The sequence below is a fragment of the Streptacidiphilus sp. BW17 genome, assembly GCF_041262485.1.
Taxonomy (GTDB): Bacteria; Actinomycetota; Actinomycetes; order Streptomycetales; family Streptomycetaceae; genus Streptacidiphilus.
Genome location: NZ_JBGCCR010000046.1, coordinates 1 through 48731 on the forward strand (window position 1 = coordinate 1; position 48731 = coordinate 48731).

Genomic DNA, 48731 nt, shown 5'->3' on the forward strand with positions numbered 1-48731 from the left:
GTGTCGTGTCCGTCGTGCGGGCGGGCGCAGGTGGATGTGTACAAGCTGGCGGAGGAGGTCACCGCGGGGCTTGAGGGCATGGAGGTGCCGCTGCGTGTGGCGGTGATGGGTTGTGTGGTCAACGGTCCGGGTGAGGCGCGTGAGGCGGACCTGGGTGTGGCTTCGGGGAACGGTAAGGGTCAGATCTTCGTGAAGGGTGAGGTCATCAAGACCGTGCCGGAGTCGAAGATCGTGGAGACCCTGATCGAGGAGGCCATGAAGCTGGCCGAGCAGATGCAGGACGCCGGCGCCCCGTCGGGCGCCCCGTCCGTCGCCGTCAGCGAGTGATCAGTCAGCGAGCGACCAGTCAGTGACTGATCGATCGATCGTGATCGTGCCGGACGAGCCGGCTGGTCCGAACTGATCCGGCCGTTCCGGTCGATCGATCACCAATGTCGTCACCCTGGGGTTGACGTGGGCCTGTGGTACAGGCCAACGTCAATCCCGGTTTGCTGTTCGGAAGAGCGCTCGTTCTGGCACAGGGGGTCGCCGGGACGAGATGAAGGGATAGGGTGCCCCCCGTGTTGAGCAGTTCGGTGGCCACGACGCGCGTGCTGACTCCCGCAGACCTTCCCGCTGCCCTCGAGGTGCTGGAGCGCGACCCGATCGAGAACGCCTTCGTCGCCGCGCGCGTCAACATCGCCGGGCTCGACCCGTGGCGGCTCGGCGGCGAGATGTGGGGCTGGTTCGAGAACGGCAGGCTGGACGCGCTCTGCTACGCGGGCGCCAACCTGGTGCCGCTCAGCGCCTCGCCCGCCGCGGTGAAGGCCTTCGCCGAGCGGGCCCGCCGTCAGGGCCGGCGCTGCTCCTCCATCGTCGGCACCGCCGAGACCACCGCCGAGCTCTGGTCGCTGCTCGAACCGCACTGGGGCTCCGCCCGAGAGGTCCGGCCCCGCCAGCCGCTGATGGCCACCCGGGCGCCGTCCCAGGAGATCGCCGCCGACCCCCACGTCCGGCGGGTGCGCCGGGACGAGATGGACAAGCTGCTGCCCGCCTGCGTCGCGATGTTCACCGAGGAGGTCGGCGTCTCCCCGCTGGCCGGTGACGGCGGCCTGCTCTACCGCGCCCGGGTCGCCGAACTCGTCACCAACGGACGGGCGTTCGCGCGTTTCGAGGGCGACCGGGTGGTCTTCAAGGCGGAGATCGGCGCGGCCACCGACCGCGCCTGCCAGATCCAGGGGGTCTGGGTGGCACCGGAGTTCCGCGGGCGCGGGCACTCCGAGAGCGGCATGGCCACCGTGGTCGAGTACGCGCTGCGCGAGGTCGCACCGGTCGTCAGCCTCTACGTGAACGACTTCAACGTCGTCGCGCGGGCCGCCTACCGCCGGGTGGGCTTCACCGAGATCGGCGCCTTCATGAGCGTGCTGTTCTGATCCCCGCTCCCTGAACCCGCTCGCCGATCCCGCTCCCTGAACCCGCTCGCCGATCCCGCTCGCTGATCCTCGCGCTGACCCCGCCGGGACGTCCGATCCGGACACCGATGGCTGATCGTCGGTCCGAGGCGATAGCGTCCGCGTATGGACGATGTCACGATCGAACCGATCGATCTCGCCGCCCGGGCGTCTGCGGCGCTCGATGTCCAGGCCGCCGCCTTCGGGCTGACTCCCGAAGAGCTGGCGGTGCGGCTGCAGATCGTCCTGCGCCACGCACAGGTGCCCGGTGTGCGCGCCTTCGGGGCGCTGCACGGGGACGAGCTGGTCGGCTTCGGCTACGGCATGCCCAACGACCGTGAGCACTGGTGGAGTTCGGTCATCGAGCCGTACCTCGCCGCCAATGGCAGGGACGGCTGGCTCGACGACGCCTTCTCGGTCACCGAGTTGCACGTCCATCCGCGCCACCAGGGCCGGGGGCTGGGACGTGCCTTGATCACCACGCTCTGCGGGGCGAGTCCGCTGCCGCGCACGATCCTCTCCGCCGTCGACCGGGAGACGCCGGCGCGCGGGCTCTACCGCTCGCTCGGCTACCAGGACCTGGCCCGGCGGGTGATGTTCCCCAACACGCCGCTGCCGTACGCGGTGATGGGCGCGCCGCTGCCGTTCCCGCCGGTCAGGAGCGCCCGTCGGGTTCGTCTGCCTTGGCGCGCCTAGCCTCCCTGAGCTGCTCGGTCACCACCGAGAGCCGGAACATCGCCAGCACCAGCGCGGCGGCGAGGAAACTGCCGAGCGGACCGTAGAAGATCACGTCGTACTGGCCGCGCATCCAGGCGGTCAGCGCGGCCAGGCCGGGCACGCCGAGCAGTACCAGCAGCGGCCAACGCCCAGGGACCACCAGCGCACCGGCCGCCGCCAGCAACGGGAAGAGCAGGAACCCGTGCGTCAGCGACCCCGCGAGCGCACCGGTCACCGGCACCAGCAGGGTGGCGAAGACCATCGGCAGCCGGGCGTGGTGGAGGCGCGGACGCAGCGCGGTCACCACGGTGCCGCAGTACAGGAACGCGAAGATCCCGAGACCCAGCAGCGCGAACGACGGCCTGGGGTAACCCCCGTGGAGCACGTCGGAGTAGAGCGGGACCAGCACCAGCAGCACCCAGGGCAGCAGCAGGTAGGGGCTGAAGTGCCAGGCCCGGTCGATCTCCTCGTCGGTCAGCCGTCGGCGGCGTGGCGGCACTGCCACAGGTTCATCACTCCGGACTCGGTAACGGGCGGTTGATCAGGTGGTCGTTCGATCAGGAGGTCATTCGACCATGCGGTCGTTCGACCGGAACGGATCGCAGCGGACGGGGATCAGATCATGGCAGCGAATTCCAGGTAGAGCGAGGCATGTTGGGTGTCGCCGACGTCCAGGCTCCACAGGCCCGCCTCGACGGTGCGGAAGAGGGTCCAGCCGCGGAGCCGGTCCCGGTCCACGGCGGCGTCGTCGGCCAGCCGGTGCAACCGGCGACGGGCTGCGGCCTCCGGGCCGGGGGAGCCGGCCAGGGTCTCCAGCCGGTCCTGGGCCAGCCAGGCCAGGTCGTAGGCGCGCTCACCCACCAGCGGCTTGGGATCGATGGCCAGCCAGGGGGAACGTTCGGCGGCGAGGACGTTGCCGTGGTGGTAGTCGCCGTGCAGCAGCAGCCGCTCGTCGCGGGCGGTCGCGTCGGCGAGCAGCGCGGCGGAAAGCTCCAGCGCCTCGTCCACCAGCGGACTGAGCTCCGCCGCGGCAGGCAGTTCACGACGCCGGGCCAGCGCCGCGCGCAGCCCCTGCACGTAGTCGGGGACCAGGGTGAAGTCGTGCTGCTCCGGAGGCGCGACCCAGAGCAGCCGCAGCGCTCCGAGGGCCTCCAGCATGGCCTTGCTCTCCGGCAGGGAGAGCAGCGGCACGTCGCTGTTGAGGCGCTCAAGCAGCAGGGTGCCGTCCTCCGGAGCGGACTCCAGCAGGCGGACCGCCCCGTGACCGTCCCAGTGCGCCAGCGCCGCGTGCTCCTGGGCGCCCTCGGGGTGCGGGTAGCCGATCTTCAGCGCGGCGGGCGTTCCGTCGGCGCGGCGGACCAGCAGCACCAGGCTGATCTGGCCACCGGGCTCGCACACCCGCTCCAGCACGAGGTCCCATCGTTCCAGGTTCTCGGCGGCGAGCCGCGGGAGCGCGGCCAACCACGCCTCTCCGGCGCCGTCGGTCCAGCGCCTGACGGTGTCCTGGAGCCGGGCGGGGATACGGAAGCCTGGTGCCGTCATGCTCGCCCTTCTTCGGTGATCGTGCCGATTCCCATTGTCGACCATGCCGCTCGGCTCCCGGCACCTGCCCCGTGCGGACCGCTGTGCGCTGCCACTGCCCGCTCCGGTGGCCCGGGCCAGGGCACTCTCTCGGGTGCCGGGCGTCGAGCGGGCCCCGGAAGGGCGACCGGGACCGGCCTTGGCCTCCTCGCCTCAGCTCGAGGAGGCCGGCTCCGGGAGGCCGGGAAAGGCCGTCGGGGTCCCGCCCCAGGAGAGGCCGCGCAACGCGGCGGCCCGGAGCTCGGTGGCGGCCTCGGTCCGCAGTGCGCCAGTCGCGGCCTGCACGCCGTTGGCGTAGACCGCCGCGAGGCGGGTCTCCAGCAGAGCCGCGAGACGCCGGGCGGATCCGGCGTCGGTGACGTCGAACGGCAGCACGTAGGCCGCCGCCGCGGCCTGGGGGCGTGCGCCCGCCGCGGTGATCCGGGCGGACAGGGCGTCCCGGCGGGCCCGGTGCAGGTCGAAGTCGGTCGACGCCCGGTCCCGGTCAGAGCCGCTGAGCTGCGCACCTATCACGCCGTAGCCGTAGACGGCGGCGTCCTCCGCACCGAGCGCCGCCTGGAGCGAGCTGAGCTCGGCGGCGCTGAGATGGGCGGGGGCCGAAGCCGACGTCGGCTCCGCGGTGGCGGGCGCGGGCGCGCCGAGCACCACCGCGCGCTGCGCCGCACCCGCCGACACCGACGCGAGCAGCCTGGCCAGCGCGGGTGAGACCGCGAGCAGTTCCGTGGCGCACTGCGTGGCGAGCGCCGACTCGCGCGCTCCGAGCACCGCGTTGCTGACCGGAGCGGCCGACGCCCGTGGGGACGCCGACCCGGAAGCCGATGCGGCGGCGGATGCGGATGCGGAGGTCGAGACGGATGCGACGGCCCGTGGCGACGGGCTCGCGGTGACGGTTGCCTGCGCGCTCGCCGCTGCCTTCGCGGCTCCCGCGGCGCCTGCGGCCCGCGCAGCGCCCGGATCGACCGTGGCCAGCTCTGCCGCAAGCAGCCGTCGCAGGTCAGGGGTGTCCTGACGGGAGTTGTCGTAGGCCGCCAGCAGCGCCGTCATCGCCGCCCCCACCCGACGCCGGGCCGCCGTGTCCGGGTCGACGCCGACCGACGAGGCGCCGGAGCCCGAGGCCGACTGCGCGGTCGTGCCTCCGCACGCGGTGAGAACGGTGAGCAGCCCGGCCGAGAGCAGGCTGCGGCGGCGAAGGAGAACGGCCATGAGCAGGGACGTTACCGCGTGCGTCGGACACGTGGGAGTCACGCGGTGATTTGTGCCGAATCGGCGCACGCACGGCCGACCGGATAGGCTATGGGCGCACTTAGACCTTCCGACAACAGCAGACGCGGCCGAGGAGTAACCCGGATGAGCACCACCCAGAACGATCGGCTGCACGGGCTGCTGGAGCCGCTCGCCGCCAAGGCGGGCGCCGATCTCGAGGAGGTCAGGCTCGGCAAGGTCGGCGGACGCCGCGTCCTGGAGGTCGTCGTCGACGCCGACGGCGGCGTGGACCTGGACGCCGTGGCCGAGCTCAGCCGCGTCTTCGGCGAGGCGCTGGACGCCTCCGACCTGATGGGCGACGGCGAGTACCGGCTGGAGGTCGGCTCCCCGGGTGTCGACCGTCCGCTGACCCAGCCGCGCCACTGGCGGCGCGCCACGACGCGCCTGGTCAAGGTGCAGCTCACCGCCGGTGCCGAGGTCACCGGCCGGGTGCTGGAGTCGGACGACGAGGGTGTGCTGCTGGAGATCCCGCCGGTCAAGGGCCGGGGCAAGGCCACCGAGCGGCGTCTGGCCTTCGCAGAGATCGCCAAGGCTCGGGTGCAGATCGAGTTCAACCGCAAGGACTCGGCTGCCGATGAAGACGTTGAAGATGTTGAAGGCGTTGAGGACCTCGAGGACGTCGCCGACGACGACTTCGAGGACGACGAGGACGGTCACGCCTCCGGCGAGGCGTGACCGAAGAGAACTGAAGAGAGAAGAGGAGGCGTAGCCATGGACATCGACATGAGCGCCCTGCGCGGGCTCGTCCGCGAACGTGAGATCAACTTCGATCTGCTGGTCCAGGCGATCGAGTCGGCCCTCCTCATTGCGTACCACCGCACTGAGGGTTCGCGGTCCAAGGCCCGCGTCGAGCTGAACCGTGAGAACGGGCATGTCACGGTCTGGGCCACCGAGGACCCCGACGAGGTCGAGGAGGGGTCGACCCCCCGCGAGTTCGACGACACCCCGACCGGCTTCGGCCGGATCGCGGCCAGCACCGCCAAGCAGGTGATCCTCCAGCGTCTGCGCGACGCCGAGGAGGAGGTCACCTTCGGCGAGTACGCCGGCCGTGAGGGCGACATCGTCACCGGTGTGGTCCAGCAGGGCAAGGACCCGAAGAACGTGCTGGTCGACATCGGCAAGATCGAGGCGATCCTGCCCGCCCAGGAGCAGGTCCCGAACGAGGAGTACCAGCACGGGCTGCGGCTCAAGTGCTACGTGGTCTCGGTCAAGAAGGGCGTCCGCGGCCCGTCCGTGACGCTCTCGCGGACCCACCCCAACCTGGTGAAGAAGCTCTTCGCGCTGGAGGTCCCGGAGATCGCCGACGGCAGCGTCGAGATCGCCGCGATCGCGCGCGAGGCCGGTCACCGCAGCAAGATCGCGGTCTGGACCGACAAGCCCGGCCTCAACGCCAAGGGCGCCTGTATCGGCCCGATGGGCGGTCGGGTGCGCCAGGTGATGGGCGAGCTGATGGGCGAGAAGATCGACATCGTCGACTGGTCCGAGGACCCGGCCGAGATGGTCGCCAACGCCCTGTCCCCCGCGCGGGTGACGAAGGTCGAGATCGTCGACTACGACTCCCGCTCGGCCCGGGTCACCGTGCCGGACTACCAGCTGTCGCTGGCCATCGGCAAGGAGGGCCAGAACGCCCGCCTGGCCGCCCGGCTCACCGGATGGCGTATCGACATCCGCCCGGACACCGAGGGCGAAGAGGCCGCCGGGGCCTGACCGCGTCGGTCGCCGCAGCGCCGGAGGGCAGGGCCGGAGGTCCGGGTCGCACGTGACCCGGACCCGACTCCGCCCCGACGCGGACGTGGCCCGGACGTGACGAAGAGGAGCCGCTCGGTGGCGCAGCGCTTGATCGCCTGCGGATAACCGAGTCGGATCGAGGACCATCAGAGGGGTAGACTTGGACGTGTCTGGCCGGACGCGCACCGCAGCATGCCCGGAACGCACCTGCGTCGGGTGTCGGAAGCGATCGGCCAAACACGACCTGCTGCGTGTCACGGCGGTGGAGGGCGCATGCGTCCCTGATCCCCGTGGCACGTTGCCCGGTCGGGGCGCGTACCTGCATCCCGAGTCGGGCTGCCTCGCGTCGGCGCTGCGCCGACGGGCGTTCCCGCGGGCGTTCCGCCTGCAGGGACCGCTCGACACCACCGCACTCGAGCGGTACGTCGAGCAGATCGCCGCCGGGGCGATCGCAGTTGTTCGGTGAAGTGAAGTTGTCAGGTAACAGGTACCTCGCGAAGTCGAAAGTAGGTCGAGATTGCGATGAGCACTCGATGAGTACGCGATGAGTACGAGCATGAAGCGATAGCGACGGTCCGGCGGAGTCCCGGACCAGAAGGAGCGAAGTGGCTAAGGTCCGGGTATACGAACTCGCCAAGGATTTGGGCGTCGAGAGCAAGGTCGTCATGGCCAAGCTCCAGGAGCTCGGTGAGTTTGTCCGTTCGGCGTCGTCGACCATCGAGGCGCCTGTTGTACGCAAGCTGGAGCTTGCGTTCGGTGGAGGCAGTGCCCCCGCCAAGTCCGCGTCGGGTTCCTCCGGGAAGCCCGCCGCGCCCAAGCCGGCCGGTGCAGGCCCGAAGCCGGGCGCCCCGCGCCCCGCCGCGCCGCGTCCGCCGGCCCCCAAGCCCGCTGCGGCTGCGCCGCGTCCGGCCGCTGCCACGGAGGCGCCCGCCGCCCCGGCCGCGCCCGCCGCGCCGCGTCCGGCGGCCGCACCGGGTCCGCGTCCGGCCGCCCCGCGCCCCGCGGCGCCGGCTGCCGAGTTCACGGCCCCCGCCGCGTCCGCGCCGGAGACCCCCTCCGCGCCCGTGCCGCCGCGTCCCTCCGGGAACGCGCCGCGTCCGGGTGCCCCGCGTCCGGCCACGCCGGGCGCCCGCCCGTCCGGTCCCCGTCCGGGCAACAACCCCTTCACGTCCAGCAACACCGGCATGGCCCGTCCCGGCGCTCCGCGTCCGGGTGGGGCTCCGGGTGGCGAGCGCGGCGAGCGCGGTGACCGTGGTGACCGCGGTCCCCGTCCGGGTGCTCCGCGTCCGGGTGGGGCTCCGGGTGGCGACCGTGGTGACCGCGGTCCCCGTCCCGGCGCTCCGCGTCCGGGTGGGGCTCCGGGTGGCGAGCGCGGCGACCGCGGTCCCCGTCCCGGTGGCGCCGGTGCTCCCGGTGGGATGCCGCGCCCGCAGGGTGCTCCGCGTCCCGGTGGGCCCAGCCCGTCCGGCATGCCGCGCCCGAACCCGGGCATGATGCCGCAGCGTCCGGCCAGCGGCCCGCGTCCGGGCCCCGGCGGTGCCGGTCGTCCGGGTGGCCCCGGCGGCGGACGTCCCGGCGGTGCCGGTGGCGGTCGTCCCGGCTTCCAGGGTCGTCCGGCCGGTCCGGGCGCTCGTCCGGCCGGTGGCGGCGGCTTCGGCGGCCCGCGTCCCGGTGGCGGCGGCGGTGGCTTCGGCGGCGCCCGTCCGGGTGGTGGCGGCGGCTTCGGCGGTCGTCCCGGTGGTCCCGGTGCCCGTGGTGGCACGCAGGGTGCCTTCGGCCGTGGCCCCGGTGGCCGTCCGGCCCGTGGCCGCAAGTCGAAGCGTGCGAAGCGCCAGGAGTACGAGGCCATGCAGGCCCCGTCCATCGGCGGTGTGATGCTGCCGAAGGGCCACGGCGAGACCGTGCGCCTCTCGCGTGGCGCGTCGCTGACGGACTTCGCGGACAAGATCAACGCCAACCCGGCGGCCCTGGTCTCCGTGATGTTCAACCTCGGCGAGATGGTCACCGCGACCCAGTCGGTCTCCGACGAGACGCTGCAGCTGCTCGCCGGTGAGATGGGCTTCACGCTGGAGATCGTCAGCCGGGACGACGAGGACCGCGAGCTGCTCGAGTCCTTCGACATCGACTTCGGCGAGAACGAGGGCGGCGAGGACGAGCTGCGTCCGCGTCCGCCGGTCGTGACCGTCATGGGTCACGTCGACCACGGTAAGACCCGCCTGCTCGACGCCATCCGCAAGACCAACGTGGTCGCGGGCGAGGCCGGTGGCATCACCCAGCACATCGGTGCCTACCAGGTCGTCACCGAGGTCAACGGCTCCGAGCGTGCCATCACGTTCCTGGACACCCCGGGTCACGAGGCGTTCACCGCCATGCGTGCCCGTGGTGCCAAGTCCACCGACATCGCGATCCTGGTGGTCGCGGCCAACGACGGTGTCATGCCGCAGACGGTCGAGGCGCTGAACCACGCCAAGGCCGCCGGTGTGCCGATCGTGGTCGCCGTCAACAAGATCGACGTCGAGGGCGCCGACCCGACCAAGGTCCGCGGTCAGCTGACCGAGTTCGGTCTGGTGGCCGAGGAGTACGGCGGCGACACCATGTTCGTCGACATCTCCGCGCGCCAGGGCCTGAACATCGAGCAGCTGCTGGAGGCCGTGGTCCTGACCGCGGACGCCAGCCTGGACCTCCGGGCCAACCCGGAGCAGGACGCCCAGGGCATCGCGATCGAGGCCCACCTGGACAAGGGCCGCGGCGCCATGGCGACGCTGCTCATCCAGCGCGGTACCCTCCGCGTCGGTGACTCGATCGTGGTCGGCGACAGCTACGGCCGTGTCCGCGCCATGCTCGACGAGAACGGCAACAACCTGCAGGAGGCGGGTCCGTCCCGCCCGGTGCTGCTGCTCGGTCTGACCTCGGTGCCCCGCGCCGGCGACAGCTTCATCGTCGTCGACGAGGACCGCACCGCCCGCCAGATCGCCGAGAAGCGCTCGGCCCGCGACCGCAACGCGATGTTCGCGCGTCGTCCGGTCCGCGTCTCGCTCGAGGACCTGGACAAGGCCATCGCCGCCGGCGACATCCAGCAGCTCAACCTCATCATCAAGGGTGACGTCTCCGGTTCGGTGGAGGCCCTGGAGGACGCGCTGCTCAAGCTGGACGTGGGCGAGGAGGTCGAGCTCCGCATCCTGCACCGCGGTGTGGGTGCGATCACCGAGTCCGACGTCGACCTGGCCATGGGCTCCGACGCCATCATCCTGGGCTTCAACGTCCGGGCCGAGGGCCGCGCCCGTACGGCGGCGGACCGCGAGGGCGTCGACATCCGCTACTACTCGGTCATCTACCAGGCGATCGAGGAGATCGAGGCGGCGCTCAAGGGCCTGCTCAAGCCGGAGTACGAGGAGGTGCGCCTCGGCTCCGCGGAGATCCGCGAGGTCTTCCGCTCCTCCAAGTTCGGCAACATCGCCGGTGTCCTGGTCCGCGAGGGCCTCATCCGGCGCAACGCCAAGGCCCGCCTCATCCGCGACGGCAAGGTCGTGGCGGAGAACCTCAACATCGAGGGTCTGCGTCGTTTCAAGGACGACGCGACCGAGGTCCGCGAGGGCTTCGAGGCCGGTGTCACCCTGGGGTCGTACAACGACATCAAGGTCGAGGACACCATCGAGACCTACGAGATGCGGGAGAAGCCGCGCGCGTGAGTGTCTGACGTGCGTGACTGACTGAGCAACGAGCAAGGGGGCCGAAGACGGGCTGAATTCCCGTCGACGGCCCCCTTCTCGCTCGGTACGGTGATCACATCAGCAGTCCCCGAGGCCTCACAGGTCGGCGTGACCTGTCACACATGTTCGTGGGAACTCTTACGTTCGATCTTCTGCTGGGGGATGTTCATTCCCTCAAGGAGAAACGGTCGATCGTGCGACCGATCGTGGCCGAACTGCAGCGCAAGTACAGCGTGTGCGCGGCCGAGACCGGTAACCAGGAGCTGCATCGCCGGGCCGAGATCGGCCTGGCCGTAGTGTCCGGCGAATCGTCCTACGTCGTCGACATCCTGGACAGCTGCGAGCGGCTCGTCTCGGGCAGGCCCGAGGTGGAGTTGCTCGCCGCGAGGCGGAGGCTTCGCGACGACGAGGACGAGTAGGGCAATCATTCAGGGCGCCCCTAGGCGGGCGCATTTGGGTACTGTGCGTTGGTGCCCACAGCACGAGGAGGACCAGTGACCGACACCGCGAGGGCGCGCAAACTCGCAGACCGCATCCGGGTGGTCGTCGCGGAGACCCTGCAGCGGCGGATCAAGGATCCCCGCTTGGGCTTCGTCACCATCACCGACGCCCGGGTCACCGGTGACCTGCGCGAGGCCACCGTCTTCTACACCGTCCACGGCGACGAGACCGAGCGGGAGGCGTCGGCCGCCGCCCTGGAGAGCGCCAAGGGCGTCCTGCGCTCCACCGTGGGCCGGGAGACCGGGGTGCGGTTCACCCCGTCGCTCACCTTCGTCCTGGACGCGATTCCGGACACCGCCCGCCACCTGGACGACCTGCTCGTCCGCGCGCGGGCCCAGGACGCCGAGGTGCGCAGCGTCGCCGTCGGCAAGACCTTCGCCGGCGAGGCGGACCCGTACCGCAAGCCCGGCGAGGACGACGAGGACCTCGACGCCGAAGATCTTGACGCCGGTGACCGTGATCACGCCGACCTCGCCGACCACGACGGCGACGAGGCAGAGGACGCGTAGCCGTGCTCGGCCGGCAGGAGGACGCGTCGGAGGCGCCCACCACGCAGGTGGGCGCCTCCGCGCTGCCCGCGCACGCCCTCCCGGCGCCGCGCGCCGAGCTGCGCCGACCGGACGATCAGGACTGGCGGGCGGTGGTCGATGCGATCGCCGAGGCCCGATCGATCGATCTCGTCGCTCATGTGCTCCCCGACGGGGACGCGTTGGGCTCGGCCCTGGCGTTGGGCCTCGCCCTGCGGCAGCGCGGGGTCAGCGCGCGGGTCTCCTTCGGTGACGACCCGCAGGTGGTGCCCGCGTCGCTCGGATTCCTGCCCGGCCAGGAGCTGATAGTCCCGGTCTCCGAGGTGCCGGACCGGCCCGACCTGATGATCACCTTCGACGTCGCCGACCCGCGACGCCTCGGCCTGCTCCAAGGCAAGGCGGAGGCCGCCCGGATGCTGGTGGTGATCGATCACCACGCGTCCAACGGCGGTTTCGGGCGGCGTCGGCTGATCGACCCGCTCGCGCCGGCCACCGCGGTCCTGGTCGACGAGCTCCTGCGCCGGCTCGGCGTTCCGCTCGACCGGTCGATCGCCACCTGCCTCTACGCCGGGGTCGCCAGCGACACCGGCTCCTTCCGCTACTCCGCGACCACCCCGGCCACCCACGAGTTCGCCGCCCGGCTGCTGGCCACCGGCGTGCGCCACGACGTGATCTCGCGTCGGCTCTGGGACACCCAGTCGTTCGGCTACCTCAAGGTGCTCGCCGCCGCCCTCGACCGGGCCCGGCTCGAACCCGAGGCGGCGGGCGGCCTGGGCCTCGTCTGGACCTGGGTCCCCTGGGCCGACCTGGTCGCCCACGGCGTGCCGCCGGAGGAGATCGAGGGCCTGATCGACGTGGTCCGCAAGGCCGCCGAGGCAGAGGTCACCCTGGTCCTCAAGGAGGACCCGGACGGCAGCCTGCGCGGCTCGACCCGTGCCAACGGCGCCGTCGACGTCGCTGCGGCCTGCGCCGCGCTGGGCGGTGGCGGCCACTCCTACGCGGCCGGTTTCGGCTCCCGCCAGGGCGTGCCGGCGACGGTCGCGGCCTTCCGCGAGGCGCTCGCCGCGCTCGCCGCGACCGCGATCGCGACCGCGAGCAGGAACGCGAACGCTTCCGTGACCGCTTCTTCGAACTCTGCGAACCCCGCGAACCCGTTGACCGAACCGAAAGATTGATCACCTCTTGAAGCGCAAGGGCACTGGCCCCGACGGTCTGATCATCGTCGACAAGCCCGCCGGGATCACCTCCCACACCGTCGTCGCCCGCGTCCGGCGGATGGCCGGCACCCGCAAGGTCGGCCATGCCGGCACGCTCGACCCGATGGCCACCGGCGTCCTGGTCGTCGGCAGCGAGCGGGCGACCCGCCTGCTCGGCCACCTGGCCCTGACGTCCAAGACCTACGAGGCCACCATCCGCCTCGGCCAGGCGACGGTCACCGACGACGCCGAGGGAGAGGTCACCTCCTCCGTCCCAGCGGACCCGGAGAAGGTCACCGACGCGGCGATCGCGGCGGGTGTCGCGGAGCTGACCGGCGAGATCCAGCAGGTCCCGTCGAAGGTCAGCGCGATCAAGATCGACGGCAAGCGGTCGTACTCGCGGGTCCGGGACGGCGAGGACGTCGAACTGGCCGCGCGCGCGGTCACGGTGTCGCGTTTCGAGGTCCACGCGCGCCGGGACGTCGTCGCGGAGGACGGCACGCCGGTGGTCGACCTGGACGTCACGGTCGACTGCTCGTCCGGCACCTACATCCGGGCCCTCGCCCGCGATCTGGGCTCCGGACTGGGCGTCGGCGGCCATCTGACCGCGCTGCGGCGGACCCGGGTGGGCGCGTACGGGATCGACGACGCCTACACGCTGGAGCAGCTGGAGGAGTCCTTCGCCGACCGCGTCCTCCCCATCGCGGACGCCGCGGCAGCAGCGTTCCGCCGCTGGGACGTGGACGCGGAGCAGGCGCGGCTGCTGACCCACGGCGTCCGCATCGACGCGCCGGGGTTGGGGGGCGACGACCCGATCGCCGTCTTCGACCCGGAGGGCCGGTTCCTGGCACTGATCGAGGAACGGGGCGGGAAGGCGATCTCGCTCGCCGTTTTCGTCTGATCCCCATCTGCAGTTGGGATGTTGCAGCCCCCTCAGGGGCGCGGGGCTCCGCTGCCCCGCGCCCCTGAGTGCTGCAACCGGCCCTTGCGCCCAAATCTCGTTCTTCGTTTCCCCTAAACCTGCTTCCCTCCCACGAGCGAGCGCGCGGCGCCCGGTGGGGGCGGACGGGTGGGTGACGCGCAGGCTGCGTCCCGTCGTGGGCAGCCTCCGGGTGACGTGGTGGGCGACATCCGGGGAGGCGCGGTGGGGCCGGGGCTGGTGCAGGTGGGGGATCTGCGGGGCGGTCCGCGAGGACTCGCGTTCGCCGCGGACCGGGACGGGACGCTGCTCACGGCGCACGAGGTGGTCGACGGGCTGACCGGCGTCACCCTCGTCTACCCGGGCGGGACCACGGTTCGGGTCCGCGCGGAGCGGATCGTGCCGCTGCCGGCGTACGGGCTCGCGTTGATCCGGGCGGACCGGTCGCCGCCGGGCGGGCCGTGGCCGCTCGCGGACGGGCAGGGGACGCGTCTGGTCACCCTGCCCGGGATCGCGCCCGCACTGTCCGGTGGGATCTCCGGGCTGGTGACCGCCCGCTACGAGTCGTCCGAACGGATCTGGCTGGTCCCCGACGTCTGGCTGCTCAGCGTCGAGCAGGCTCCCTACGGACTGCCGGTGCAGGCCGCAGGCGCGCCCGTCGTCGACGCGGAGACGGGCGCGGCGGTGGGCGTCGCGACCCCCGCGCTGCGCACGCGACGTCGTGGTGCGGTGCTCGCTGTGCCGCTCGGGACGGTCGCGCACGAGCCGGTCGTGGCGGACCTGCTGGCGCGGAACGCGGAGAGCGTCCCCGGGCACGGGCGGGCGCTCAACCTGGCCGGGGTGCTGGAGCTGGCGGCCGCGACGCTCGGGGCGGCGGTGGTCGAGGCAGGGGTCGGGCGTCTGCCGCGTCCCGTCGGGCTGCCGGAGTCGGCGGAGGGGTGGGACCCGGTCCGGCCGGTGCTCGCGCTGGTCGGGGAGACGGGCAGCGGGCGGACCACGGAGTTGGCCGCGCTCGCCCTGCGTCGGACCCGGGCGGCGTACCGGCTGCCGACGGTGTGGTTGCGCGGCGCGGATCTGGCCGCCGGGGACGCCAACGTGATCGATGCGATCGATCGATCGTTGCGCCGTGCTCATTCGATCCTCGGCTGTCCTGCCGCCGCGCCGCTCGGAGGTCAGGTGGCGCGGATCGCAGCAGGTGCCCGGCGACCGCTGCTGGTGGTGCTGGACGGCCCCGAGGAGGCTCCGCCGGAGCTGTTGGCCCGGTGGCGCGCCTGGTGCGGCGAGTCGGTGCGTCGGCTGCGGCGGGTCGACGGCCGCTTGGCGCTCGGCTGCCTGCCGGAGTTCTGGGAGCGGATGGGACCGGCGTTCGGGCCGGACGACGTCCACGGCTGCTGGTCGCTCGGTCCGTTGGACGCCGCCGCGGCGGCCGTGCTGGCGGACCGGCACGGCCTCGGCGGTCTTTTCCCGGCCGTGCCGACGGATCCGCTGCGACTCCGTCTGCTGGGCGAACTACGCATCGCCTGCCCGGAGTTGGCGCTGGCGGAGGATGGCGTGCCGCCCACGCGGGCGGAGCTGCTGGCGGCACGTCTCGACCTCGCCTGCCTACGGGTCGCCGAGGTCCTGGACGCCGGTCGAACCACGGGCAGGCGCAGGCGACTTGCAGCGGTGCGCCGCGTCGCCGCGACGGTCGCCGGACGCTGTCACGAGGCGGCCCGGCTGATGCTCTCCGCCCCCGACGGCGCGCTGACGGCCGCCGATTTCGACGCGCTCTTCCGCTGGGAGGGCGGCTGGGCTCAGGCGGTGCTGGACGAGGGTCTCCTGGTGCCCGCCGGGACGGGCTACCGATTCGCCCTCGGTGCGATGGCGGAGTGGTTGCAGAGCGCTCATCTGGACCTCTCCTCGGCCCTGGGGCTGGTCCTGGCCGACCCTGGACCCTCCCTCGTCGAGCGGTCCGGTCCTCCGGACCAGCCGTGGGCACGGCCCGGGCAGCCGGTGGAGTCGGCGCGGCGGGTACAGCCTGTCCGGCCCGTTCCGCCGGAGGCGGCCGGGCCCGCCGAGCGGGAGGCGTTCGCGGGACGGCGGGTGGGCGCCCACCGACGCGGTGGTCCGCGCGGCTGGGCTCCACCGGTACCCCGGCCGGGACCGCCGGGGCCGCCTCGAAAGCCCGGCGTCGGCGCCTCCGCCCCTGCCTCCGCCCCTGCCCGCGCCGCTGCCTCCACCCCTGGCCCCGACCCGAGGGCGGCCGACGTCACCGCCGCCCCCGGCAGCACTGGCGGCGCCGTGCGCGGTGGCGCGGTCGCGCGCTGGCGGATCGGCGTGCTGCGGGAGGCGCTGCTGGGCATGGCCGCGGGTGTGGACCCGAGCGCCGTCGAAGTGGCGCTGGCGCGGCTGGTCCGGCGGCTGGACGGCCCGGATGCCGCGGCGACGGGCTCCGAGCCCCGCTGGTGGGCCGAACGGCTGCTGACCGGGACCCTGGAGCGGTTGCCGGACGCCGGGCCGCACAGGGCGCTGCTGCGGTCTCTGGCGGAGCGCCTCGCCGTCCGGACGGAGGCCGGGCCGTTCGTGCCGTGGGAGTTCTGGGAGCGCGTCCCGCTGTCGGTCGAGGACCGGATGGACGTGCTGCGCCTGCTGGCGCGCGGCCCGGCACCCGAACCTCGGGCGCTGGTCGGGCGGCTGCTGGCGGCGCTGCCCGCGATCGCCTTCCCGGCGCTCTGCCGCTGGCTGGAGGACGACCGGGTCGCCGCCACCGCCGCCGGGCTCCTGCTCGACCATCGCGGGTCGGGCCTCGACGACCTCGCCGAGGCGCTGGTCGAAGCGGCACAGCCACGTGCGGACGCGCTGCTCCGGGAGCTGGCCGAGCGGGAACCTTCCGCACTCTGCCGAGCGATCGATCGTTGGGCGCACGATCCGCGACCGGAACGACAGGTCGCGGCGGCATTCGTGCTTGGATCCGCTCATCCGAAGGCGGAAGCCGATCGATCGCTCGTCCGTTTCGCCGCCGAGGCGCTGCTCGCCCGTCCCGAAGCGGAAGCCCTGCACGGGGCGGCACTGACCGCGCTGGTACGGGATCCGCTCTCCCGGCCGCGCCATCTGCGGGCGGCGCTGGCCCGCTATGTCGCCGCCGATCCACTGCTGTACGCGGACGCGCTCGCGCCCGCGCTGGAGAGCGACCCGGTGCACGTCCTGCCCGGGTACGCGGCACGGCTGCGGGAGCCGGGCGAGGAGGCGGCAGCGGTGCTCAGGGCACTCGCGGCGACCCCGGCAGCGCAGGCCCGGGTGGCCGCCGCACGGCTGGTCCACGAGCATCTGCTGCGGCGACCGGAGAGCGCGCTCCAGGTGGCGGGCTGGCTGCGGGCCCGCCTGGCGCACGGTCCCGGCGAGCGCGAGACGCTGCGGGCCTTCGTCTGCGACCTCGTCGCCGAGCAGCCGGAGCATGTCCGCCGGGTTTTCGCCGGGGCACTGCGTGACGCGGAGGGGCCGTTGGCGGTCGAACTGCGCGGGCTGCTGGAGACCTCGTGGGAGACACCCCCGGGCACATCCCCGGAGGCATCCCCGGAGGCCGGTGTGACGAGTCCGATGAGATCTCAGCACCGCGCGCATGGCAAGGTATAGGGGGTTGGAACCACTTGGGCCTGCGCCCCGCGCAGGTCGGGACGCAGGACGGACGAGGAGCGGTCAGAGTGCAGCGCTGGCGTGGCCTGACGGAAGTGCCGGAGGACTGGGGACGCAGCGTCGTCACCATCGGGTCCTTCGACGGGGTGCACCGGGCCCACCAACGGATCATCGGCCACGCCGTCGACCGTGCCCGCGAGCTGGGCGCGCGGTGCGTCGTGGTCACCTTCGACCCGCACCCGAGCGAGGTCGTCCGTCCCGGCAGCCACCCGGCACTGCTGGCCCCGCACCACCGGCGTGCCGAGCTGATGGGTGAGCTGGGCGTGGACGCGGTCCTGGTACTGCCCTTCACCGCGGCCTTCTCCCAGGTCTCGGCCGAGGACTTCGTACGGCAGGTGCTGGTCGACGGCCTGCACGCGGTCAAGATGGTCGAGGGCCCCAACTTCCGCTTCGGGCACCGGGCTATGGGCAACGTCGAGCTCCTCGCCGAACTGGGCGAGCGGTTCGGCTTCACCGTCGACGTGCTCGACCTGCAGATCAGCGGCCAGGCCGGTGGCGGCGCGCCGTTCTCCTCGACGCTGGCCCGACGCCTGGTCGCCGAGGGCGACATGACGGGCGCGGCCGAGGTGCTGGGCCGCCCGCACCGGGTTGAGGGCACTGTCGTCCGCGGCGCGCAGCGGGGACGCGAACTCGGCTACCCGACCGCCAACGTGTCCGCCCTCCCGCACACCGCCGTGCCCGCGGACGGCGTCTACGCGGGCTGGTTGACGGTGGATCAGGAGCGGATGCCCGCAGCGATCTCGGTGGGCACCAACCCGACCTTCGACGGGACCGAGCGCACCGTGGAGGCCTACGCCATCGACCGCGTCGGCCTGGACCTGTACGGGCTGCACGTCGCCGTCGACTTCCTCGCCTACCTGCGCGGCATGGAGAAGTTCGACTCGATCGAGGCGCTGCTCGACCGGATGGCCGACGACGTCAAGCGCGCCCGGGAGCTGACCGACGGCGCCTGAGCGATCGTCACGAGTCCACGAGGTCACGACGTCACGACGGAGGGCCCGCACCGATGACCGGTGCGGGCCCTCCGTCATGACGCTGCGGCGTCCTGGCCTTGTGCCTACTGTTGCGGCGGGTAGCCGTAGCCCCACTGCTGCCGGGGGTCGTGCTGCGGCGGCTGGCCGGGCGCCTGACCCTGCTGCTGCGGCGTCGGCTGTTGCTGCTGGCGCGGGTCGTACCCCTGCTGCTGGCCGGGGTACTGGTAGGGCTGGCGCGGGTCGTACCCCTGCTGCGGCGCACCCTGCGCGGGCTGGCCCGGGTACGCCTGCTCACCGGGACCGCCGGGGCCGGGAGCCTGGCCCGGCTGCTGGCCCCAGCCGAGCGGCTGCGGCTGGATCCGGGCGAAGTCCGAAGCGACCATTGCGGCGAGGTGGAAGTACGCCTCGCGGGTCTTGGGCCGCATCCGGTTCAGGTCCACCTCGGCGCCGGCCGCCAGGTGCTCGTCGAACGGCACCACCACGACACCGCGGCAGCGGGTCTGGAAGTGCGCCACGATGTCGTCGATCTTGATCATCTTCGACGTCTCGCGTACCCCGGAGACCACGGTGATGCTGCGCTGGACCAGGTCCGCGTAGCCGTGGGCGGTCAGCCAGTCCAGCGTCGTGCTGGCACTGCTGGCGCCGTCGACGCTGGGCGTGGAGACGACGATCAGCTGGTCGGCGAGGTCGAGCACGCCGCGCATGGCGCTGTAGAGCAGGCCGGTGCCGGAGTCGGTCAGGATGATCGGGTACTGCTCGCCCAGGAAGTTGATGACGCGGCGGTAGTCCTCGTCGTTGAAGGTCGTCGAGACGGCCGGGTCGACGTCGTTGGCCAGGATCTCCAGACCGCTGGTCGCCTGCGAGGTGTACCGGCGCACGTCCATGTAGCTGCGCAGGTGGGGGATCGCGGTGACCAGGTCGCGGATGGTCGCGCCGGTCTCGCGGCGGACCCGGCGGCCCAGCGTTCCCGCGTCCGGGTTCGCGTCGACGGCGATGACCTTGTCCTGCCGCTCGCTGGCCAGCGTCGAGCCCAGCGCGGTGGTCGTGGTCGTCTTGCCGACACCGCCCTTGAGGCTGATGACCGCGATCTTGTAGCTGGTCATCACGGGCGTGCGGATCACGGCGAGCTTCTGCTGCCGGTCCGCCTCGGCGGCCTTGCCGCCCAGACGGAACCGACCGCCGACGTTCTGGCGGCGCTCCGGTGCCTGGTTGCGGATCAGACGGTCGGAGGAGAGCTCCACGGCGGCGGTGTAGCCGAGCGGCGCACCCTGCGCGACGGGCTGGGCCTGCGGCGCACCCCACGGCGAGTTCGGCGCCTGCGGCTGCGCGGCTTGGGGCGGTCCCCACGGGTTCTCGCTCTGGGGCGGCACGCCCTGCGGGTACTGCGGCGGAACCGGCGGTTCACCCGCAGGGGTGGCCGGTCGGTACGGCTGCTGCTCGACGCCGTACGGCGTCGCGGGCGGCATCGGCGGCTGAGCCACCGGCTGCCCCGGCTGTCCCTGCTGCGGCGACATCGGGTAGCCCTGGGCGGCGGGCGGGGCCGACGGAGTCTCAGCCGACGGCGGCCCGAAGGCACCCGGCTGGGGCGGAGTCTCGGGGGCGGCCGCAGGCGGGAACCCGGGCCCGGCCGACGGCATGCCCGGCGGGGGGCCGAAGGGCGGAGGGCCGAACGGCGGCTGGCCCGGAACCGCCGCGTCGACGGCCGGAGCAGCGGGCGGAGCGGGCGGACCTGACGGGATACCAGGAGCCGACGGCATACCAGGGTTGGCGGGGCCGACGGTGTTCTGCGGCTGGGCGGGCGCCGGCTGGGCCGGGACGCCGGGCATGGCGGAGCCCTCGGCCGAGGGCGCGTCGGGCGCGTTCTCCGGGCCGGGAGCCGACGGAGCCGGGGGAGCCGCGGGGCCGGGCGTCGGTCCGAAGGCCGCGAGCGCCGGGTCGGCGGCGGGCTGGTCGGGGCCCGGTGCCGGTGCGAAGGCTGCGAGCGCCGGGTCGGCGGCGGGCTGGTCGGGGCCCGGTGCCGGTGCGAAGGCTGCGAGAGCCGGGTCGCCGCCCGACGGCTGAGCCCCCTGGGGGGCCTGGGCTGCCGACGGCGCCGGGGGAGCTGCGGGGCCGGGCGTGGGACCGAAGGCCGCGAGCGCCGGGTCGGCGCCTGGCGCACCCGGCGCCTGAGCCTGAACCGGACCCGGGGCCGGTGCGGGCGAAGCGGTCGCAGGCGGGCCGAACGGAGTGCCGCTCACCTGGGGCGGCAGCGAGGAGCCGTCCGTCGGTGCGGGCGCCCCTGGAACCGGTGCAGGCGCGGGCGCACCCGGCGTGGACGCCGCGGGCCGGCCGCCCTGCGGGCCGTAGGCCGCGGGGGCAGGGGGCGCGAAGGACTGCTGTTGTGCGCCCGGTTCACCCGAGGGTGCCGGTGCCGTCCCCGGGTATCCGCCCTGCTGGGGGACGGGGGCGGGAGCCTGGCTCCCCACCTGTGGGGCATTTTGCATGTACCAGGCGGGAGGGGTGTAGTCAGGCGCGTCCGACCACTCCTCGTCCTCGTCGGGCGTCTGGTCGCCGACATAGACGCCGTCGCGATCGCTGGTCACTGTGCTCGCCCTCTCGTTTGCCTCGCAGAACCACCAGAGTAATCGGCTGAGCCGACGGCTCGGCAGCCCCTCCGTCGCAGCAAGCTCCGGGCACCGTTCGCCACTCCACCGACGGTGTCCCGAAGTCGTTCAACACGTCAAGCTCTGTCCACGCCCGGTCACGGCCGGGAGACCGGTGCGGACCTGCCGGGATCCGACGCGGACTCACCAGCGGGCGGAAGGGGCCCCGTCCGGAGTCGGCCCGACGTTCGGCCGAGCCCCGATCACTCCCCGACGGACCGTCGAAACTCCGTCGAAAATTCACCCGACGCGCACCGGATCCCCATGGGACGACTCGCTCCGGGCCGGGAACCGCCCCGGCCCGGCGGCGGACCGCCGCCGTCCGCTCGGTCCGTTCAGACCCGGACGGTGTGCCCGTCTCAGCCGGCGCAGCTCAGTTCATGCGTGAGTTCATGCGTCAGTTCACGCGCCGTTTCAGTCCGTGCGCCGTGTCAGTCCATGCGTCGTGCCTGGCCCAGCACCTGGGCCTCGGACGGGGTCGGGCCGCCCTGGACGAAGCTCCGGGTGCGGCGGTTGGTCCACAATGTCACGCCGTCGCCGAGGTTGGGCAGCGCCGCCGCCTCCGCGGCCGGCAGCTGCAGCACCCGGGCGATCAACTCGGCTTCCTGCGGGGCCACTCGCTGCACGCCGACCAGGTCGGCGGCGCCGAGCAGACGGTCCGCGCCCTCCGCGAGGTAGGGCATCAGCGTCAGCATCGCCTGCCACGGTGCGGCGGAGAGGCGGCTGCGTCCGGGACGCGGGCCTGCGTCGCGCACGACCAGGACCGGACCGGCGACCGTGGCGCCCTGGGGACCGAGCCGCCCGATCGGGTGCACGGTCATGCACGGCTGGCCGCCGCCCGCAGCCTGGGCCACCGGGCCCCAGGCCTGGCCACGGCCGGTCTCCACGGCGACGCGCGCGCCGGTCGCGGCGGCACGCAGCGCGATCAGTTGGGCCGTCCAGATGCCGCCGACCAGCACCACGTCGTACGGGCGCGGACGAAAGAGGCTCAGGACGGCCGGGCCGCCGCTGCCGTCCTGGCCGATCACGACGCCGTCGTCGCCGATCGGCAGGCGGATCGAGGACAACTGGTCGAGGGTCAGCACGTGCTGTTCCCGGTGCGGGCCGGGCAGGCCGAAGCCGGCGACGGCGCGCCGGGCGGTGCCCCCGATGCGGGCGGACGTGTCGGCGACCGGGCCCGGCGAGCTCCGGCGGTGCGTGGAAGTGGCCATCAGCGCGTCCCCCCAAGCGGCAGGGTCGCCAGAAGACCTGGGACCTGCTCCAGTTCCAGTCGTACCAGTCCGGCGCCCGCGCTTCGCGCCCGGGTTTCCAACTGCCGTGCTGCTGCGGTGAGTTCGCTCTCGCCACGGGCGATGACGCGGATGTGGCCGCTCAGGGCGACCGCCCCGGTGCCGGCCTGGCGCAGGGTGAGCGCGAAGCTGCTGCCCAGCACCGGGGTGCCGGTGAGCAGGTTGACCAGCGCGGGCGTGGTCTGCGGGCCGAGGTGCGGCCACTGGCCGACCCAGTAGGTCCGGTGCCAGCGGTCGTCGCAGCGCCAGGCCTTGGCGGTCTCGGAGGTCCGGCGCGTGACCGTTCCCGCCGTGGCCGCCTGGCCCGGGTTCGCGCCGCGGCCCTGGGTGGTGGTGACCGGGTTGGGGCAGGTGGCGGTCGCGATCGCCGAGGTGACCTGGGCGGCGTCGAGCACCGTGGCGCGCAGGCCGGTCGCCGACAGTCGGCTGGCGAGCTGGTCAACGGCGCGCTGGAGCGCCTTGCGGGCGCCGAGTTCGCCGCCGCCGCGGGCGGCCACGGCGGTGCGGCACAGCTCCGGGTCGAGGCGGACGGAGACCCAGGTCAGCCGCAGGCCGGGGGTGGTGGCGCCGTGCGGCAGCTCGCGGTAGGCGCGGGAGGCCAGCGCCTGCTCGGGCAGGTGCGGTGCGGGCGCGGGCTGGGCGTACTGGACCAGTTGGACCGAGTCGACCACCACGTCGTCGGCCCGCAGGCCCTCCGCCAGGAGGTCGAGCGGCAGGCCCACGGCGCCCGGCAGCGGGCGCAGCGGCCGGTCCGGAGCCTCGACCTGGATCACGGCGCTCAGGAACGTGCCGTCGCCGACCATGCCGATCTCGCGGCGGTCGCGACGCACCGTGCCGACGCCGTCGGCCTCGATGGCGTGCTGCACGACCCGCAGCGCGGGCTCGCACTCCAGCACCGGGGCCAACGCCGGGTCGACGTCCGGTCCCTGAGGGGCCGCCGCGGCGCGGCTGGCGCGCTTCTTCAGCGCGGCCCGGGCGCGCATCGAGTCGGTGAGCGGGAGGCCGCCGAAGCGCAGCAGCGCCGCGATCAGCAGCAGGACCCCGATCGCGCCGCCGACGATCAGTGCGATCCGGCCGTGCACCCAGCCGATCAGTACGGCCGCGGCGACGGCCTCGACCACGATCAGTTGGGACAGCCGCACCGGACCGAGCAAGCCCGGTCGCGGTCGGATCCGGACGGTGACGTCGCCCGGTGCGTTCTGGGCCGGCGGCGCGGCCTGCGCCCGGGCGGGCGCCGACGGCGCGCGGCGCGAAGCGGTCTGGCTGGGCATCCCCCGTGGCACCCCTTCAGGTCGTCTGCTCCACACCGTCTCTGGCGAGTTCGGTGCGGTGTGCTGGTGGTGCGGTTCCGAGGAACCCGCGAGTGAAGCTTTCCGGAAAACCGCCCGGGAGCAAAACCCCGGCCCGGTTGGCTGATCGCAACACCGTACCCGTACCGTACGTACGGCATGCGCGAGGGGAAGCTCGAAGGAACGGGGAGAGCAACGGGATGGCATCACGCCGCAATGAGCTCAGCGCCTACACGTTCGCACGACGGCGCACTGTCGCGGCGTTCCTGCAGCCTTCGGGCGGCGGGAACGTCGACGACGCGCCCAAGGCGTTGCGTGCGGTGGTGCCGAGCCTGGTCCTCGGTGCGGTCGCGATAGCGGCCTTCGGCGCGTACGGGATGTTGAAGCCGTCCGCGCCCAAGGGGTGGCAGAGCGCCAACGACGTCATCGTCGACAAGGAGACGACCACCCGCTACGTCATGCTGGGTGGGCAGTTGCACCCGGTGCTCAACATCGCCTCGGCCCGGCTGCTGCTGAGCGGCAACTCCGGGGTCGAGTACATCGAGGACTCGGCGCTGAACGCCCCCGGCGTCTCCCACGGCGTCACGGTGGGCATCCCGTACGCGCCCGACAGCCTGCCGTCGGCGACGGACGCCGCGACGCCCAAGACCTGGGCGGCGTGCGAGCGTTCGGACGCGACGAGCGGCGACCCGATCGCACAGAAGCTGTTCGTGCTGGGGGGCTCCGAGGCCGGAACGGTGGGCGGCCAGGGGCGGTTGAACCCGCACCAGGCGTTGTACGTGCAGACGCCGGAGAACTCCTATCTGGTCGACTCCTCAGGCGTGGCGCACCAGTTGGTGGCCAACGGCGCCGGCTCCGAGCAGACGTTGGCCGACGCGGCCTTCGGCCTCAGCTACGGCAAGCCGCAGCAGGTCACCGACACGTGGCTGCAGACGCTGCAGCTGGGGGACTCGATCTCGTTGCCGAGCGGGGACATCCCGGGCTACGGCTCGCCGTACACCGGTGCGAGTATCGGCGACCAAGGCGCGAAGATCGGCGACCTGCTCCAGGCGAAGGACCCGAGCGGCAACGTCATGAACTACGTGCTGCTGCAGGACGGGCCGCACCGGATCTCCGACTTCGCCCGGGGTCTGGTCGCGGCGCTGCACAACAGCACCCAGGAGCAGTCCGTCGGCCAGTTCGACATGGCCGGCGCCAACCAGGCCGCGCCGTTCGAGAGCACCAAGAACTGGCCGCAGGACAGCGTCACCCAGGTCAACAACGGCGGCGAGTCCAGCAGCGCGATGGCCGCCTGCGCGGTGTACGGCGGCAGCATGGGCCAGTCCGGCGCGCAGCTGGGCGTCTGGGTCGGCCAGAACTTCCCGGTGAACAAGAACTCGGGCAGCGCGGGCGTCTACGTGACGCCGGGCACCGGCATGCTGCTGCAGTCCGTCAGCGGTCAGGGCGGCAGCGGCCAGGTGTACCTGCTGACCGACACCGGACTGCGCTACCCGGTGCAGATGAACTCGGACGGCACCAGCGGCAGCACCTCGAGCAGCACCTCGGGCAGCACGTCCGGCGGTCAGTCCGGCTCCAACGGCGGTGCGAGCGGCGGTAGTTCGGGCAGTTCGGGTGGTGCGGCAGGCGGCGCGGCGGGTGCCGGAGCCGACCCGAGTCAGAGCGACACGGCGGCGGCCCGGCTCGGCTACGGGCAGGTCCAGCCGCTCCCGGTCCCGGGCTCGTTCGCGGGCATGGTGCCCTCGGGGCCGGCGCTGTCGAAGGATGCCGCCCAGACACCGCAAGGGTCCTGACGTTCGGTCAGGTGGTACCGGACGGTGACCGCTTCCGTACGGTAACGGGACGAACTCCGGCCACACCTGGTGTTGGGGCTGTCGTACAGGACGGCTAGAGTGCTACAGGACATCACCTCTCGGTGACGTCGGCCGGGGGCGGTACATGCCGGACTCCCGGTTTTTCTCACAGGTCTGTCTCATGGGGGACGGTGCTACATGGCGGGTCAGTTCAGGACTACTGCCGACGAGATGCGGGCTTTCTCTTCCCGCATCTCCGAGGTCAACTCCCAGATCCAGCAGGAGCTCAGCCGGCTGAACAACGTGGTCAGCTCGATCACGGGTGGCTGGCAGGGTGAGGCTGCGTCCGCGTACTCGGCGCTTCAGCAGAAGTGGAACGAGGACGCGACCAAGCTCAACCGCGTGCTGAGCGAGATCAAGGACGCGATCGACAACACCTCGAAGCAGTACACCGCGACGGAGCAGGATCAGCACTCGGGTCTGAACAAGATCACCTCGGCCCTCGGCTGACGCCGAGCCGTACGGCTTGTTCCCGGCCCGCCCACGGCGGGCCGCCCGACCGCAGCGGACGACGCGTGTCGCGTGAGTCCGCGATCACCTGTTCAGAACCGATGAGGGAGACACCATGGCCAACTCCGGCCACATTCTTGTCAACTTCGGGACCGTGTCCCAGGCGTCGTCCGACGTGCGCCAGACCGCCCAGCGTGTCCAGCAGCAGCTCGACGACCTGAAGGCGGGCGTGCAGCGCATCGCCGCGAGCTGGGAGGGTAAGGCGCAGGAGGGCTACCAGGCCCGCCAGCGCGAGTGGGACACCTCCGCCGCCGACCTGCACTCCGTGCTGGAGCAGATCGCCGGTGCGCTCGACAGCGCGGCGCAGAACTACCAGGCGACCGAGAACCGCAACGCCTCGATCTGGGGCGCCTGACGCCCTGGGCGTGCTCGTAGAGCGCGCCCGTCCGTGCGTCACCGCGCACGAGATCGCGTCGACGCGCGCCGCGCGCCGGTCTCCCGCCCACGCGGGGCCGGCGCGGCGGCGCGTGCGGCGTCTTTCCTGATCATCCTGGGGGACCGGATTCGTGAACAGGCACCACCGCAGGGCTCTGGCCGTCGCTGCATGCGCCCTCGCATGCACCGCCGTGCCCGCCCTGCCCTTCGGACAACCCCTGCGCTCCTCCGGTCCCGCGCAGGCGACGCTGGCTTCCGACGGTCAGTGCACGTTCCCCGCGCAGGCGATCCCGGGTGACCCGTGGGCGCTTCAGCGCGTGCTGCTGTCCCAACTGGGCGACTACAAGGGCCAGAACATCACCGTCGCCGTGATCGACTCCGGCGTCGACGATACCAACCCGCAGCTGACTGGCGCGGTCGTGGCCGGACAGAACTTCCTCACGGGCAGCAACGACCCCGGCACCTCGACCACCGACCCGATCGGCCACGGCACCATGGTGGCCGGCATCATCGCCGCCCGCCCCGCCACGGGCACCGGCTTCCAGGGCCTGGCGCCCAAGGCGACGATCCTGTCGATCCGCCAGAACGACGGCCAGCCCGGTACCGCCACCGAGCAGACGCTGAGCCAGGCGATCGACTACGCGGCATCGCACGGCGCGCAGGTCATCAACATCTCGCAGGACCTGACCGACTCCAACGGTCAGCCCTACCAGGGCATCACCGCGAGCAGCCAGCTGGCGCAGTCGGTCCAGAACGCGATCGCCAAGGGGATCGTGGTCGTCGCTGCGGCGGGCAACGAGAACCAGAGCCTGCCCACGTATCCGGCCGCGCTGCCGGGCGTCCTCGGCGTCGGCGCCTCCGACCGCAACAACGAACGTGCCGACGGTTTCTCGGAGATGGGCAAGTCGGTGAGCGTCGCCGCGCCCGGCGTGGACATCGTCTCGACGGTGCCGAAGGGCGGCCAGTGTGTCGACAACGGCACCAGCTTCGCCGCGCCGTACGCGGCGGCGGTGGCCGCGCTGCTGCGGGAGAAGTACCCGCACTGGACCCCGGCGCAGATCATCGCCCGGATCGAGCAGACCGCGCAGCGGACGGACGCCGGCTGGAACAAGGAGATCGGCTGGGGTGTGGTGGACCCGGTCGCGGCCGTCACCGACAACTCCCCGCCGGAGGACCAGGCCGTCGCTACAGCGGCGGGCACGACCGGCGCGTCGCCGGTCCAGGCCCGCCCCTTCGCCCTCGGGGAGACCCAGCAGCAGAAGGACCAGCGCACGGCGCTGTTCGCGCTGACGCTCGGGGGCATCGGCCTCGTCGCCATCGCCGGCACGGCGACGGTCCTCCGCGACAACAAGAAGCGCGGCGCGCGCCCGGCAGTTCGCTGAGGTTTCGCTCCCGCGCCCCCAGGTGGTGCGACCAAAGCTTGAGAGCCCGTCTCCGCAGTGCGCGGGGACGGGCTCTCGGCGTGTGCGTCGGACGTCAGCCCGCCAGCTCCGCGGTTTCCTTCTCGTCCTCGGGGACGGTGATGATCCAGCGGGTATCCGGGCGGGGGCGGAGGTAGAAGACCCAGTAGAGGGCCGCCGCTGCGGTGATCCCCCCGGTCCACAGGAGGGCGGAGACCGGCTGCTGGGTGACCACGTAGACCAGGACCGCGATCAGGATGACCGGGACCACCGGCCACAGCGGCATCCGGTACGCCTTGGCGTCCTTGTGCGGGCCGCGGCGAGCGCCCAGCGCGGCGACGGCGACGCACAGGTACAGCAGGGCGACGGAGACGCCGGTGACCGCGCTCAGGGTGTTCAGGTTGACGAAGCAGAGGATCGCTCCGGGGACGCCGACGGCGAGTGTGGAGATCCACGGCGCCCCGTAGCGCTTGCTCAGGCTGGTGAACGCGCGGTTGACCGGCTCCGGCCAGGCCTTGTCGCGGGCCGAGGAGTACAGCACGCGGGAGTTCTGGATGACCATGACGATCGCCGCGTTGATGATCGCCATGGCGATCGCCAGGCTGACGAAGGTGCCGACGGCGGAGTTGCTCCACTGGGTGACCATCGAGGAGATGTCGCCACCCGCCAGGACGTCGAGGCTGGGGGCGCCCAGGGTGATCGCGACGACCGGGATCAGGATGACCGCGGAGCCGATGCCCAGCGTCCACAGGACGGTGCGCGGGACGGTGCGGTGCGGGCGCTCCATCTCCTCGGCCAGGTAGACCGCGGTGGAGAAGCCCTGGGTGATGAAGAGCGCGCCGGCCAGGCCCGCGATGATCGTGCCCATGGTGACCAGGCTGATACCGCCGTGCGCGCCGGGCAGTTCGGGGTGGATCAGCACCGATGCCGAGCGGTTGCTGTGGCTGAAGCCGAGGATGGCGACCAGGCTGGCCGCGATGACCTCCAGCACCAGGAAGATGCCGGTGATCCACGCGTTGGCGCGCAGGTCGAGCAGGCCCATCACGGTGGCGGCGAGCATGACGATCGCGCCCATGATCTTGGGATCGATGTGGACGATCGGGGACAGGTACTGGGCCGTGCCCAGCGCGATCACCGGCGGGACGATCAGGACGACCAGCAGCGCCTGGATGAAGGCCACCCAGCCGGTGAACCGGCCGACGGTGTGTCCGGCCATGGCGTACTCGCCGCCGGCGCTGGGGACCAGCGTGCCGAGCTCGGAGTAACACCAGGCCACGCCGATACAGAGCACGATCGCGATGAGCAGCGCGAGCGCGGTGCCCGTGCCCATCAGCGCCAGCGAGGTCGGCACGATCACAAAGAGCGAGGAGGCCGGCGTCAGACAGGACAGGGTCAGCAGGGTGCCGCCGACCACGCCGATGGAACGCTTGAGCTTCTGCGGTTCGGCCGCCTCTATGTGCGGCGCGGACTCCACTGTGCCGTCACTTGGGCGGCGCAGGATGTCGGTCATGGGCGTTCCGTTCGGCTCGTGCACCAAGGCGTGCAACGGTCGGGTCGGGGGGAGCGCTATCGCCTCCTGGCGCTGTCGCTGGTACTGCTGTGAGTCGCTCCCGGTCCAGTCATGGAACCCTGCCGTTAACGGGGCGTCAAGGTCGGTTTTGCTTCGGATTCCGTTGCCGGACTCCGCTAGCACAACTGATCTGATGTCCACTCAGTGGAATGTCTGAAATGACGCATACCTTCCATGGCCTTCCGATCGAATGTATATCCATGTAACGGCCTTTTCATCAATGATCACATGGGTTAATGATCATGTGATCGAGATTCGCTCATCGCCCGACGACAAAAGGGCCGCTGAGTGACGAATCACTCAGCGGCCCTTTCGGCTGCTACGGATCGAGCGGTCCGGGAGGGAAACCGTCCGGATAACGATCGTGTTATCCGCCCAGGTCGCCGCTCTGCTGCCCGGTCGCCTGCCCGGCTTTCCGTCCGGTCAGCTCGGCTGCGACCATCCCGTCTGGACGGTGAACGAGCCGCGGCGACGCGTGACCAGCACACCTCGGCCCGGCGGCAGGATCTGCGGCCGGACGTTGCCCAGCAGCACGCCCTCGTCGCGGTCGCCGGACAGCACGATGCCCTGCGCGCCCAGCTCCTTGAGCCGCTGCATCATCGGCTCGAACAGGGCGCGTCCGGCACCGCCGGAGCGGCGGGCGATGATGATGTGCAGACCGACGTCCTTGGCGAACGGCAGCACCTCCAGCAGCTGCTGGAGCGGGTTGCCGGTGGAGGTGGCGACCAGGTCGTAGTCGTCGACGACCAGGAACAGCTCCGGCCCGCTCCACCAGCTGCGGTCGCGCAGCTGCTCCTGGGTGACGTCCTTGCCCGGGATGCGGCGCTCCATCGAGCCCCGCACGTCGCCGAGGAAGGCCTGCAGCGCGGGCTGCGCGGCGGCGTACTCCAGCAGGTGCGGCGTGTTGACCACACCCAGCAGCGAGCGGCGGTAGTCGCCGACCACGATCAGCGCCTGCTCGGGGGTGTACCGCTCGGTGATGCCCTTGAGCAGCAGGCGCAGCAGCGCCGTCTTACCGGTCTCGCCGTCACCGAAGATGATGAAGTGCGGGTCGGTGTCGAAGTTGAGGTACACCGGCGCCAGCGCGTTCTCGTCGACACCGATGGCGATGCCGAGCTCCGGCGTCTCGTAGGCCTTCGGCAGCTGCTCGGCGGGCAGCAGGTCGGGCAGCATCCGGACCTGCGGAGCGCGCGGCCCCTGCCAGTTGTCCGAGATCGCGCGGACCGACGCGGCCACACCGTCGGACAGGTCCTCGATGCCGCTGGAGCCGTCCAGTCGCGGCAGACCGGACAGGAAGTGCAGCTTGTCCGAGGTGAGACCGCGGCCGGGCGAACCGGCGGGCACGTTCTGCGCGACCTTGCGGTCGATCTCGGACTCCATCGGGTCACCGAGCTTGAGCTCGATACGCGTCTGCAGCAGGTCCTTGAGCGCCGGCCGGACCTCGCCGTAGCGGTTGGCCGTGATCAGCACGTGGATGCCGTAGGCCAGACCGCGCTGGACGATGTCCGCGACGAGCGGCTCCAGCGCCTCGAACTCCTGGCGGAAGCTGAGCCAGCCGTCGATGATCAGGAAGACGTCGCCGTACGGCTCGTCCGGCAGCATCCCCTGCTTGCGGCGGGAGCGGAAGGTCGCGACGGAGTCGATCTGCTGGGCGCGGAACAGCTCCTCGCGCCGGTTCAGCACCCCGGAGACCTCGGAGATCATGCGGCGTACCTTGTCGGCGTCCAGACGCCCGGCGACGCCGCCGACGTGCGGCATGCCCTGCATGCTGATCATGCCGCCACCACCGAAGTCGAGGCAGTAGAACTGCACCTCGGCGGCCGTGTGGCTGATCGCGAACGAGGTCATCATCGTGCGCATGATCGTCGACTTGCCCGACAGCGGACCACCGACGACCAGACCGTGACCGGCCGCGCCGGAGAAGTCCACGTACATCAGGTCGCGGCGCTGCTCGAACGGCTTGTCCACCAGGCCGACCGGGACCACCAGGCGGCCCTGCGCGGTGTACTCGGGCGCGGTCAGGCCGCGGTCCGCGGTGACGGCCAGCTGGCCGAAGAGCTGGTCGGCCGAGGGCGCCTCGTTGAGCGGCGGCAGCCACACCTGGTGGGCGGGCGGACCCTGGCCCTCCAGGCGGTCCACGATCACGTCGAGGACCGTGTCCACCAGTGCGTCGTCCTGCTTCGCCACGGGAGCGACAATCGGCTCCTCGTCCATCGGCTGCAGCGGCACCGCCACCGGCGACCCGGTGAACAGCACCGGCAGCGCCCGGCGCACCCGGCCGGAGGACGTCTGCGCGCCGCTCGCCCGGTAGGGGCCGGAGACGTAGGCGGCCTTGAACTGCGCCATCACGTCGGTGCCGAACTTGAGGTAGCCGACACCGGGGACCGGCGGCAGGTGGTACGCGTCCGGCACGCCAAGCGCGGCGCGCGACTCGGCGGCCGAGAAGGTACGCAGACCGATGCGGTAGGACAGGTAGGTGTCCAGACCGCGCAGCTTGCCCTCCTCCAGACGCTGCGAGGCCAGCAGCAGGTGCACACCCAGCGATCGACCGATACGGCCGATCTGGATGAACATCTCGATGAAGTCCGGCTTGGCCGTGAGCAGCTCGCTGAACTCGTCGATGATCAGCAGCAGCGAGGGCAGCGGCTCCAGCGGGGCGCCGGCGGCGCGGGCCCGCTCGTAGTCGTGGATGTTGGCGAAGTTGCCCGCCGCGCGCAGCAGTTCCTGACGGCGGTTCAGCTCACCGGTGATCGAGTCGCGCATGCGGTCGACCAGGGTGAGTTCCTCGGCCAGGTTGGTGATGATCGCGGAGGTGTGCGGCATGTCCGCCATGCCGGCGAAGGTCGCACCACCCTTGAAGTCGGCGAGGACGAAGTTCAGCGTCTCCGACGAGTGCGTCAGCGCGAGACCGAGCACCAGGGTGCGCAGCAGCTCCGACTTGCCCGAACCGGTCGCGCCGACGCAGAGGCCGTGCGGGCCCATGCCCTCGAGCGCGGCCTCCTTGAGGTCCAGGACCACGGGCTCGCCGCCCGCACCCAGACCGATCGGGACGCGCAGCCGCTCGCCCACCGGGCGCGGGCGCCAGGTGCGGTCGGTGTCGACCGAGGCGGCGTCGCCGACGCCCATCAGGTCGGTGAAGTCCAGGTTGGCCAGCAGCGGCTCGTCGTCGCCGCCCGCCGAGAGGCGCAGCGGGGCGAGCTGGCGGGCCAGCGCCTCCGCCTGCCAGGCCGACAGCACGTCCGGCGCGCCGGTGTAGACCGCGCCGGAGGCGGAGCGGAGCTGCATCTGGTCGGAGGTGACCGTGATGGACAGCGCACCGCGCGGCTCGTCCAGGTCGCCGGGGACCACCTCGATCACGGTGACGCCCTGGAGGCCGTCGCCGCCCGCCAGCACCGAGTCGGCGCCGACGGACGCGCCGTCCAGGACCACCACGATGTGCTTCTGGTCCGGGACCGGCGCCGCGTCGCGGTGGAACCGGGCACGGCCGGAGAGCTCGTCGCCGAGCAGCTCCTCCAGCTCGTCCAGCGAGGTGCAGAGCATCCGCAGCGAGCCCGCACCGTCGGTCTCCCGAGGGTGCTGGGAGTGCGGCAGCCACTTGGCCCACTCCCAGTCGGGCAGCGCACCGGGCGCGGCGGCGACGCCGACGACCAGGTCGTCGGGGGAGTGCAGCGTGGTCAGCTGCGCCAGTATCGACCGCAGCGTCCCGTAGACACCGTCCGGGTCACCGGAGACGCTCAGGTGGTAGAAGGCACGCAGCGAGACCGCCAGCGGCAGGTCGGGCAGCGTGCTGTGCGACGACAGGAACGTCTTCATCGCCTCGGCGGTGAGCGGCTCCAGCTCGTCGACGGGCGCGGTCTGCGGTGGCACCAGCCGGGTCTGCAACTGCTGCGGCCCCCGGCCGACGCGCACCTGCGCGAAGTCGGCGTCGCTGGGACGGCGCTCCCAGAGCCGTCGGCCGTCGGCGACGACCGACCAGAGCTGGTCCGGCTGCGGGTGCAGGAAGAGCTGCGAGTCACGCTGCAGCGTCGCCGTACGGCGGACCTGCTTGCGCACCTGCGACAGGTACTTGAGGTAGTCGCTGCGCTCGTCGTCGATACTGCCGCCGCCACCGCGCCGCTGCTGGTTCAGCTGCGCGATCGCCATGGCCACCGTGGAGGCGACCATCAGACCGCCCATGACCTTCATCATGGTCTGGGCGCCGGGCATGAAGAAGAAGGCCGCTGAACCGGCCGTCGCCAGCATCGGCAGCAACGACTGCCACCAGGCCTGACCGTCGTCGCGAGGGAGCTCCGGAGGAGACTCCAACCTCACGTCCTCGGTCGGAACCGCCGGGGGGTAAGCCCTTGGCGGTCGCTTGACGGTCACCACACTCAACTCGGCACCAGCCTTGTCCCTCGGGCCGATCGGCCCCTAGTCCCCCGGTGACCGGCAGGCGCTTGCGCCCCCTGGCACCGCTGTCCGCAGGCGGCGATCCTATCGGTCCACGCTCACCGCTCGATCACGGGGAAGAACAGATCGAACGTCACGAGCAGTTCCAGCAGCTCCGAAAGGACATCCGATCGCCCGTCGATCACCTCGATCGTTCGATCACTCAACAGTTCCGGAAGCGTGGCGGCGTCGTCCGCGAGCCCGGCGAGCGCGGCCCGGGTGAGGGACACGACGGCCTCCGGTTCCGTCACCGTGCCCGGCGCGCAGACCCGGTGGTGCAGCGTGCCGTGGGAGAGCTCGACCAGGTGCGCGGTCCCCGCGTCGGCGAAGCGCAGCTCCAGCCGGAGCTCCCGTCCGGCCGCACGCGGGCCGTCCAGTCGGACAGCCAGGTAGTCCAGCAGCATCGAACCCGGCATCCCGCGCAGCACGTCCGGCTGCACCGGGCTGCGCAGACCCGGCAACTCCGGTGTGCCCTGCCGGAGTTCGAGCGCACCGGTCAGATAGAAGTCGCGCCACGGCCCCGACTCGGCCTGGTAGCCCAGCTGTTCCAGGGTGTCGGCCTGCAGCAGCCGCGCCTCCTGGTTCTCCGGGTCGGCGAAGACCACGTGGTTGACCGCCTCGGCGACCCACCGGTACTCGCCCTTCGCGAAGTCCTCCCGCGCCCGGGCCAGGACCGCGTCCGCGCCGCCCATGTACGCCACGTACTTCCGCGCTGCCGCCACGGGCGGAAGCGGGTGCAGGTGCGCCGGGTTGGCGTCGAACCAGCCCAGGTACTTCTGGTAGACGGCCTTGGCGTTGTGGTTGACGGTGCCGTAGTAGTCCCGCAGGAAGAACTCGTCAGCGAGCCCCGGCGGCAGCTGCAACTGCTCGGCGATCTCGGTCGCGACCAGGCCCTGGTTGGCCAGTCGCATGCTCTGGTCGTGCAGGTAGCGGTACGCGTCGCGCTGCTTGGTCAGGTAGGCGGTGACGTCCGCGGTGCCCCAGCGCGGCCAGTGATGCGAGGCGAAGACGACGTCGGCGGCGGGCGCGTAGTCGCGCAGCGCGTCGTCGATGTACCCGGACCAGGCGAGCGCGTCCCGCACTTCCGCGCCGCGCGGTGTGTAGAGGTTGTGCAGCACCGCCGAGCAGTTCTCGGCGAGGCAGAGCGCGCGGTGGTCGGGGAAGAGGAAGTTCATCTCGGCCGGCGCCTCCGTGCCCGGCGTCACCTGGAAGACCATCCGGACGCCGTCGACCACCAGCTCAGTGCCGGTCTCGGACACCGTCTCGGTCGGCGGCACCAGCCCCCAGGTTCCGCCCGCGACGGCCCGGCCGAGACCGGTGTCGACGTGCCCGTGCGCGCCCTTGGGCAGCAGCATCCCGTACATGTACAGCGCGCGGCGGCTCATCGCGGTCCCCGCGATCACGTTCTCGCTGACGGCGTGCTGCAGGAAGCCCTCCGGCCCGATGACGCGGACCCTGCCGGACACCACGTCCTCGTCGGTCACCACGCCGCGGATACCGGCGAAGTGGTCGACATGGCAGTGCGTGTAGACGACGGCGGTGACCGGCCGCTCGCCGAAGTGCGCGGTCACCGCGGCCAGCGCGGCGGCGGAGGTCTCGGCGGCGGTCAGCGGGTCGATCACGATCCAGCCGGCCTCGCCGCGCACGAAGGTGATGTTCGCCAGGTCGTAGCCGCGCACCTGGTAGATGCCCTCGGTCACCTCGTAGAGCCCGTGCGCCGCGTTGAGCCGGGCCTGCCGCCACAGCGAGGGGTTGACCGTGTCCGGCGCCGCAGGCGTCGCGGCGAGCGCGCGGTTGGCGGCGAAGTCCCAGCTCGGGTGCCCGAAGGCGTTCAGTATCGCGTCGTCCTCGGTCCGTGTCAGCAGGCCGCGTTCGGCGCGGTCGAAGTCGGCGCGGTCGTCGAGCGGCAGTCGCGCGGCGAGGGCGGAATGCGCCGCGCGGGTGGCCTCGGAGGCGCCCTTCGGGGCGCGCGGGTCGGTCGTCATCGCACCAGTAACACCGGGAGGACACCAAGGCGTCCAATACGCGTTGCGCACCGGACCCATAGGACAGTCCTATGGGTCGTGCCTGCGGGGCGCGGCAGGGTCTGCCTGACAGGGTGGGGGCATGGACGCACGGCAACTCGACTACTTCCTCGCGGTCGTCGAACACGGCGGTTTCACCCGCGCGGCTGACGCACTGCACCTGGCGCAGCCGTCCCTCTCCCAGGCGATTCGCGCGCTGGAACGCGAGCTGGGCGCGAAGCTGTTCCAGCGCGCGGGGCGCGGCGTGGTGCTCACCTCGGCGGGCGAGGCGCTGGTCGCGCCCGCTCGGAGGGTGGCCCTGGACCTCGTCGCGGCGCGGGAGGCGGTCGCCTCGGTGGTGGGCCTGGTCGCTGGCCGGGTCGACCTGGTCGTCCAGCCCGCGGCGGTCGACGCGGCGGGCGAGCTCACGGCACGCTTCCGCAGACGCCATCCGGCGGTCACGGTCCGCCTCGTCGAACCGCGCCGCCCGCCGTTCCTCGCCCGCGACCTGCGCGAGGGCGACGCGCAGTTGGGCCTGTCGTACGTGCCGGTGGCGGAGAGCCAGGGGCTCGTCGTCGAGCCGCTCCGGGAGGTCGAGATGACCGCGATCCTCCCGCCGGGAACGGCGTGCGCCTCCGGCGAGGGTCCGCTGACCCTGGCCGAACTCGCGGGCCTCCCACTGGCGGTGGGCGCGCCGGGCACGGCCTGGCGGGAGATGACCGACGGGCTCTTCGCGGAGGCGGGCGTCACGCCCACCATCGCGGTGGAGTCCGCGTACCGCGAGGCCGTCGGCCCGCTGATCGCCTCCGGCGGCCTCGCCGTGATCGCCCCTCCCGGGCTCGCGCCGGACGGCGCGGTCGTCCGCGCGCTCACCCCACCGGTCCGCAGGACGCTGGCGCTCCTCCGCCGCCCCGGCGCGCTCCCGCCTGCGGCGGAGGCGTTCCTGCAGGCGGCGAAGGGAGATTGAACAGCAGGCTTGGGCGATGCGGGAGTTGCAACTCCCCAAGGGGTGCGGGGAACTGCGCGAGAAGCCACAGATGAGCGGATGGCCCTGCGCGTTCGGTGCTCCACCTGCGTGGGTGGCTTCTCGCGCAGTTCCCCGCGCCCCCTGGATTGGGCAACTTGCGATCTGTACAAAAGGTTCACATCTGAGTACCGCTTCCCGGGAACCCTCGGGCGTACGTCATGTCCGTGTCCGTATAAGGTGAACCGCTGTCAGCCACGGTTAGGGGGAGGCCACCACGTGAGCACCAGCGCCACGACCGGATTCTGCAGGGTCACTGTCGTCGCACCGGACAGCCGCATCGATGTCGCGCTGCCAGAGGACGTTCCGCTCGCAGACATCTACCCGGAGGTGCTCCGGCTCTCCGGACAGACCCAGGCGGACGGTGCGCCCACCGGGTTCCACCTGGTACGGCGGGACGGGAGCGTCCTCGACAGCAGCCTGCCGCTACAAGCCCAGCAGGTGCGCGACGGAGAGCTGTTGAGCCTCCGCCCGTTCGCGGAGTCGCTCGCCCCCGCCGTCTACGACGACGTCGCCGACGCCATCGCGTCCAGCGTCGCGGAGGACCGCAGCCAGTGGGGTCCCAACCTCATGCGCATGGCGGGCCTGATCGGTGGCGTGATCGTGCTCGCGCTGCTCGGCTTCGCGCTCTGGTTCTCGGACCTGACGCACGACATGCACAGCCTGCCCGGCCTGATCGCCGGCGTCAGCGCCATCGTCCTGGTCGCGCTCTCCGGCGTGCGGGCGCGCGTCTACGACGACCGCGGCTCCGCGCTCGCGCTCGGCCTGGCCTCGCTGCCGCTGGCGCTGCTCGCCGGTACGGGCATCGTCTCGCCCGGTCAGCTCCAGGGGCCCGGGCGGATCCAGTTCCTGGTCGGCTGCATCGTGGTGCTGCTCGCCTCGGTGCTGCTGGCCGCACTGATGCCGGCCGGTGACGCGGTCTTCGTCGCCGCCGCGCTGGTCTCCGCCGTCGGCACGCTGTCGACCTTCGCGGGTGTGCTCACCAGCGCCTCGGCGACCGAGGTCGCGGCCGGGTCCGCGGTCGTCGCCGTCGGGCTGATGGGCTTCCTGCCGTCGCTCTCCTCGCGCTTCGCCCGGCTGCCCGTCGGCTTCCACGCGCCGACCCAGAGCGGTTCCAGCGCGCGCAACAACGAGGAGCCCGAGCCGGTCGACCTCAAGCGGATCGCCATGCAGGCGCGCCGTGGTCACGAGCTGCTGGTCGGCATGGTCGGCGGCTGCGCCGCCGTCGTGCTCGGCAGCTGCGTCGTGCTGGCCTTCACCGACAGCACCTGGCCGGAGCTGCTGGCGCTCGCCCTCGGCGTCTCGACGATGATGCGCGCCCGGCTCTTCCGCCACACCTCGCAGGTGATGTGCCTGCTCGCGTCCGGTCTCGGCAGCCTCGCGCTGCTGGTCGTGGGCATCGCGCTGCACATGCCGCTGTTCCTCTACATGAACATGCGCAACTCGTCGGCGATAGACATCCGTACCCTGATCATGGCCGCGGGCATCGGCGCCGGCGCCGCGATCCTGGTCGCGATCGCGCTGGTCGTCCCGGAGAAGGGCGTCTCGCCGTTCTGGGGTCGACTGCTCGACGTGATCGACGGCCTGACGCTGGCCGCGCTGATCCCGCTGGCGCTGGCCGTCCTGGACATCTACTCGACGGTCAGGGGCCTCACCGGCTGACTGGTAGGCTGGTCCGCCGGGACTCCTCTGTGGACCGTCCCACCCGCCGAGTACATCAGAACCTGTGAAGCAGACCAGGGACGCTCGGCAACCGAACACCTAAGGAGTGGGCGTGGCCCTCGACCAGAACGTCAAGAAGCAGATCATCGCCGAGTACGGCGCCAAGGAGGGCGACACCGGCTCCCCCGAGGTGCAGATCGCGCTGCTCTCCCGCCGCATCTCGGACCTGACCGAGCACCTCAAGTTCCACAAGCACGACCACCACTCGCGTCGTGGTCTGCTGCTGCTGGTCGGTCAGCGCCGTCGCCTGCTGCAGTACCTGGCCAAGACCGACATCGAGCGCTTCCGTACCCTGGTGGACCGCCTCGGCATCCGCCGCGGTGCCGCGGGCGCCGCTCGCTAGTCACCTCGCTCTGGGGCGGCTCCCACTGGGAGCCGCCCTTCGGCACATGTGGGGCCACGCCACACCGCGTGGTTGGGCCTTACGCACGCGTGGGAAAGAGTCCGTGCGTAAGGTGTGAAGGGAAGGGTGTCCGTCCGCACACGGCGGCCGGGCACGGACGCGGAGCGTCCACACGCAATCCGAGCCAGCGCCCGCCGGGCGCCGGTCCTCGGTAGTGGCCGCCGGACGAGCAGACGCACGATGCGTGTTCCGCCCGGCAGCTTCGATCGAAGACCGGCCAGGTCCAGGCTGCGAGACTCAGGACAAGCGCGGGGGCGCTCCACCTAGAGGACCAAAGAAGGAGATCTTCCGGGTGGAAGACAACACCATGCACGAGGCCGTTGCCGTCATCGACAACGGCAGCTTCGGCACCCGCACCATCCGCTTCGAGACCGGCCGCCTTGCCAAGCAGGCCGCCGGCTCTGCGGTCGCCTATCTCGACGACGACACCATGGTCCTCTCCGCGACCAGTGCGTCGAAGCAGCCGAAGGAGCACTTCGACTTCTTCCCGCTGACGGTCGACGTCGAGGAGCGGATGTACGCCGCCGGGCGCATCCCCGGCAGCTTCTTCCGTCGCGAGGGCCGTCCCTCCGAGGACGCCATCCTCACCTGCCGTCTGATCGACCGCCCGCTGCGCCCGTCCTTCGTCAAGGGCCTGCGCAACGAGATCCAGGTCGTCGTCACGGTCATGGCGCTCAACCCCGACCACCTCTACGACGTGGTCGCCATCAACGCCGCCTCCGCCTCCACGCAGCTGGCGGGCCTGCCCTTCTCCGGCCCGATCGGCGGCGTCCGCGTCGCGCTGATCCGCGGCCAGTGGGTCGCCTTCCCGACGCACTCGGAGCTCGAGGAGGCCGTCTTCGACATGGTCGTGGCCGGCCGCGCGCTGCCGGACGGCGACGTCGCGATCATGATGGTCGAGGCCGAGGCCACCGCCAAGACCATCGAGCTGGTCAAGGGCGGCGCCACCGCGCCGACCGAGGACGTCGTGGCCGCCGGCCTCGAGGCGTCCAAGCCGTTCATCAAGGAGCTGTGCCGGGCGCAGGCCGAGCTGGCCGCGCACTCGGCCAAGCCGACCGCCGAGTTCCCGGTCTTCCTCGACTACCAGGACGACGTCCTGGCGGCGCTGACCGCCGCGGTCAAGGACGAGCTGGCCCAGGCCCTGACCATCCCCGGCAAGCAGGCCCGCGAGGCCGAGCTGGACCGCGTCAAGGACCTGGCCGCCGAGAAGCTGCTGCCGGAGTTCGAGGGCCGCGAGAAGGAGATCTCCGCCGCGTACCGCGCGCTGACGAAGAAGCTGGTCCGCCAGCGCATCGTCAAGGAGAAGGTCCGCATCGACGGCCGTGGCATCACGGACATCCGCACCCTGGCCGCCGAGGTCGAGGTCGTCCCGCGCGTCCACGGCTCGGCGCTGTTCGAGCGCGGCGAGACCCAGATCCTGGGTGTCACCACGCTGAACATGCTCCGCATGGAGCAGCAGCTCGACACGCTGGCGCCGGAGACGCGCAAGCGCTACATGCACAACTACAACTTCCCGCCGTACTCCGTCGGTGAGACGGGCCGCGTGGGCTCGCCGAAGCGCCGCGAGATCGGCCACGGCGCGCTGGCCGAGCGTGCGCTGCTCCCCGTCCTGCCGACGCGCGAGGAGTTCCCCTACGCGATCCGCCAGGTCTCCGAGGCGCTGGGCTCCAACGGCTCGACCTCGATGGGCTCGGTCTGCGCCTCGACCATGTCGCTGCTGAACGCCGGTGTGCCGCTGAAGGCCGCCGTCGCCGGTGTCGCCATGGGTCTGATCTCCCAGGAGATCGACGGCGAGACGCACTACGTCGCGCTGACCGACATCCTCGGCGCCGAGGACGCGTTCGGCGACATGGACTTCAAGGTCGCCGGTACGAAGAACTTCGTCACCGCGCTCCAGCTCGACACCAAGCTCGACGGCATCCCCGCCTCGGTCCTGGCCGCCGCGCTGAAGCAGGCCCACGACGCGCGTCTGCACATCCTCGACGTGATGAACGAGGCGATCGACGTTCCGGACGAGATGTCCCCGAACGCGCCGCGCATCATCACGATCAAGATCCCGGTGGACAAGATCGGTGAGGTCATCGGCCCCAAGGGCAAGATGATCAACCAGATCCAGGAGGACACCGGCGCCGAGATCACCATCGAGGACGACGGCACCATCTACATCGGTGCGTCCGACGGCCCGGCGGCCGAGGCGGCGCGGACCACGATCAACCAGATCGCCAACCCGACCATGCCGGAGGTCGGCGAGCGCTACCTGGGCACCGTGGTGAAGACCACGACCTTTGGTGCGTTCGTCTCCCTGATGCCCGGCAAGGACGGCCTGCTGCACATCTCGCAGATCCGCAAGCTTGCCGGCGGCAAGCGCGTGGAGAACGTCGAGGACGTGCTGCCGGTCGGCACCAAGGTCCAGGTCGAGATCGCGGAGATCGACCCGCGTGGCAAGCTCTCGCTGATCCCGGTCGTCGAGGGCGAGGAGGCGGCTGACGCCGCCACCGACGCCGAGTAGTAAGCAGTAGCTTGCACTTTGCGGCCCGGCTCCACCGTCACGGTGGGGTCGGGCCGCAACCATGCACTTACCCCAGGGGCGCGAGGCTCTGTTCGACCCGCGCCCCTGCGGTAGTTGCAACATCCCGAAGGAAGTTCAGTGCCGCAGACCACCGCTCAGGACCAGCGTCCCGGGACGACCAAGACCCTGCTCAAGGGCATCGACGGTGCTGGAACCGTGCGACGAACGGTCCTGCCCGGCGGGCTGCGGGTGGTCACCGAGACGCTGCCGACCGTGCGCTCGGCCGCCTTCGGCATCTGGGTCGGCGTCGGCTCCCGCGACGAGACCCCCGTGCTCAACGGCGCGACGCACTACCTGGAGCACCTGCTCTTCAAGGGCACCAAGACCCGCTCCGCGCTGGACATCTCCTCCGCGCTGGACGCGGTCGGCGGTGAGATGAACGCGTTCACCGCCAAGGAGTACACCTGCTACTACGCGCGGGTGCTCGACCGCGACCTGCCGTTGGCCGTCGACGTCGTCAGCGACATGCTGACCTCCTCGCTCGTGCGGCAGGAGGACATCGACACCGAGCGCGACGTCGTGCTCGAAGAGATCGCGATGACCGAGGACGACCCGGGCGACGTGGTCCACGACCTGTTCGCCAGGGTGGTGTACGGCGAGTCCCCGCTCGGGCGGCCCGTCCTCGGCACCGTCGACACGATCAACGCGCTGACCCGCGACCAGGTCTACGGCTTCTACCGCCGCCGCTACAAGCCCGAGAACCTCGTCGTCGCCGCGGCCGGGAACGTCGACCACGCCAAGGTCGTCCGCCAGGTCCGCCGGGCGTTCGAGAGCGCGGACGCGCTGGGCCGGGAGGAGACCGCACCGGCCGCGCCGCGCGGCGGGACGCGTGCGCTCCGGACCGCGGGCAAGGTGGAGATCCTCGACCGTCCGACCGAGCAGGCGCACCTGGTGCTCGGCATGCCCGCGCTCGCCCGTACCGACGACCGGCGCTGGGCACTGGGCGTGCTCAACGCGGCCCTCGGCGGCGGGATGAGCTCGCGGCTCTTCCAGGAAGTCCGGGAGAAGCGCGGGCTGGCCTACTCGGTCTACTCCTACACCTCCGCGTACGCCGACTCCGGCCTCTTCGGCATCTACGCCGGCTGCCAACCCAAGCGCGTCGAGGAGGTCCTGGGGATCTGCCGCGACGAGCTGGAGAAGGTCGCCGAGCACGGCATCACCGAGGACGAGCTCAAGCGCGCCGTAGGCCAGATGTCCGGCTCGACGGTGCTGGGGATGGAGGACACCGGCTCGCTGATGTCCCGCGTCGGCAAGGCGGAGCTCTGCTACGGCAGCCACCTCTCCGTCGACGAACTGCTCGGCAAGGTCGCCGCGGTGACGCTCGACGACGTCCGGGCCGTGGCCACCGAGGTGCTCGGTGGATTCCGGCCCTCGTTGGCTGTGATAGGACCGGTGGCGGGGAAGCGCGCCTCGCGCCTCGCCGAGGCCATCCAGTGACCGGTGTGAACAGCGTGACCGGCCTGAACCGAACAGTTAGCTAGGAGCCACTGCACATGAGCACGCCGTTGCGGGTCGCCGTCATCGGTGCCAAGGGCCGGATCGGCTCGGAGGCCGTCGGCGCCGTCGAGGCCGCCGAGGACCTGGAGCTGGTCGCCGCGCTGGGTCGCGGGGACAAGCTGGAGACGCTGGTCGAGACGGGCGCCCAGGTCGTCGTCGAGCTCACCCACCCCGACGCGGTGATGCGCAACCTGGAGTACTGCACCGCCCAGGGCATCCACGCCGTGGTCGGCACCACCGGCTGGACCGAGGAGAGGCTCGCCCAGCTGGAGACCTGGCTGGCCGCGTCGCCCGGCACCGGTGTGCTGATCGCGCCGAACTTCTCCATCGGCGCGATCCTGACCATGCGCTTCGCGCAGCAGGCCGCCAAGTTCTTCGAGTCGGTCGAGGTCATCGAGCTCCACCACACCAACAAGGCTGACGCGCCGAGTGGCACCGCCACGCGTACCGCGCAGCTGATCGCCGCGGCGCGTGCCGAGGCCGGGATGCCGCTCCAGGACGACCCGACCACGCACGGCCTGCCGGGCGCGCGCGGCGCGGACGTGGACGGCGTGCCGGTGCACGCGGTCCGGCTGCGCGGTCTGCTGGCGCACCAGGAGGTGCTCTTCGGCGGCGTGGGGGAGACCCTGACGATCCGTCATGACTCGCTGCACCACAGCTCGTTCATGCCGGGCATCCTGGCCGGTGTGCGCCGGGTGGTGGATGTGCCCGGACTCACCTTCGGGTTGGAAAAGTTCCTGTTCGAAGGGGAGTGACGGACTCATGGTCGCTCGGGTGATGTACTTCGTGGTCACGCTGGCGCTGCTGGGGGGCCTGGCCGTGGTCGCGGTGACCGGCGGGCAGCTGATGGCGAGCGGTCGGGCCGCCGGCATCGGCATGGGCATCTCGGCCGAGGTGCTGGTCGGTCTGGCGCTCTGGTTCGTCTGGAAGACCTTCCGTTTCGGCCGGGACAGCCAGCGGCTCTCCCGGCTCCTGGAGTCGGAGGGCGGACTGCCGGTCGACGAGCTCAAGCACACCCCGGGCGGCGGCATCGACCGCGCCTCGGCCGATGCGGTCTTCGCCCGGCGCAAGGCCGAGACAGAGGCCGCGCCGGAGGACTGGCGCAGCTGGTTCCGGCTGGCCGTGGCCTACGCGGACGCGCGGGACACGCCGCGCGCCCGCAAGGCGATGGAGCGCGCCATCAAGCTCCAGCACGAGGCTGCGGCACGCTGACCCCGGCGGGCGGGGTGACCCCGACGGGCACGCTGACTCCCATGGGCACCGCCGGGGCGGCTGGTCCTGCGACGGTCCAGGAGTAGCGCAGCTCCTCCAGCAGCGCCCCGGCCAGCTGCAGGTCGGTGCGGCCTCCGTCCGGCTGCCAGCCCTGCCGCTCGTAGAAGCGGCGGGCCTGGTGGTTCTCCTCAAGTACCCACAGCGTCAGTTCGGCATGGCCGTCCGTCGCGAGTGCCTCGGTCGCGGCGGTCAGCAGCCGTGCGCCCGCGCCGGTGAACCAGGCGTCGGGGTGCACGTAGAGGGCGTGGACCTCACCCAAGCCCTCCCGTACGCCGCTTGCGACCGCGACGGACGGCCGCTCCGGGCCCGCCAGCACGAAGCCGACGACTTGTGCCGGGTGCTCGGCCTCCACGACCAGGAAGTGGTCACGGTCGGGGATCGTGGCCAGGTACTCCTTCATGCGGGGGAGCGCCGCCTCGGGGTCCAGGCCGTCGAGGTAGGCGGGCGGCACCAGGCCCGCATAGGCCGCGCGCCATGAATCCACGCGTACCCGAACCACCTGTGCCAGATCGTCCTCAACGGCCTTACGGACCGTCAATGTCCTCATGGTTTCTTCCCGTTCACCTATGTGAGGCGGGCGAGTGTAACCGAGGAGTGGCATGTCCCGGGCATGCGAATGCCCCGTTCGGCGGCGTGACGGATACCCTGTTCGGCGGGTTCGCCTGTTAGTGCCGGTACCAGCATCGGCAGGCTCTCGTCATTCGACCGGAAGTGCCGCGAGGGTTGGACCCATGATCGAAAGGAAACCCCCGTTGACCGACCAGACCGACGCGAGCCCGGACGCACCCGAGCCCCGCTTCCGTGACGACGTCACCGTCGAGCTGGTGCGCAGCAGCGCCGAGGACGCCGACGTGCTCTTCGCCGCCCGGGTCTCCACGGCGGGTGAGCAGTCGCTGGAGGAACTGCAGAAGGACCCGGAGCGCTCCCGTGGGCTGATCAACTTCCTGATGCGGGACCGGCACGGCACGCCGTTCGAGCACAACTCGATGACCTTCTTCATCAGTGCGCCGATCTTCGTCTTCCGCGAGTTCCACCGGCACCGGGCGGGCTGGTCCTACAACGAGGAGAGCGGTCGCTACCGCGAGCTGCAGCCGGTCTTCTACATCCCTTCGGCCGAACGGAAGCTGGTGCAGCGCGGCCGCCCGGGGAAGTACGAGTTCTTCGAGGGCACGCCGGAGCAGCAGAAGGCCGTGACCGAGGCGATGGAGGACTCCTACCGTCAGTCCTACGCCCGTTACCAGGAGATGCTCGAGGCGGGCGTCGCCCGTGAGGTGGCCCGTGCGGTGCTGCCGGTCGGTCTCTTCTCCTCGATGTACGCGACCTGCAACGCACGCTCGTTGATGCACTTCCTGTCGCTGCGCACCAAGGACGAGCGGGCCAAGGTCCCGAGCTTCCCGCAGCGGGAGATCGAGATGGTCGCGGAGAAGATGGAGCAGCTCTGGGCAGGGCTGATGCCGCTGACCCACGAGGCCTTCAACACCCATGGCCGAGTCGCGCCGTAGCGATCGCCGCCCCTGACCAGCCCGTCCGCTCGTTCGGTGAGTTTTCCCGTATGTCCCATTTGCGGGATATCGCACTGTTCCCTAATCTCAAAGCACGAGCCCCGGTGCCGCTTGAACCCCCGAGCAGGCGGCGCCGGGCTCCTCGCATGTCCCTGCATGTCCTTCAGCTGGACCGACTGTGCCTGCCCCGTTCACTAACGAGTAGCGTTGGACACATGGCTCCGACCTCCACCCCCGAGACCCCCTTCGGCCGGGCGCTGACTGCGATGGTGACCCCGTTCACCGCCGACGGCTCCCTCGACCTCGACGGCGCCCAGCGGCTGGCCGTCCATCTGGTCGACGCCGGGAACGACGGCCTCGTCATCAACGGCACCACCGGCGAGTCGCCGACCACCACCGACGCGGAGAAGGCCGCGCTGGTGCAGGCAGTCGTGGAGGCCGTGGGCGACCGCGCCCACGTGATCGCGGGCGTCGGGACCAACGACACCCACCACTCGCTGGAGCTGGCCCGACAGGCCGAGCGCGTCGGCGCCCACGGCCTGCTCGTGGTGACCCCGTACTACAACAAGCCCCCGCAGGAGGGGCTCTACCGGCACTTCACCGCCGTCGCGGACGCGACCGGCCTGCCGGTCATGCTCTACGACATCCCCGGCCGCTCCGGCGTGCCGATCGCCACCGAGACCATCGTCCGGTTGGCCGAACACCCGCGGATCGTCGCCAACAAGGACGCCAAGGGCGACCTCGGCGCCGCGAGCTGGGGCATCTCCCGCAGCGGCCTGGCCTGGTACTCCGGCGACGACATGCTCAACCTGCCGCTGCTCTCCATCGGCGCGGCCGGCTTCGTCAGCGTCGTCGCCCACGTGGTCACACCCGAGCTGCGCGCCATGGTCGACGCCTTCGTCGCGGGCGACGCGGCCAAGGCCACGGAGATACACCAGCGCCTGCTCCCCGTGTTCACCGGTATGTTCCGTACGCAGGGTGTGATCACCACCAAGGCCGCCCTCAACCTCCAGGGCCTCCCGGCCGGGCCGCTGCGCCTGCCGTTGGTCGAGGCCACGGAGGCGGAGATCGAACAACTGAGGGAGGATCTCGCCGCAGGCGGGGTACACCTCTGACAACAGACGTCCACGTCCCGACTTCTGGAGACGTGATGCAGTACCTGTACGGCAGTAACGATGCCGCGCACGCCAGAGCCAGGAAGCTCCCACCGGTGTGCGCGGAAAGGAGAACAATTGAGTCATCCGCACCCTGATCTGGGCGCTCCGCCGCCACTGGCGCCGAACGCCCTGCGGATCACCCCGCTCGGCGGCCTCGGTGAGATCGGCCGCAACATGACCGTCTTCGAGTACGGCGGGCGCCTGCTCATCGTCGACTGCGGTGTGCTCTTCCCCGAGGAGGAGCAGCCCGGCGTCGACCTGATCCTGCCGGACTTCACGTCCATCCGGGACCGCCTCGACAAGATCGACGGCATCGTCCTGACCCACGGTCACGAGGACCACATCGGCGCGGTGCCCTACCTGCTCCGTGAGAAGCCGGACCTCCCGCTGATCGGTTCCAAGCTGACGCTGGCGCTGATCGAGGCCAAACTGGCCGAGCACCGGATCCGGCCGTACACGCTGGAGGTCAAGGAGGGGCAGCGCGAGCGCATCGGCTCCTTCGACTGTGAGTTCATCGCGGTCAACCACTCCATCCCGGACGCGCTCGCGGTCGCCATCCGCACGCCGGCCGGTCTTGTGGTCGCCACCGGCGACTTCAAGATGGACCAGGTCCCGCTGGACCGCCGCCTCACCGACCTGCCGACCTTCGCCCGCCTGGGCGAGGAGGGCATCGACCTGCTGCTGGTCGACTCGACCAACGCCGAGGTCCCGGGCTTCATCGCGCCGGAGCGCGAGATCGGCCCGGTGCTCCAGCAGGTCTTCGACCGCGCCGACAAGCGCATCATCGTCGCCAGCTTCGCCTCGCACGTGCACCGCATCCAGCAGGTCCTGGACACGGCGCACGAGTTCGGGCGCAAGGTCGCGTTCGTGGGTCGCTCGATGGTGCGCAACATGGGCATCGCCCGCGACCTCGGCTACCTCAAGGTGCCCGGCGGTCTCGTCGTCGACGTGAAGACGCTGGACGACCTGCCCGACGAGGACGTGGTGCTGATCTGCACCGGTTCGCAGGGCGAGCCCATGGCGGCACTGTCCCGCATGGCCAACCGCGATCACCAGATCCGCATCGTCGAGGGCGACACCGTCGTCCTCGCGTCCTCGCTGATTCCGGGTAACGAGAACGCGGTCTACCGCGTGATCAACGGATTGACCCGCTGGGGCGCGAACGTCGTCCACAAGGGCAACGCGAAGGTGCACGTCTCCGGGCACGCGTCCGCGGGCGAGCTGCTGTACTTCTTCAACATCTGCAAGCCGCGCAACCTGATGCCGGTCCACGGCGAGTGGCGCCACCTGCGCGCGGTCTCCGAGCTGGCCCAGAAGACGGGCATGCGCAAGGACCGCGTCGTCATCGCCGAGGACGGCGTGGCCGTCGACCTCGTCAACGGCGTCGCCCGGATCGTGGGCAAGGTGCAGGCCGGTTACGTCTACGTGGACGGCCTTTCGGTCGGCGAGATCGGCGAGGGTTCGCTCAAGGACCGTCGCATTCTCGGCGACGAGGGCATCATTTCGGCGTTCCTGGTCGTGGACTCCGCCACGGGCAAGGTGCTCAGCGGCCCGAACATCCAGGCGCGCGGCTCCGGCATCGAGGACGAGGCGTTCGCCCCGGCGATCGTGAAGATCCAGGAGGCCCTGTCGCGCTCCGCGCAGGACGGCGTCCTGGAGCCCCGCCAGATCCAGCAGCTGGTGCGGCGCACGCTCGGCAAGTGGGTGGCGGACACGTACCGGCGCCGGCCGATGATCCTGCCGATGGTCGTCGAGGTCTGAGCCATCGCGGTCTGAGCCGTCGAGGTTCGGGGCGCTCTTGACAGGGCCGGGGACGCAGGTTTGCTTCTGCGTCCCCGGCCGTGTAATGTTCTCCGAGTTGCCTCTCTCGCTGCGCGTGTCGCGCGGGACTCGGAGGCAGCCAACCCCCTGAAGCCGATGATCGTACGAATTCATTTTCGTGCTGCCATTTTTCAGGACCGGCTGGTGGATTTGGTTAACGCCGGAGAAACCAGCTAGAGTTTCACTCGTC

The 48731-nt window shown here is 71.6% G+C and carries 37 protein-coding genes; 27 read left to right on the plus strand and 10 right to left on the minus strand.

Features of this window, described 5'->3' with window-relative positions; genetic code table 11:
* From ABH940_RS34150 to ABH940_RS34160, 3 genes are all read left to right on the plus strand, one after another.
* Nucleotides 1-327: flavodoxin-dependent (E)-4-hydroxy-3-methylbut-2-enyl-diphosphate synthase (locus tag ABH940_RS34150; protein WP_370107058.1), on the plus strand; the 327-nt coding region annotated here is incomplete at its 5' end.
* A gap of 236 nt (nt 328-563) precedes the next feature.
* A complete protein-coding gene (locus tag ABH940_RS34155; protein WP_370072565.1) occupies nt 564-1412 on the plus strand; it encodes a GNAT family N-acetyltransferase in 849 nt (282 codons plus the stop codon).
* A 144-nt stretch (nt 1413-1556) separates the two neighbouring features.
* Nucleotides 1557-2126 (plus strand): GNAT family N-acetyltransferase, encoded by a 570-nt coding sequence (locus tag ABH940_RS34160; protein WP_370072563.1) that lies wholly within the window; start codon nt 1557-1559, stop codon nt 2124-2126.
* Here ABH940_RS34160 and ABH940_RS34165 read toward each other — a convergent pair.
* From ABH940_RS34165 to ABH940_RS34175, 3 genes are all read right to left on the minus strand, one after another.
* The gene (locus ABH940_RS34165) at nt 2086-2652 is read right to left on the minus strand and encodes a hypothetical protein (RefSeq protein WP_370072562.1); all 567 of its coding nucleotides are present in this window, start codon (nt 2650-2652) and stop codon (nt 2086-2088) included. The genes ABH940_RS34160 and ABH940_RS34165 overlap by 41 nt on opposite strands.
* Nucleotides 2653-2762: 110 nt before the next feature.
* Nucleotides 2763-3689 carry an aminoglycoside phosphotransferase family protein gene (locus ABH940_RS34170; protein WP_370072561.1) on the minus strand — a complete coding sequence of 309 codons (927 nt, stop codon included), beginning with the start codon at nt 3687-3689 and terminating at the stop codon, nt 2763-2765.
* A gap of 192 nt (nt 3690-3881) precedes the next feature.
* Nucleotides 3882-4931, minus strand: a complete 1050-nt coding sequence (locus ABH940_RS34175) for a ferritin-like domain-containing protein (RefSeq protein ID WP_370072560.1) — start codon at nt 4929-4931, stop codon at nt 3882-3884.
* A gap of 144 nt (nt 4932-5075) precedes the next feature.
* Here ABH940_RS34175 and rimP point away from each other — a divergent pair, with 144 nt between their 5' ends.
* The 10 genes from rimP to ABH940_RS34225 all read left to right on the plus strand — a co-directional run bounded on the left by rimP (nt 5076) and on the right by ABH940_RS34225 (nt 18197).
* Entirely contained in the window at nt 5076-5666 is a 591-nt protein-coding gene (gene rimP, locus ABH940_RS34180) for a ribosome maturation factor RimP (RefSeq protein WP_370072559.1), read from the plus strand.
* 36 nt (nt 5667-5702) lie between these two features.
* Entirely contained in the window at nt 5703-6698 is a 996-nt protein-coding gene (nusA, locus tag ABH940_RS34185) for a transcription termination factor NusA (RefSeq protein WP_370072558.1), read from the plus strand.
* Between the two features lie 187 nt (nt 6699-6885).
* Entirely contained in the window at nt 6886-7185 is a 300-nt protein-coding gene (locus ABH940_RS34190) for a YlxR family protein (protein ID WP_370072557.1), read from the plus strand.
* A 139-nt stretch (nt 7186-7324) separates the two neighbouring features.
* On the plus strand, nt 7325-10408 hold the full coding sequence (infB, locus tag ABH940_RS34195) for a translation initiation factor IF-2 (RefSeq protein ID WP_370072556.1): 3084 nt from the start codon (nt 7325-7327) through the stop codon (nt 10406-10408).
* Between the two features lie 143 nt (nt 10409-10551).
* Nucleotides 10552-10848, plus strand: coding sequence for a DUF503 domain-containing protein (locus ABH940_RS34200; RefSeq protein WP_370107059.1), 297 nt, complete (start codon nt 10552-10554; stop codon nt 10846-10848).
* A gap of 75 nt (nt 10849-10923) precedes the next feature.
* Nucleotides 10924-11439, plus strand: coding sequence for a 30S ribosome-binding factor RbfA (gene rbfA / locus ABH940_RS34205; protein ID WP_370072554.1), 516 nt, complete (start codon nt 10924-10926; stop codon nt 11437-11439).
* 2 nt (nt 11440-11441) lie between these two features.
* Complete coding sequence (locus tag ABH940_RS34210) at nt 11442-12632, plus strand: bifunctional oligoribonuclease/PAP phosphatase NrnA (protein WP_370072553.1); 1191 nt, start codon at nt 11442-11444, stop codon at nt 12630-12632.
* 7 nt (nt 12633-12639) lie between these two features.
* Nucleotides 12640-13554, plus strand: a complete 915-nt coding sequence (gene truB / locus ABH940_RS34215; RefSeq protein ID WP_370072552.1) for a tRNA pseudouridine(55) synthase TruB — start codon at nt 12640-12642, stop codon at nt 13552-13554.
* 216 nt (nt 13555-13770) lie between these two features.
* Nucleotides 13771-17184: a serine protease gene (locus ABH940_RS34220; RefSeq protein WP_370107060.1), complete on the plus strand. Its 3414-nt coding sequence runs from the start codon at nt 13771-13773 to the stop codon at nt 17182-17184.
* Between the two features lie 68 nt (nt 17185-17252).
* Nucleotides 17253-18197, plus strand: coding sequence for a bifunctional riboflavin kinase/FAD synthetase (locus ABH940_RS34225; protein ID WP_370107061.1), 945 nt, complete (start codon nt 17253-17255; stop codon nt 18195-18197).
* 104 nt (nt 18198-18301) lie between these two features.
* Here the strand turns inward: ABH940_RS34225 and ABH940_RS34230 are convergent, their stop codons facing one another.
* The 3 genes from ABH940_RS34230 to eccE all read right to left on the minus strand — a co-directional run bounded on the left by ABH940_RS34230 (nt 18302) and on the right by eccE (nt 23420).
* Nucleotides 18302-20800: an AAA family ATPase gene (locus tag ABH940_RS34230; RefSeq protein WP_370072548.1), complete on the minus strand. Its 2499-nt coding sequence runs from the start codon at nt 20798-20800 to the stop codon at nt 18302-18304.
* Between the two features lie 491 nt (nt 20801-21291).
* Nucleotides 21292-22071, minus strand: coding sequence for a hypothetical protein (locus ABH940_RS34235; protein ID WP_370072547.1), 780 nt, complete (start codon nt 22069-22071; stop codon nt 21292-21294).
* Nucleotides 22071-23420 carry a type VII secretion protein EccE gene (gene eccE / locus ABH940_RS34240; protein ID WP_370107062.1) on the minus strand — a complete coding sequence of 450 codons (1350 nt, stop codon included), beginning with the start codon at nt 23418-23420 and terminating at the stop codon, nt 22071-22073. Before eccE ends, ABH940_RS34235 begins: the two co-directional genes overlap by 1 nt.
* A gap of 218 nt (nt 23421-23638) precedes the next feature.
* On the opposite strand from eccE, the gene eccB reads away from it, so the two are divergent.
* The 4 genes from eccB (at nt 23639) to mycP (ending at nt 27555) form a co-directional block, all read left to right on the plus strand.
* On the plus strand, nt 23639-25228 hold the full coding sequence (eccB, locus tag ABH940_RS34245) for a type VII secretion protein EccB (RefSeq protein ID WP_370072545.1): 1590 nt from the start codon (nt 23639-23641) through the stop codon (nt 25226-25228).
* Nucleotides 25229-25426: 198 nt separating this feature from the next.
* Entirely contained in the window at nt 25427-25738 is a 312-nt protein-coding gene (locus ABH940_RS34250; RefSeq protein WP_370072544.1) for a WXG100 family type VII secretion target, read from the plus strand.
* A gap of 115 nt (nt 25739-25853) precedes the next feature.
* Complete coding sequence (locus ABH940_RS34255; RefSeq protein ID WP_196198695.1) at nt 25854-26153, plus strand: WXG100 family type VII secretion target; 300 nt, start codon at nt 25854-25856, stop codon at nt 26151-26153.
* A gap of 211 nt (nt 26154-26364) precedes the next feature.
* On the plus strand, nt 26365-27555 hold the full coding sequence (mycP, locus tag ABH940_RS34260; protein WP_370107063.1) for a type VII secretion-associated serine protease mycosin: 1191 nt from the start codon (nt 26365-26367) through the stop codon (nt 27553-27555).
* 94 nt (nt 27556-27649) lie between these two features.
* Here mycP and ABH940_RS34265 read toward each other — a convergent pair whose 3' ends face one another.
* The 3 genes from ABH940_RS34265 to ABH940_RS34275 all read right to left on the minus strand — a co-directional run bounded on the left by ABH940_RS34265 (nt 27650) and on the right by ABH940_RS34275 (nt 35556).
* Nucleotides 27650-29083: an APC family permease gene (locus ABH940_RS34265; RefSeq protein ID WP_370072542.1), complete on the minus strand. Its 1434-nt coding sequence runs from the start codon at nt 29081-29083 to the stop codon at nt 27650-27652.
* A 483-nt stretch (nt 29084-29566) separates the two neighbouring features.
* Complete coding sequence (gene eccCa, locus ABH940_RS34270) at nt 29567-33517, minus strand: type VII secretion protein EccCa (RefSeq protein WP_370072541.1); 3951 nt, start codon at nt 33515-33517, stop codon at nt 29567-29569.
* Nucleotides 33518-33630: 113 nt separating this feature from the next.
* Entirely contained in the window at nt 33631-35556 is a 1926-nt protein-coding gene (locus ABH940_RS34275) for an alkyl/aryl-sulfatase (protein WP_370107064.1), read from the minus strand.
* Nucleotides 35557-35677: 121 nt separating this feature from the next.
* Here ABH940_RS34275 and ABH940_RS34280 point away from each other — a divergent pair, with 121 nt between their 5' ends.
* From ABH940_RS34280 to ABH940_RS34310, 7 genes are all read left to right on the plus strand, one after another.
* Complete coding sequence (locus tag ABH940_RS34280) at nt 35678-36541, plus strand: LysR substrate-binding domain-containing protein (protein ID WP_370072539.1); 864 nt, start codon at nt 35678-35680, stop codon at nt 36539-36541.
* 276 nt (nt 36542-36817) lie between these two features.
* Nucleotides 36818-38260 carry a type VII secretion integral membrane protein EccD gene (gene eccD, locus ABH940_RS34285; RefSeq protein WP_370107065.1) on the plus strand — a complete coding sequence of 481 codons (1443 nt, stop codon included), beginning with the start codon at nt 36818-36820 and terminating at the stop codon, nt 38258-38260.
* A gap of 112 nt (nt 38261-38372) precedes the next feature.
* Entirely contained in the window at nt 38373-38663 is a 291-nt protein-coding gene (gene rpsO / locus ABH940_RS34290; protein ID WP_370072537.1) for a 30S ribosomal protein S15, read from the plus strand.
* A gap of 367 nt (nt 38664-39030) precedes the next feature.
* Complete coding sequence (locus ABH940_RS34295; protein WP_370072564.1) at nt 39031-41232, plus strand: polyribonucleotide nucleotidyltransferase; 2202 nt, start codon at nt 39031-39033, stop codon at nt 41230-41232.
* A 138-nt stretch (nt 41233-41370) separates the two neighbouring features.
* Nucleotides 41371-42729, plus strand: coding sequence for a M16 family metallopeptidase (locus ABH940_RS34300; RefSeq protein WP_370107066.1), 1359 nt, complete (start codon nt 41371-41373; stop codon nt 42727-42729).
* 56 nt (nt 42730-42785) lie between these two features.
* Nucleotides 42786-43544, plus strand: a complete 759-nt coding sequence (gene dapB, locus ABH940_RS34305) for a 4-hydroxy-tetrahydrodipicolinate reductase (RefSeq protein ID WP_370107067.1) — start codon at nt 42786-42788, stop codon at nt 43542-43544.
* A 7-nt stretch (nt 43545-43551) separates the two neighbouring features.
* On the plus strand, nt 43552-44001 hold the full coding sequence (locus ABH940_RS34310; protein WP_370072534.1) for a hypothetical protein: 450 nt from the start codon (nt 43552-43554) through the stop codon (nt 43999-44001).
* Here ABH940_RS34310 and ABH940_RS34315 read toward each other — a convergent pair.
* Nucleotides 43970-44545: an N-acetyltransferase family protein gene (locus ABH940_RS34315; protein ID WP_370107068.1), complete on the minus strand. Its 576-nt coding sequence runs from the start codon at nt 44543-44545 to the stop codon at nt 43970-43972. The two genes, ABH940_RS34310 and ABH940_RS34315, sit on opposite strands and share 32 nt — an antisense overlap.
* A 247-nt stretch (nt 44546-44792) precedes the next feature.
* Between ABH940_RS34315 and thyX the strand changes: the two genes are divergently transcribed.
* From thyX to ABH940_RS34330, 3 genes are all read left to right on the plus strand, one after another.
* A complete protein-coding gene (gene thyX, locus ABH940_RS34320; RefSeq protein ID WP_370072532.1) occupies nt 44793-45563 on the plus strand; it encodes an FAD-dependent thymidylate synthase in 771 nt (256 codons plus the stop codon).
* Nucleotides 45564-45778: 215 nt separating this feature from the next.
* Nucleotides 45779-46678: a 4-hydroxy-tetrahydrodipicolinate synthase gene (gene dapA, locus ABH940_RS34325; protein WP_370072531.1), complete on the plus strand. Its 900-nt coding sequence runs from the start codon at nt 45779-45781 to the stop codon at nt 46676-46678.
* Between the two features lie 117 nt (nt 46679-46795).
* Entirely contained in the window at nt 46796-48481 is a 1686-nt protein-coding gene (locus ABH940_RS34330; protein ID WP_370072530.1) for a ribonuclease J, read from the plus strand.
* Nucleotides 48482-48731: the final 250 nt, after the last annotated feature.

What these genes read in the sequence shown, in the direction of transcription:
- ABH940_RS34160 (WP_370072563.1), top strand. Translation starts at nt 1,557, where the DNA reads ATGGACGATGTCACGATCGAACCGATCGATCTCGCCGCCCGGGCGTCT.
- ABH940_RS34170 (WP_370072561.1), bottom strand. Translation starts at nt 3,689, where the DNA reads ATGACGGCACCAGGCTTCCGTATCCCCGCCCGGCTCCAGGACACCGTC.
- ABH940_RS34175 (WP_370072560.1), bottom strand. Translation starts at nt 4,931, where the DNA reads ATGGCCGTTCTCCTTCGCCGCCGCAGCCTGCTCTCGGCCGGGCTGCTC.
- rimP (WP_370072559.1), top strand. Translation starts at nt 5,076, where the DNA reads ATGAGCACCACCCAGAACGATCGGCTGCACGGGCTGCTGGAGCCGCTC.
- nusA (WP_370072558.1), top strand. Translation starts at nt 5,703, where the DNA reads ATGGACATCGACATGAGCGCCCTGCGCGGGCTCGTCCGCGAACGTGAG.
- ABH940_RS34200 (WP_370107059.1), top strand. Translation starts at nt 10,552, where the DNA reads ATGTTCGTGGGAACTCTTACGTTCGATCTTCTGCTGGGGGATGTTCAT.
- ABH940_RS34235 (WP_370072547.1), bottom strand. Translation starts at nt 22,071, where the DNA reads ATGGCCACTTCCACGCACCGCCGGAGCTCGCCGGGCCCGGTCGCCGAC.
- eccE (WP_370107062.1), bottom strand. Translation starts at nt 23,420, where the DNA reads ATGCCCAGCCAGACCGCTTCGCGCCGCGCGCCGTCGGCGCCCGCCCGG.
- eccB (WP_370072545.1), top strand. Translation starts at nt 23,639, where the DNA reads ATGGCATCACGCCGCAATGAGCTCAGCGCCTACACGTTCGCACGACGG.
- ABH940_RS34250 (WP_370072544.1), top strand. Translation starts at nt 25,427, where the DNA reads ATGGCGGGTCAGTTCAGGACTACTGCCGACGAGATGCGGGCTTTCTCT.
- ABH940_RS34255 (WP_196198695.1), top strand. Translation starts at nt 25,854, where the DNA reads ATGGCCAACTCCGGCCACATTCTTGTCAACTTCGGGACCGTGTCCCAG.
- ABH940_RS34265 (WP_370072542.1), bottom strand. Translation starts at nt 29,083, where the DNA reads ATGACCGACATCCTGCGCCGCCCAAGTGACGGCACAGTGGAGTCCGCG.
- ABH940_RS34275 (WP_370107064.1), bottom strand. Translation starts at nt 35,556, where the DNA reads ATGACGACCGACCCGCGCGCCCCGAAGGGCGCCTCCGAGGCCACCCGC.
- ABH940_RS34280 (WP_370072539.1), top strand. Translation starts at nt 35,678, where the DNA reads ATGGACGCACGGCAACTCGACTACTTCCTCGCGGTCGTCGAACACGGC.
- ABH940_RS34295 (WP_370072564.1), top strand. Translation starts at nt 39,031, where the DNA reads ATGCACGAGGCCGTTGCCGTCATCGACAACGGCAGCTTCGGCACCCGC.
- dapB (WP_370107067.1), top strand. Translation starts at nt 42,786, where the DNA reads ATGAGCACGCCGTTGCGGGTCGCCGTCATCGGTGCCAAGGGCCGGATC.
- ABH940_RS34310 (WP_370072534.1), top strand. Translation starts at nt 43,552, where the DNA reads ATGGTCGCTCGGGTGATGTACTTCGTGGTCACGCTGGCGCTGCTGGGG.
- thyX (WP_370072532.1), top strand. Translation starts at nt 44,793, where the DNA reads ATGATCGAAAGGAAACCCCCGTTGACCGACCAGACCGACGCGAGCCCG.
- dapA (WP_370072531.1), top strand. Translation starts at nt 45,779, where the DNA reads ATGGCTCCGACCTCCACCCCCGAGACCCCCTTCGGCCGGGCGCTGACT.